The 57671-nt window shown below is 45.7% G+C and carries 42 protein-coding genes and 2 riboswitches (2 of these 44 cut by a window edge); of the genes, 31 read left to right on the forward strand and 11 right to left on the reverse strand.

What is annotated here, in order from left to right; all coding sequences use genetic code 11:
- From D1155_RS07380 to D1155_RS07410, 7 genes are all read left to right on the forward strand, one after another.
- Positions 1 to 636 carry the 3' portion of an A24 family peptidase gene (locus D1155_RS07380; RefSeq protein ID WP_160201751.1) on the forward strand. Its footprint begins 72 nt before the window's first position, so the window shows 636 of its 708 coding nt (coding positions 73-708); the start codon falls outside the window, past its left edge; it ends in the stop codon at positions 634 to 636.
- 77 nt (positions 637 to 713) lie between these two features.
- Positions 714 to 905: riboswitch (cobalamin riboswitch) on the forward strand.
- A 148-nt stretch (positions 906 to 1053) separates the two neighbouring features.
- Positions 1054 to 10704: a GLUG motif-containing protein gene (locus D1155_RS07385; RefSeq protein WP_160201752.1), complete on the forward strand. Its 9651-nt coding sequence runs from the start codon at positions 1054 to 1056 to the stop codon at positions 10702 to 10704.
- A 140-nt stretch (positions 10705 to 10844) separates the two neighbouring features.
- Complete coding sequence (gene yhbY / locus D1155_RS07390; RefSeq protein ID WP_160201753.1) at positions 10845 to 11141, forward strand: ribosome assembly RNA-binding protein YhbY; 297 nt, start codon at positions 10845 to 10847, stop codon at positions 11139 to 11141.
- A 16-nt stretch (positions 11142 to 11157) separates the two neighbouring features.
- Entirely contained in the window at positions 11158 to 11967 is an 810-nt protein-coding gene (truA, locus tag D1155_RS07395) for a tRNA pseudouridine(38-40) synthase TruA (RefSeq protein WP_160201754.1), read from the forward strand.
- Positions 11960 to 12433 (forward strand): cytidine/deoxycytidylate deaminase family protein, encoded by a 474-nt coding sequence (locus D1155_RS07400; protein ID WP_160201755.1) that lies wholly within the window; start codon positions 11960 to 11962, stop codon positions 12431 to 12433. The genes truA and D1155_RS07400 overlap by 8 nt, the downstream gene beginning before the upstream one ends.
- A 30-nt stretch (positions 12434 to 12463) precedes the next feature.
- Positions 12464 to 13579, forward strand: a complete 1116-nt coding sequence (locus D1155_RS07405; RefSeq protein WP_160201756.1) for an MraY family glycosyltransferase — start codon at positions 12464 to 12466, stop codon at positions 13577 to 13579.
- On the forward strand, positions 13576 to 15426 hold the full coding sequence (locus tag D1155_RS07410; RefSeq protein ID WP_160201757.1) for a S8 family serine peptidase: 1851 nt from the start codon (positions 13576 to 13578) through the stop codon (positions 15424 to 15426). Before D1155_RS07405 ends, D1155_RS07410 begins: the two co-directional genes overlap by 4 nt.
- A 60-nt stretch (positions 15427 to 15486) precedes the next feature.
- Here the strand turns inward: D1155_RS07410 and D1155_RS07415 are convergent, their stop codons facing one another.
- Positions 15487 to 15750 (reverse strand): helix-turn-helix transcriptional regulator, encoded by a 264-nt coding sequence (locus D1155_RS07415; RefSeq protein ID WP_160201758.1) that lies wholly within the window; start codon positions 15748 to 15750, stop codon positions 15487 to 15489.
- 241 nt (positions 15751 to 15991) lie between these two features.
- On the opposite strand from D1155_RS07415, the gene D1155_RS07420 reads away from it, so the two are divergent.
- Both D1155_RS07420 and thiC read left to right on the forward strand, forming a co-directional pair.
- Positions 15992 to 18292 carry a vitamin B12-dependent ribonucleotide reductase gene (locus D1155_RS07420; RefSeq protein WP_160201759.1) on the forward strand — a complete coding sequence of 767 codons (2301 nt, stop codon included), beginning with the start codon at positions 15992 to 15994 and terminating at the stop codon, positions 18290 to 18292.
- A gap of 115 nt (positions 18293 to 18407) precedes the next feature.
- Positions 18408 to 18517, forward strand: a riboswitch (TPP riboswitch).
- Positions 18518 to 18601: 84 nt separating this feature from the next.
- Positions 18602 to 19906 carry a phosphomethylpyrimidine synthase ThiC gene (thiC, locus tag D1155_RS07425; RefSeq protein WP_160201760.1) on the forward strand — a complete coding sequence of 435 codons (1305 nt, stop codon included), beginning with the start codon at positions 18602 to 18604 and terminating at the stop codon, positions 19904 to 19906.
- 44 nt (positions 19907 to 19950) lie between these two features.
- Here thiC and D1155_RS07430 read toward each other — a convergent pair whose 3' ends face one another.
- A complete protein-coding gene (locus D1155_RS07430; RefSeq protein ID WP_160201761.1) occupies positions 19951 to 20628 on the reverse strand; it encodes an amino acid racemase in 678 nt (225 codons plus the stop codon).
- Positions 20629 to 20934: 306 nt separating this feature from the next.
- Between D1155_RS07430 and D1155_RS07435 the strand changes: the two genes are divergently transcribed.
- The 11 genes from D1155_RS07435 to D1155_RS07485 all read left to right on the forward strand — a co-directional run bounded on the left by D1155_RS07435 (position 20935) and on the right by D1155_RS07485 (position 34853).
- On the forward strand, positions 20935 to 21855 hold the full coding sequence (locus tag D1155_RS07435; RefSeq protein ID WP_160201762.1) for a DMT family transporter: 921 nt from the start codon (positions 20935 to 20937) through the stop codon (positions 21853 to 21855).
- A 75-nt stretch (positions 21856 to 21930) separates the two neighbouring features.
- On the forward strand, positions 21931 to 23310 hold the full coding sequence (locus D1155_RS07440; protein ID WP_160201763.1) for an aminopeptidase: 1380 nt from the start codon (positions 21931 to 21933) through the stop codon (positions 23308 to 23310).
- Between the two features lie 68 nt (positions 23311 to 23378).
- Entirely contained in the window at positions 23379 to 24260 is an 882-nt protein-coding gene (locus D1155_RS07445; protein WP_160201764.1) for an EamA family transporter, read from the forward strand.
- A gap of 87 nt (positions 24261 to 24347) precedes the next feature.
- The gene (locus tag D1155_RS07450) at positions 24348 to 25553 is read left to right on the forward strand and encodes an L-serine ammonia-lyase (protein ID WP_160201765.1); all 1206 of its coding nucleotides are present in this window, start codon (positions 24348 to 24350) and stop codon (positions 25551 to 25553) included.
- Positions 25554 to 25703: 150 nt separating this feature from the next.
- Positions 25704 to 26597: a YitT family protein gene (locus tag D1155_RS07455; RefSeq protein ID WP_243151045.1), complete on the forward strand. Its 894-nt coding sequence runs from the start codon at positions 25704 to 25706 to the stop codon at positions 26595 to 26597.
- A gap of 95 nt (positions 26598 to 26692) precedes the next feature.
- Positions 26693 to 27577, forward strand: a complete 885-nt coding sequence (locus D1155_RS07460; RefSeq protein WP_160201767.1) for a YitT family protein — start codon at positions 26693 to 26695, stop codon at positions 27575 to 27577.
- A 381-nt stretch (positions 27578 to 27958) separates the two neighbouring features.
- Positions 27959 to 28906 carry a MoxR family ATPase gene (locus D1155_RS07465; RefSeq protein WP_160201768.1) on the forward strand — a complete coding sequence of 316 codons (948 nt, stop codon included), beginning with the start codon at positions 27959 to 27961 and terminating at the stop codon, positions 28904 to 28906.
- A gap of 39 nt (positions 28907 to 28945) precedes the next feature.
- Positions 28946 to 30007, forward strand: a complete 1062-nt coding sequence (locus tag D1155_RS07470) for a DUF58 domain-containing protein (protein ID WP_160201769.1) — start codon at positions 28946 to 28948, stop codon at positions 30005 to 30007.
- On the forward strand, positions 29997 to 32177 hold the full coding sequence (locus D1155_RS07475; protein WP_160201770.1) for a transglutaminase domain-containing protein: 2181 nt from the start codon (positions 29997 to 29999) through the stop codon (positions 32175 to 32177). Before D1155_RS07470 ends, D1155_RS07475 begins: the two co-directional genes overlap by 11 nt.
- A 10-nt stretch (positions 32178 to 32187) precedes the next feature.
- Positions 32188 to 33405 (forward strand): peptidase T, encoded by a 1218-nt coding sequence (gene pepT / locus D1155_RS07480; RefSeq protein ID WP_160201771.1) that lies wholly within the window; start codon positions 32188 to 32190, stop codon positions 33403 to 33405.
- A gap of 170 nt (positions 33406 to 33575) precedes the next feature.
- Entirely contained in the window at positions 33576 to 34853 is a 1278-nt protein-coding gene (locus tag D1155_RS07485; protein ID WP_160201772.1) for a DUF4143 domain-containing protein, read from the forward strand.
- Between the two features lie 94 nt (positions 34854 to 34947).
- Here the strand turns inward: D1155_RS07485 and D1155_RS07490 are convergent, their stop codons facing one another.
- A complete protein-coding gene (locus D1155_RS07490; RefSeq protein ID WP_160201773.1) occupies positions 34948 to 36456 on the reverse strand; it encodes a carboxypeptidase M32 in 1509 nt (502 codons plus the stop codon).
- A gap of 32 nt (positions 36457 to 36488) precedes the next feature.
- Positions 36489 to 37025 carry a LuxR C-terminal-related transcriptional regulator gene (locus tag D1155_RS07495; RefSeq protein ID WP_160201774.1) on the reverse strand — a complete coding sequence of 179 codons (537 nt, stop codon included), beginning with the start codon at positions 37023 to 37025 and terminating at the stop codon, positions 36489 to 36491.
- A gap of 243 nt (positions 37026 to 37268) precedes the next feature.
- Between D1155_RS07495 and D1155_RS07500 the strand changes: the two genes are divergently transcribed.
- Positions 37269 to 37505, forward strand: a complete 237-nt coding sequence (locus tag D1155_RS07500) for a hypothetical protein (protein ID WP_207709519.1) — start codon at positions 37269 to 37271, stop codon at positions 37503 to 37505.
- Here the strand turns inward: D1155_RS07500 and D1155_RS07505 are convergent.
- The 5 genes from D1155_RS07505 to D1155_RS07525 form a co-directional block, all read right to left on the reverse strand.
- Positions 37468 to 39357 (reverse strand): Xaa-Pro dipeptidyl-peptidase, encoded by a 1890-nt coding sequence (locus D1155_RS07505; protein WP_160201776.1) that lies wholly within the window; start codon positions 39355 to 39357, stop codon positions 37468 to 37470. The genes D1155_RS07500 and D1155_RS07505 overlap by 38 nt on opposite strands.
- Before the next feature lie 18 nt (positions 39358 to 39375).
- Positions 39376 to 40656, reverse strand: coding sequence for an MFS transporter (locus D1155_RS07510; protein ID WP_160201777.1), 1281 nt, complete (start codon positions 40654 to 40656; stop codon positions 39376 to 39378).
- 198 nt (positions 40657 to 40854) lie between these two features.
- Positions 40855 to 42570, reverse strand: a complete 1716-nt coding sequence (locus tag D1155_RS07515; RefSeq protein WP_160201778.1) for an aminopeptidase P family protein — start codon at positions 42568 to 42570, stop codon at positions 40855 to 40857.
- A gap of 13 nt (positions 42571 to 42583) precedes the next feature.
- The gene (locus D1155_RS07520) at positions 42584 to 43108 is read right to left on the reverse strand and encodes a Gx transporter family protein (protein ID WP_160201779.1); all 525 of its coding nucleotides are present in this window, start codon (positions 43106 to 43108) and stop codon (positions 42584 to 42586) included.
- Complete coding sequence (locus tag D1155_RS07525) at positions 43092 to 43463, reverse strand: NusG domain II-containing protein (protein WP_160201780.1); 372 nt, start codon at positions 43461 to 43463, stop codon at positions 43092 to 43094. The genes D1155_RS07520 and D1155_RS07525 overlap by 17 nt, the downstream gene beginning before the upstream one ends.
- A 31-nt stretch (positions 43464 to 43494) precedes the next feature.
- Here D1155_RS07525 and D1155_RS07530 point away from each other — a divergent pair, with 31 nt between their 5' ends.
- The 3 genes from D1155_RS07530 (at position 43495) to D1155_RS07540 (ending at position 45914) form a co-directional block, all read left to right on the forward strand.
- Positions 43495 to 44514 carry an FAD:protein FMN transferase gene (locus D1155_RS07530; RefSeq protein WP_243151046.1) on the forward strand — a complete coding sequence of 340 codons (1020 nt, stop codon included), beginning with the start codon at positions 43495 to 43497 and terminating at the stop codon, positions 44512 to 44514.
- A gap of 263 nt (positions 44515 to 44777) precedes the next feature.
- Positions 44778 to 44927, forward strand: coding sequence for a hypothetical protein (locus tag D1155_RS07535; protein WP_160201782.1), 150 nt, complete (start codon positions 44778 to 44780; stop codon positions 44925 to 44927).
- Between the two features lie 324 nt (positions 44928 to 45251).
- Positions 45252 to 45914 carry a sigma-70 family RNA polymerase sigma factor gene (locus D1155_RS07540; protein WP_160201783.1) on the forward strand — a complete coding sequence of 221 codons (663 nt, stop codon included), beginning with the start codon at positions 45252 to 45254 and terminating at the stop codon, positions 45912 to 45914.
- A gap of 576 nt (positions 45915 to 46490) precedes the next feature.
- Here D1155_RS07540 and D1155_RS07545 read toward each other — a convergent pair.
- Complete coding sequence (locus D1155_RS07545) at positions 46491 to 46922, reverse strand: DUF4251 domain-containing protein (protein ID WP_160201784.1); 432 nt, start codon at positions 46920 to 46922, stop codon at positions 46491 to 46493.
- 676 nt (positions 46923 to 47598) lie between these two features.
- Between D1155_RS07545 and D1155_RS07550 the strand changes: the two genes are divergently transcribed.
- The 6 genes from D1155_RS07550 (at position 47599) to D1155_RS07575 (ending at position 54263) form a co-directional block, all read left to right on the forward strand.
- The gene (locus D1155_RS07550; protein WP_160201785.1) at positions 47599 to 48999 is read left to right on the forward strand and encodes an AbgT family transporter; all 1401 of its coding nucleotides are present in this window, start codon (positions 47599 to 47601) and stop codon (positions 48997 to 48999) included.
- 41 nt (positions 49000 to 49040) lie between these two features.
- On the forward strand, positions 49041 to 50222 hold the full coding sequence (locus D1155_RS07555; protein WP_160201786.1) for a M20 family metallopeptidase: 1182 nt from the start codon (positions 49041 to 49043) through the stop codon (positions 50220 to 50222).
- Positions 50219 to 50461 carry a hypothetical protein gene (locus D1155_RS07560; protein ID WP_160201787.1) on the forward strand — a complete coding sequence of 81 codons (243 nt, stop codon included), beginning with the start codon at positions 50219 to 50221 and terminating at the stop codon, positions 50459 to 50461. The genes D1155_RS07555 and D1155_RS07560 overlap by 4 nt, the downstream gene beginning before the upstream one ends.
- 2 nt (positions 50462 to 50463) lie before the next feature.
- On the forward strand, positions 50464 to 51831 hold the full coding sequence (locus D1155_RS07565; RefSeq protein ID WP_160201788.1) for an amidohydrolase family protein: 1368 nt from the start codon (positions 50464 to 50466) through the stop codon (positions 51829 to 51831).
- A gap of 1 nt (position 51832) precedes the next feature.
- Positions 51833 to 52777, forward strand: a complete 945-nt coding sequence (locus D1155_RS07570) for a DMT family transporter (protein ID WP_160201789.1) — start codon at positions 51833 to 51835, stop codon at positions 52775 to 52777.
- 148 nt (positions 52778 to 52925) lie between these two features.
- Complete coding sequence (locus tag D1155_RS07575) at positions 52926 to 54263, forward strand: acetyl-CoA hydrolase/transferase C-terminal domain-containing protein (protein WP_160201790.1); 1338 nt, start codon at positions 52926 to 52928, stop codon at positions 54261 to 54263.
- Positions 54264 to 54336: 73 nt separating this feature from the next.
- On the opposite strand, the gene D1155_RS07580 is transcribed toward D1155_RS07575, so the two are convergent.
- Positions 54337 to 55287: an AI-2E family transporter gene (locus tag D1155_RS07580; protein WP_160201791.1), complete on the reverse strand. Its 951-nt coding sequence runs from the start codon at positions 55285 to 55287 to the stop codon at positions 54337 to 54339.
- 388 nt (positions 55288 to 55675) lie between these two features.
- Between D1155_RS07580 and pflB the strand changes: the two genes are divergently transcribed.
- Positions 55676 to 57671: the 5' portion of a formate C-acetyltransferase gene (gene pflB / locus D1155_RS07585; RefSeq protein WP_160201792.1), read on the forward strand. 236 nt of this gene lie beyond the right edge of the window; the window shows 1996 of its 2232 coding nt (coding positions 1-1996); the start codon lies at positions 55676 to 55678; the stop codon falls past the right edge of the window.

Below are 57671 nucleotides of genomic sequence, written 5' to 3' on the forward strand. Positions count from 1 at the left end.
GCAGTATATTTCTTTAACAAAATGCCGGCGCAGTGGCTTTGCGACTATGACGAGGAGCCATCCGATGCACTGAAAGATCCATATACACAGCGCATCAAAAGTTACCCATGGAAGTTTATACTTACCATGCTGTTTGTCGTCATCGATATTAAATTGGTAATAGACGATTGGCAGTTTGCGGTGGCGGCAGTTTGCAGTCTTTGGCTGCTTTTGGAGATTGCCGTGGCTGATGCGAAGTACCGCATTGTACCGGATCAGCTGGTACTGCTTCTTGCGGTAACCGCCATGGGATTTATTGCCTTTCATGATGGATGGAAAGACTGTTTGTATGGAGGGCTTGCCGGATTTGGTATTATGGGTGCCACTGCACTACTTGGCAAGCTGGCGTATTGCAGGGATACTCTTGGAGGCGGAGATATCAAGCTTTTTGCGGCGCTGGGTTTGATTGCCGGCCTTCGGGGAATACTGCTGATATTTGTGATGACTATACTCTTTAGTGCTGGGCATCTAATCTGGCTTCTTGTGAGAAAGAAAATCCAACGCACTGATACTGTTGCGATGGCGCCGTATATTGCACTGGCCGCGGCAATCCATTTGATTTTTTTGTGGGATTACATGCCGGTACTGCTCCTATAAAAGAGCCTTGACAATCTTCTCTGATAAGGGTAGAATATATTACAATTGAATAAAATGTCAGAATAATTTCGTGTTCTTTCCAAGACTTAAGTGTTTGTACTTCGTCTTGAGAAAGCTAAGATGGAAGCAGGTGAGAGTCCTGCGCGGTCCCGCCACTGTGAGACGTGAGTTCTGCCTATAATGCCACTGGAGCCAATATGGCTTTTGGGAAGGAAGACAGAACGGTTTAGCGTTGAGCCAGGAGACATGCACGAGAGGACAACTTGTAGATGTCGGAGGAACATTTAGAAGTATTTTTTGTACAGGAATACGGACTGTGAGAAAGTGGAGAATGCTTTTTTACAGTCTTTTTATTTTGTATAGATCACCGGTAAGGTGTTTAGATAAATGATGAATTGAAGAAAGAGAGGAAAGGACATGAGAAGAAAAACAGGGAACCGTTTTCTGGTAGTGTTTCTAATCGTGACGATGCTGATCAGTATGGCGCCGGCAGGCGTTTTTGCTGCAGATATACCAGAAGCACAGACTGTATCAGAGATAACAGGATCGGGTACAGAAGCAGATCCTTATTTAATTTCTGACGGGCAGCAGTTGTCATCGCTGGGTGGAACCACACTGACCGGCTGTTATCGTCTTACGGCGGATATCGATATGGAGGGTATCGATATGCGGCCGATTAACGGCTTGAGAAGCGGAACCTTTGACGGAGGCGGATTTGCGATTAAAAATCTCAGCATTACGTCTTCGGGAAATACCGGACTGTTTGCAGAACTGGGAAGCGGCGCAGAGGTTACCGGAGTAATGCTGGAGAATTGCAGTATTACCAATGCAGTATCCAGCGGCTCCGGCTATGGCGTTGGCGCACTGGCAGGAAAAATAAGCGGCGCTGCGAGTATCAGTAATTGCGGTGTTTTAAATGGAACTATTGTGTGTACCACCAGTCAGGCGGTTAATATGGGCGGTTTAGTTGGCTATATCGGAGATAATTGCACCATAGAAAGCTCCTTTGCAAGGGCAGAACTGACAGCGGGCAGCTACGCATACAGTTCTTCCTATCTGGGCGGACTTGTGGGAAATATCAGCGGCTACTGCAGCTGGACTGTGGCAGATTGTTATGCGGATGTTTCCATCGACACAAAAAACGGGTCAGGCGCGGGACTTATTGGACAGATTGGTAATTCGTACAGCGCATATACTCGTACTATAAAAAATTCTTATGCAGCAGCGGACATGGTAGGAAAAGATGCGTATCTTTATGGATTTGCCTATGCTGGATCTTCTTCTTGTGCTGTAGATATTGAAAACTGTTACTATGACAGTACGAAGTATACAGGAGATCAAGCAACAAATCTGAGATCGGCAGTTATTGAGGGAAAATCTACAAAAGAAATGGAGAGTCTTGCAGGACAACTGGGCGGCAGCTTTCAGAATCAGACGGGAAGCTATCCGATTCTGAAATGGCAGGATCCCAATGCTACTTACAGTATCACTCTGCAGTTAGTGCCGGAAAATGCTAAACTCATCTTTGACGGTGAAGAACAGCAAGAAAACGAAGACGGCGTGTACACCTTCTCATCTCTTCCATCAGGAAGTTCTCATTCTTACTGTGTGTCTCAGAGAGATGACATTACAGATTACGGCGACAGGGAAGGCACTATCGTCATAGGCAAAAAAGACATCACTCAGAAGATTACGCTGGAACAAAATGTTTATGATATGTCCTTCAGTCTGGCTCCGGGGGAAGCAGACCTTCTGGTAAAGGATGCTGATGGAGAAGCTCTGACGCCAAAGGATGCACAGAAGCACATTTACGAAGTAGTAAACGGTACGTATACCTATGCAGTGAGCTCCTTTGGCTATGCTCCGAAGGAAGGCGAAGTCACAATTGACAGAGCTGCAAAAGAGACGGAAATTGCGTTAAAAGCAAACCCTATATACACAGTTACTTTTAATTATGACGATGAGTTCTACGGACAGGAAATTGAAAATGGCAAATTGACCGTAACAGCAGGTGATAGGTCAATAGAGCCGGAAACCGATGGCTTGACTTATAAATTGCCTGTTGGATACGACTACAGCTATAATTTTAGAAGCAGTAATTATGCGAAAGTAACAGGCGAAATCAGTCTAGCGGAAGAAACAGCTGACGGTACAAAAACTATCACCATTCCGCTGACCGCAAAGACTGCCTGGGGTGGCAGCGATGATGTGGAAGCGCCTAATAAAAATGCAGACGGCTTCTATGAAATTGCAAGCGGAGCAAATTTGGCATGGCTGGCACAGGAAGTCAACGGCGTTTATAACAGCAGAATGCAGGTCATTCTGACAAAGGACATCGATTTAGGAGAAGAACAGTGGACGCCGATTGGAAGTTCCAGCAGCAGAACGTTCAAGGGGGTCTTTGACGGCAACGGACATACGATTTCCGGACTCTTTATTGATTCTGAAAGCAGTTATCAGGGGCTATTCGGATATGTCAGTGAAGCAGAGATAAAAAATTTGACCATTAGCGGAAGTGTAAAAGGCGGAGACTATACAGCAGGCTTGGCAGCGCAGACAGGGGCTAATACTGTAATAGAAAATTGTCTGAGCAGTGTTAATGTAAGCGGTAAAGGGCATGTCGGCGGTTTAGTCAGCTATGTCGGCGGACGCATGCTGACAATGACGGGCTGCGCACATCTAGGAACTGTCAGCGGTAATGGCTTTAATGTTGGAGGTCTGGTTGGCAGAATCTATTATGCAACAACGATCACAGATTGTTACCATAGAGGTGATGTGATTAATACAGTAGGTCAGACGGGCGGTTTAGTTGGATTGATTGACGACTACAGCGCATCGGTGACCAACTGCTATACTATAGGAAACGTGATTTCAACAGGCTCCGATACACACCCTGCAGTGGGAAAGAAAAATTCTGGAGCGGTTAGCAATCTGTATTATCTGGATATTGTCGGAAGTGACACCAATGCAGAAGCAAAGACCGATGCGGAATTAAAATCAGGTGATTTTGTGGCGCTCTTGGGATCAGGGTTCCTAAAAGATATGGAACCACAGATTAACGATGGATATCCGATTTTAAGCTGGCAGGATACCACGCCAAGATACCAGGTAGTGTTATCGGTGGAGCCTAAGGACGCACAGCTGATTTTAAAAGATGCTGAAGGAGAAACCGTTGCAGCAGCAGATGAAAAAGATGGAACTTACACTTATTCCCTGACAGAAGGAGATTACAAATATACGGCAGAAGCCTTCGGAAAAACTACTGAAACTGGAACCATTCACGTGACGGCGGAAGCTGGTGAAACCGGCATCTCAGAGAATATCATTCTGCAGGATGCACTGCGCTATCGTGTAACCTTTATGGGAATCCCTGACGGTGTGACAGCGGTTATCACGGTGATGAACGGCGAAAATATCATGGCAGCAGAAGAAGATGGAAGCTACCTTTTGCCGGAAGGAACCTATACATATACCGTAAAGGCAAAAGGCTATGCAACCGTCAAAGGAACCATATCCATCAAAGACAGCGATACTGCTGTACCTGTCTTTATGGTGATTTCCACTGCCTGGGACGGGGAGTCAATGGATGAACCGGTGCAGAAGGATGGCGTATATCAGATTTCTACCGGAGAAGAACTGGCGTGGTTTGCAGCACAGGTCAATAACGGAACCGGCAAGAATTATGATGCGGTTTTGACCGATGATATCAATCTGGGCGAAAATCTTTGGCAGCCTATTGGCACGACAAGCTGTAACTATGCAGGCACTTTTGATGGTGCAGAGCATAAGATTACTGGTCTGAAAGTCGAAAAAGACAGCAATTATGCGGGACTTTTCGGTTATATCAAGGGTACCAGCAGTAAACATGCGGTGATTGAAAATCTGACAATAGAAGGCGACGTCAGCAGCAGCTACGGCTTTGTGGGCGGAATCCTGGGTTATGGTGATTATGTTGATATAGTAAACTGCCATAACTATGCAAATGTTACGCTAACAGCAACTGCCTATAAATATTATGTCGGCGGTATTGTAGGTGAAGTGGAAGACGGAAGCGTGGAAAACTGCTCTAACTATGGAACCATCAGCGGCAGTCAGGCAGAAAAGATCGGTGGCATTACTGGATATAACTATTATGCAGTCGTATCTTCTTGTTATAATGCAGGCGAAGTTTCCGGAAAGCAAAATGTAGGCGGCGTCATCGGTCATGCCAATGGCAAAGTTTCCGACATCTACAACACAGGCACAGTTACTGGTACCAGCGGCAATGTGGGCGGTCTGGTCGCTTATGCAGCTGCTGACATTGAAAAAGGCTATACCATAGGACAGGTAAATGGCGGAAACGCAGCCTTTGGTACAGTGAGCAGTTACAGTGCTTCTATAGCGGATATTTACTATCTGAATACCCTTTCTGCAGACAGCAAGGCGCAGGCAGTAAGTGCAGCGCAGCTGCAGGAATTGGCGGATACATTGAACGGTGACAGGCAGCCGGTACTTTGGAAAACTGCAGCGGGCACTAACGATGGATATCCAATCCTGGCTTGGCAGAAAGCAAGTGAACCAGAGGCTCCGATCACCCTGGAAGCGGCACAGAATGTAGCTTGGGAAGCTTTTGAGGAAAGGTACCTTAATCCTGACAGCCTGGAAGAAGGTATGATGCGTCTTCATCGGCAGGTCGTAAGATGGGATAAAGTAGCCCATGCAGAAAGCTATACTTTATCCCTTTGGAGGGAAGGCTTTGTATGGAAAAATCTATCGGAAGAGGAATTGGCAGAATTTCGCAGTGAAGCTTTAAATGCAAGACAGAAACTGATGTGCATTGATGAACAGAAGATTATTGATGCCATGACCGAAGCTGAATATGCCTTCTTTGAGCAGCTGGAAGATGCAGTACAGCAGGCAAAGGAAGCTGATGGAAAGACAGAAAGCGCTGAGAATAAACGGGCAGAATTTCTGCTGGGACTTGTGAACGATGGCAAGCATGATATCGCTCTGGGTTACTATGTGCCAGGAGTGGAGAAGATCAAGGATGTGTCAGGTGTCACTGAAGAAACGTATGATTTCAGCAAAGATATTATAGAAGCCGGTGAAGGGCGTTATTATGTAACAGTAAACCCTGTGGCAGAAGAGGATAGTAACTACGTAACACCTGAGATGATCCTTTTAGATACAGCGATGGCAGCTGATCTAAATGCAGAAAACGAAGATGCATGCTATAACCATTTGAGACAACCGTACAATCTGAGATGGGACGGCGCTGTCGCAAAATGGTCCTCTGACAGCGAAAAAGCGGATTTCCTTTCTTTGATTTTGTATGAGGTCACAGGTACTAAAGAAAATCCGACATATACCGTGCTGACGCAGGAACTTTTGGCGCCGGATGCTACCAGTGCCGATTTCGGCAGATATTTTACAGCTGATAAGCGATACGCTTTTGCAGTTCGTGCAGAATCGGGACAAAACGGCATGATTGCGGGCTACGCTATGAGTGCGCAGTCTGCGTACAGCCCTGAATATGTGGTTGGAAATCCGGAAATTCCGGGTGCGGATACAGATAGATCTGACTGGATTGCGATTTCTTCTGCAAAAGAGTGGATTGACCTTGCCAATGTGGAAGACAAAGCGGTAAGCCAGGAAGATAAGACCAGCCAGCAGACAATCGCTTGGGGCAAGAAATATTATCTGACAGCAGACATCGACTTCGCAGAACTTGCAGCAGCAGACCAGACAAAGACCAAGTCCATCGGTAACGTGACCAACCGGTTTATGGGAACCATGGATGGTAACGGATACAAAATCAAGGGGTTGACTTTGAGCAACAATGACGCAGGACTGTTTGCCTATATCGGTGCAACAGGGCTGGTATACGATTTAACCATCGAAAATGCCAACGTGCTGTTCTCTGACAATGCGGCAGTTGTGGCGCTGAACAACTTTGGTACCATCGCTTCCTGCGGTGTTATCAACTGTAATATTACTGCGGATACTGGTGCGGTGCTGGGCGGTATGGTCAGCAGAAACTATGGTGTTATCAGAGACTCTTATGTGGAAGGCGGCAGCCTGACTTCTAACGCTAGTTCTGCAACCGGTCATGCTGGCTTTGTTGGTGCTAATGAAGAGGGGGCTGTCATTGAGCGGTGCTGGACTTCCATGGATGTAACCACGGGCAGCGAATATGCAGGCGGATTTTTGGGTCTGGGCTATGGCGGAACCATTCGTGACTGCTTTGCGCTGGGCAATGTTTCTGCAAGAAGCTACTCTGGCGGTTTTGTGGGAAGTTCTGTATTTGAAGGTAATATCTATGAAAATTGCTACGCTGCGGGTAAAGTGACTGTTGCAAGCGGCACCGAAGGTCATGGTTTTATCAGTCCGAGAAAGCCAGATTCGGCATTTTCGACCGATATCAGTGAAGAAGTGAAAAACTGCTACTATAGCAGTGAGTCTTTGCCGGATGATTATGCGCAGGCTAAAACAGCAGACGAGCTGCGTCAAAACGCTTTCCTGCGCCTTTTGGATCAAGGCAGAGGTATTTTTGCACAGGATAAAGAAAAGAACGACGGTATGCCATATCTGGTTGCTGTAAAGGCACCTGAAAAGGCAAAGACGACTGAGATTACAGTAAAGATTGCGTTAGCGGTTTACGACAAGAACAGCTATACTTTCTCACAGCTGGGTGATGAAATTTCTGTTACTATGGACAGCAACGGAAATACACGAGTAGTCGATTTGATGGATGCTGCAGTGGAACAGGAAAAGCTGACCTATGCTTATAAAACGACAGAAACCTTCGGACGGTATATTCACACCATCAATGATTATGCTGTGGAATCTCCGGATGGTTGGATGTTTAGTATTAACGACAAGCTTTCCAATGTCAGCGCCTCCCTTGCTAATGTCAAGGACGGCGATAAGCTTTTGTGGTACGAAGGCACCACAGAAAATCTTTTCAAAGGACCGACCTGGGATGCTTTGACAAAGGGCGAAGCGATTGAATGGATTGATATTTCATCTGTTGAAGAACTGCAGGCTCTGGCGGCAAGCAGTGACGCAGATACGCTGTCAAAGAATTATCGTTTGACCTGTGATTTGGATTTTGCAGGTGCAGACTTCTCCGGCATTGGAAGTGGAAACACTCCGTTTACCGGCGTCTTTGACGGGCAAAATTATACTGTTTCCAATGTGAAAATAGTAGGCAGCGGAAACGGAACAGGTTTCTTCAATGTGATCTATGGTGCGACGATTAAGAATCTGCACCTTGTGAATGTGGATGTAACTGGAGAGAATCAGGTCGGCGGTCTTGTAGGTATTGCAGGTGCGCAGCTTGATAAAGAAGATGTTGCGAACAATAAGGCAAATCTGATTGGAAACTGCACGGTCAGCGGAAAAGTCAGCGCAGCTGGAAAGAATCCGGGCGGCGCAGGTGGTCTTGTAGGGCAGAACTGCAGCGAGTATGACAAAGATACGCTCTTTACTATTGCAAGTGCTATCGACAAGTGCAGTGCTGATGTTGCTGTGACAGGTCTTTACAAGGTCGGCGGTCTGGTCGGCGAAAACGGCGGTATCATTACAGAAAGTGCGGCTGTCGGTACAGTTACGGCAGAAAAAGGCGTATATACTGGCGGTTTTGTAGGAGATAACACCGGCGATATCTACAATTGCCATGCAGATGGCGATGTAACAGGTGAAAACCACACCGGCGGCTTTGCAGGATTCAGTGACGGAACCGTAAAGAACTGCTACAGTATTGGTACTGTTACTGGTACAGAATACACAGGAAGCTTTGCCGGCGCAATCAGCAAAGCAGACTTTGTCATCGGTGCAGGAAAGGTTATTGTAAATGGAACGTCGGGACAGGGTTATAATGCAGGTTTTGCAGGCGAACTAGGCGGTCAGCTTTCTGGTATGGCAAATCAGGTAACCATAAAGGATGCTTACGGAAACTGCGTAAGCGCAGATGGTGTGCTGAATATCTGCGGAAATCAGAGCAAGTTTACCGGCGAGGCAGAGAAGGAAAAACTAAGCGATATGACGCTTTCAACTATGAAAGACGTCAGTGAAAAGCTGTACGAAATGTTCGGCGTAAATCTTTCAATAAAGAATTTAGAGGATGAAGCGAAGAAATATGATAATTTATCGGTTTCTGAGTCTGTAGAAGCAGTAACTGTACTGACCCTTTTGAAAGAGGGAGAAACACCGGAAGAGGGGATTACAGCGGTCTACACTGTAGATAGTGCTTATGATAAGTATCTTGCCGGAGGTGAGAGCCTGACTTTGAGGATGAACAATGATACGGAAAAACCGATTATCATTCCGGTGGAACTGAAGCTGACTGACGAGGTAAACGGCACCTATACTAAGAAGATGACAGTAGTGCTTCCTGTCAGCGGTGAAAAGAGAGCTGCACTGATGGATGCAATCGCTGCCTCTTATGAAAAGACCAGTGATGGATGGACCGTAATGGATATGGCGGTTTATGAGACTTTAGAAGGAAAGACGGCAAAGACCGATGAAGAAACGCTGCAGAATGCACTGAACCTGCTGATTGCAGAGGCTGCCGGCGATGAGGCAACTGCTTCTGATCGAGCAAGACTGGAAATCGTGCTGCGCGCTATGGGTATTGACAGCAGCAAACTTTACGAAGTCAACAGTCTGACTCCGATTGACAACAGCAAGAAGCTGACTGCTATGGATCTTCTGCAGGGTGGCTATTACGGTGCGCCTTGGATTCTGCTTAGTGAATATCAGGGCAATGTAAAGTTGACCGATGGTCAGAGGGACGCTCTGGTACAGATTTTGAAGGACAACATGCAGGACGGACTGTTCAGCTATCAGTGGAATGGCGAGACCTACCACGATGTAGACACGGCAGCAGCAGCTTTGGCGGCTCTGGCACCTTACTGTGATACAGACGCAGAGGCGAAGGCGGTCGTAGAACAGATTCTTGCGGCGCTGAAAACGGCGCAGCAGGATAACGGTTCCTTTGGCAATGCCAATGCAGACGCTATGGTGATCATCGGACTTCTGGCAGCAGGTGAAAATCCATTTGCATGGAAAGCAGCCTCTGGCGCCAGCGTCGTGGATGGCATGCTGAGCTATGTCAACAAGGAAACACTGAAGTTTACCTACGGAGGCAGTGATAATGCTCTGGCGACGGAACAGGGTTTCCGTGCACTGATTGCACTGGAAAAGTATGACGGACAGAATGCGTACAACTTCTATGACTTTGGGAATGCAGCTGTTAGTCCAGGTCATGCAACCGGTCAGGGCACTGTAGAGGTACCGCCGGCACCGGATGACAGTCACAAGGATATCACCGTGTCTGTAAGCGTTGAGAGTCATAACGGTATGTGGCTGGAAAAGAAAACCGTCACCGTAAAAGAAGGCAGCACTGTTTACCATGCCTTTGTAAAAGCGCTGGACGGTAGCGGAATTACGCAGGTAGGCGCTGAAAAGGGCTATGTAAAGTCTATGACTAAAGACGGCGTGACCTTGGGAGAAATGACCGTGGGCGCAAATTCTGGCTGGCTCTATAAGGTCAATGGCATTTTGCCTGACAGGGGACTGACCAGTTGGGAAGTCCATGATGGTGATGAAATTCTCTGGTATTACACTGCTGATTATCAGAAGGATCCGTCAGCAGGCGGTATTATAGGCGGAGGTAACGGAGATGATACCGATATTGAAGATCCAGACACACCGCTTGACCCAGGTCCTGAAGCAGTAACAGGATTGATTTCCAAGATGAAGCTGACTGCGCGTTCTGCTAAGACCAGCAAGAAAAACGTGAAGGTTACTGTCAAGGCAGACAAGACCACAACCGAGGCGATTAAAGAACTGAAGGAAATGGGATATACTGTAAAATACATGTACTTCCGTTCCACAAAGAAGGCAGCGGGTTACAAGAGCATGCTGACAAAGACAGGTAATACTTACACCAATACAATTGGTAAGAAAGGTCAGATGTATTATTACAAGGTTCAGATCAGGGTCTATGATAAAGACGGAAAGCTGGTTGCAAAGACAGCGCTGAAACAGTGCAAATACGCAAACAGACTTTGGACAAAGAAATAATAACCGTATAATGAAAGGAGGACGCCAGACAGCGTCCTCTTTTTTTTCTAAACTTTACGTTTTCTTCGCACAAAGTGACAAGTTTTATGGTATACTATAACGGATTGAATGCAGAATTAAGATGAAATGAGGATAGATTTATGATTACAAGCAAGCAGAGGAGTTTTTTGAGAGGACTTGCACAGACCACAGACCCTACGGTATATATTGGAAAACAGGGACTGACGGAGAATATCGTCAAGGAAATTGACACCGGACTTTACTGCAGAGAGTTGGTAAAAGTGAAGATTCAGGAGGGCTGCACTTTGAGCCCGAAAGAAACCGCCAACGAGATTGCTGAGAAACTGGGAGCAGAGTTTGTTCAGGCCATCGGAAGAAAATTTACCCTGTACAGAGAGTCTAAGGACAACAAGCAGATTGAGCTTCCGAGAAAGTAAGGCATTAGAATCAAACATGGAAAGAAATATTCTTTTGACGATTGAATATGACGGAACAGGTTTCTCCGGCTGGCAGAGACAGCCTGGCGTGCGGACGGTGCAGGGCGAACTGGAGAAGGCGCTGAGCCATGTATGCGGAAAGCCGGTACAGATAAACGGTACCAGTCGTACCGACGCCGGTGTGCATGCGCTTTCCCAGCGGGCGTCTTTCCGGGGTGAGTTTGGGATTCCTACTGACAGAATCCCTCTGGCAGTCAATAACTATTTGGCGGGGAGTCTGGGAAGCGGATACGCCTGTGGTGATGTGCGGATTATCAGGGCAGAAGAAATGCCGGCAGACTTTCATGCACGGTTTGACTCCAAGGGGAAGACTTATCGGTATATCTTAAGACATGGCAGCGCAGCCAGCGCGTTTTCGCGAAATTACTGTTACCACCTGAAAGCCGCTTTGGCAGCAGAGCCTATGCGTAAGGCAGCAGCTTTTATCGAGGGAACTCATGACTTTGCTTGTTTCCAGGCTGCGGGGGGAACCGTGCGCGAGACTACCGTGCGCACGATATATGACCTTCAGATCAAAGAACCTGTGGCAGGAGAGATGCACATAGAGGTGACCGGCGATGGCTTTCTCTACAATATGGTGCGGATTATTGTGGGTACTTTAGTAGAAGTTGGACAAGGGAAGAAGTCTGCAGAGGACATTCCGGCAATTCTGCAGTCGGCAGACAGACAGAGAGCGGGGCACACAGCACCACCCCAGGGCTTGTACCTGGTGGAAATATATTACGATGAAAAACCAATGAAAGAAAGGAACGACGATCATGGCTGATACGAAGATTTTAGCAAAAGATAACAGACCTACATGGGATGAATATTTTATGCAGATGGCAGAGTTGACAGCAAAGCGCTCTACCTGCCTGCGCAGACAGGTTGGAGCAGTTATTGTAAAGGACAAGCATATTGTGGCCACAGGATATAACGGCGCGCCCAGAGGCATTGCCCACTGCGACGAAAAGGGTGGCTGCCTGCGTCAGAAGATGGGAGTTCCATCGGGACAGCGCCATGAGCTTTGCAGAGCGCTTCATGCGGAACAGAATGCGATTATCCAGGCGGCAACGCTGGGCCAGAGCATCGAAGATGCGACCATCTATGTTACCAATCAACCTTGCGTAATTTGTGCAAAGATGATCATCAACGCAGGAATTAAACGCATTGTGGTAAAAGAGGGTTATCCAGATGAGCTTTCTGTAGAGATTTTAGATGAAGCGGGTCTTAAGATCGTCATGCTGGACTAATAGAATACAAGTACGAAGGATAACAAATTTATGGAAATTACGAGACTGACGCTACTGGCGGCTTTTGTAACAGCTTTTGCGCTGGCACTTTTGTTTACGCCGGTTGCGATTAAGATTGCTCCTAAAATCGGTGCGATTGACGTGCCGAAAGACGGACGAAGGATGCATACCAAGGCAATGCCTCGCTTTGGTGGATTGGCAATCTTCGTGGGAACTATCGGTTCTCTTGCAATTTATGCAGGCGATAATGAAAAGATGATACCGGTTTTGATTGGCGGCACTATGATCTATATTCTGGGTGTGGTTGACGATTTAAAGAATCTGAACGCGAAACTGAAGTTCGGCGGTCAGCTTTTGGTTGCGATTTTGATGTATTATATGGGGCTTCGGATTAAGTTCATTGCAAACTATTTTGGAGAAGGAAAGCTCCTTTTCGGGGAAGTGGTCTGCTTTATCGTGACGGTGCTTTGGATTGTAGGGATTACCAATACCATCAACCTCATTGACGGACTGGACGGACTTGCGGCTGGAAACGCAGCGATTTCTGCCCTTTGCATTGCCTATGTTGCCTATATTCATGGAGATCAGTATGGTATGATGATTGTTTGCCTTGCTATGCTGACTCTTGCCGGCGGATGTTTGGGATTTTTGCCCTTTAACTTTTTTCCGGCAAAGATTTTTATGGGAGACGGAGGCTCGCTGTTTCTCGGGTTTATGATTGCTGCTCTGTCGGTGGTAGGACCGCTGAAACGGTCGACCATCATTGCAGTTGTAGTGCCGGTCGTGGTGCTGGGAATTCCAATCTTTGATACGTTTTTTGCTATTTTACGTAGGCTTGTAAATAAAAGACCGATTATGGAAGCGGACAAAGGTCATCTGCATCACAGGCTGATGGCATCGGGATACGGACAGCGAAGAGCTGTGTTGATGCTTTACGGCGTTAGTGCAACCATGGGAATGGCGGCTGTGCTGATTAGCAGAGAGCTTTATAAAGACGCTTTTGTTTTGGTAGGGATTGCGACTATATATTTGTACGTATTCCTCACCGATCCGAATCATAAAATGCCGCACATCAAGGCAGTCAATATTGCAAAAGAGGAGCGGATGGAGGAGAAAAGAAGCGAAAAATCGGAGGCAACAGAATGAAAAGGTTAAAGAAAAAAGGCATAGTTTTATTTTTAGCCATGGCACTGGGTGTAACTATGGTGCCGGTGATTTCTTTTGGTACGGATACAGCAGGAGATACCTCTGCAGAGGTCAGAAAGCAGGAATATATCTTAACAGCCACTTCAGATTTGTCAGAGCTGAAGCTGCCGTCTTATGTAGAGGACATCAGCTTTGATGGAACCGATTTGGCACTGATTAAGGTCAAAAACGGTATTACAGAAGATCAGATTAGAGAGGATTTGGAGGCGCAGGCAGAGAACTTTTCTGTACAGCCGAATTTTGTATATGAAGCGACAAGGGTTAATGATCCTTTTTATGGCTTGCAGTGGGGCTTGCATAATGAAGAAACCGGCGTGGATATCGGTTTTGAAGAAAGCTATGATTTTATCATGGAACATCTGAATGAAATGAGCGAAACTGTAGTGGCAGTTATCGACACCGGTATGGACTATACGCATAGCGATTTAGCTGCAAATATCTGGGTAAATTCTGGAGAAACCCCAGGAAATGATAAGGACGATGACGGAAACGGCTATCGGGATGATGTTCATGGATATGATTTTGCCAAAAACAGACCTCTCAGCGATGGCGCAATCAACAACTACTATGCCCATGGAACTCACTGTGCAGGCATTATCGGCGCAGCTACTAATAATGGGAATGGGATTGCCGGAATTGCCTCTGCTACAGGCAAAGTTTCCATCATGGATTTAAAGGTACTGGAAGGTCCGAAGGGACTTGGAGACAGCTACGATGTGGTTAGAGCTATTCGCTATGCAGAGAGAAACGGTGCAGATATCTGCAACTTGAGCATGGGTTCCTATGTCGACGATGAGACTTTGTATAGGACCATTGCGGCATCAGATATGCTGTTTGTCTGCGCAGCAGGAAATGATGGACTGAATCTGGACAATAAGCCGATTTATCCGGGCTGCTATGACTTGAGCAATGTAATCTGTGTCGGCAATGCACAGAGCAATGGCAGACTGAACAGTAGATCCAATTACAGCAGTAAATCTGTAGATATTGCGGCGCCAGGAACCGTGATTCACAGTACAATTCCTAACAATAAATATGATGATATGTCAGGAACCTCCATGGCGGCTCCTTTTGTAACGGGGGCGGCAGCGGTGCTGCATTCCTACTATAAAGATATCAGCGCAGCAGGTATCCGCCATTTGCTTCTTTCCGGCGCCCAGAGAAAGAGTTCTCTAAACGGAAGAGTGGTGTCGGGAAGATTTTTGGATTTATATAAGTCGCTGACAGATTACAGTGAAGATGATTATCAGATTGATGTCAAGGCACCGCAGCTAAAAGCATCGGTATCTAAAATCAGCGGTTCCTATAAACAGAAACTGAAAATCGCAGCAAGCGATGACAGTGGTCTTTTGCCAACTGTGCGATATGCTAGGGGCAGTCAGTCTCTTTCCTACTTCCGAAGCGGGGCAGGCACCAAGCTTTCTTTGAGTGCAGATGGGACGGTCAGCAAAACCCTAACCATTCCGGGCATTTATTCGGTATATGCGGTGGACGCAGCAGGAAATGATGTACTGGTGAAAGCAACCTGCACTGTTAATGCGGTTAGCAGTCTAAAACTGAACTATTCGAAGAAGAGTCTCGCAAAGGGGAAAGCCTTTACCTTGAAAGCGACTCTTTCTAAGAGTGGCGTCAACGGCAGAAAGTTGACCTATACTTCTTCAGACAGGACTATTGCTGTCGTAAACAGCAAAGGAGTGGTTACTGCAAAGAAAAAGAAAGGTACAGCAACCATAACTGTAAAAACAAGTAACGGACTTTCCAAAACGTGCAAAGTGACAGTAAAATAATTCCTGAAACAAAACAAAAACCTCCAGATGACACCCTGTATGGTGCAGCTTCTGGAGGTTTTATATTTTAGGCTCTGAATCCTTTCGCTTCTTTTTCGGTACGGCGTTCTTTGATCTGGGATAAGGCGTGGGATCGTCAGTGATGCCATAGATATAGTCGAGACTGGTTTCAAAGAGAAAGGACAGTTCCTTTGCCTGCTCCGTTGTAGGATAGCGTTTGCCATGCTCCATCTTTGAATAGTCAGCCTGGTCTATACCGGTTTCGATTTGCACTTTGACCTGAGTAAGACCTTTTTTCTTTCGAAGTTCTTTGAGTCTATTCACTGTCACGCCTCCTTTCTAGAACTATTATGGCAAATTGACCTACAAAAAATAGGGGAAATTGACCTATTTTAGGATTTCTTTCGTTCCGCTGCTAGTCTTTTAAGAAATAGGATAAATTGCGGCGTGCGCAGTCTTCTTATAAAGCTATCGTGAATTTGTTGGAAGAACTTGTTGCTATACACTACATATAGTGATATAATTATCTCTGTGACAATATATAAAGTGTATAGCGGAGGAAAATATGGCAATTTCAGAAATCAGCAAGAATGCTTTAACAGTACTGGAAAAACGATATCTGGGCAAAGATGGAGAAGGTAACCTGACGGAAACAGTAGAAGGTATGTTTCGCAGAGTTTCAGATACCATCGCTGCAGCAGATGCAAAATACGATAACACGACAGATACGAAGGCGCTCAGCGATCAGTTCTTCGAACTGATGACGGATTTGCGCTTTTTACCAAACTCCCCGACTCTGATGAATGCGGGTAGAGTTTTGGGGCAGCTTTCAGCCTGCTTTGTTTTGCCGGTGGAAGACAGTATGGAAGGAATCTTTGATTCTGTAAAGAATGCGGCATTGATTCATAAGTCTGGTGGGGGTACGGGATTTTCTTTTTCAAGACTTCGTCAGAGTGGATCAGCCGTTAGATCTACGGGCGGCGTTGCCAGCGGACCTATCAGCTTTATGAAGGTATTCAATGCGGCAACGGAGGCTGTGAAACAGGGTGGCACTAGACGAGGTGCTAACATGGGTGTACTTAGAATTGATCACCCGGATATTTTGGACTTTATCAACTGCAAAGCAGACAATAAAGAGATTACAAATTTTAACATTAGTGTTGGTATTACGGAAGCTTTTATGGAAGCGGTAGAGAGCCAGAGTGATTATGATCTCATCGACCCGAAGACAAAGCAAGCGGTAGGACATCTCAGCGCAGAAAAGGTCTTCGACCTTGTCGTTGACCATGCGTGGAAAAACGGAGAGCCGGGCATTATTTTCCTGGACAGGCTTAACCGCGATAATGTGACCCCGACGCAGGGCGAAATTGAAAGTACCAATCCGTGCGGAGAACAGCCGCTGCTGCCATATGAAAGCTGCAACTTGGGCTCCATTAACTTGGTGAAGATGCTGAGAAAAACGCTGACGGGCTATGAATTTGACTTCCGTCTTTTGGGAGAAACTGTAGAGCAGGCAGTGCATTTTCTGGACAATGTCATCGATGCCAATAATTATCCTTTGGATAAGATTGCAGAAACGACCCGTGCGTCCCGTAAAATCGGACTGGGCGTAATGGGATGGGCAGATGCTCTTTTAATGCTGGGTATTCCATATAATTCTGATGAAGCTGTGGAGCTTGCTGAAAGAGTCATGGGGTATATCAATACGGCAGGTCATGCGGCAAGCAGTAAGCTGGCAGCAAAGCGCGGAACTTTCCCGTTATTCTCGGTCAGCACTTTAAAGGATGGGGCTGCTATGAGAAATGCGACGGTGACTACCATCGCTCCGACCGGCACGCTTTCTATCATCGGCGGATGTTCTTCCGGTGTAGAACCGGTCTTCGCCTATGCGTTTATCCGCAATATTATGGATGGCACAGAGATGATCGAGGTGAATCCGGTTCTGACAGAGAAATTGAAAGAACTGGGGCTTTATAGCGACAGACTGCTTCGCAGAATTGCATCAGAGGGAACTATCGCTCACTGTGAGGAAATCCCGCAGGAAGTGCGCGATGTTTTCGTTTGCTCACACGATATCAAGCCGATTGACCACATTAAAATGCAGGCAGCTTTCCAGCGCCATACGGACAACGCCGTTTCAAAGACTGTAAACTTCCCTAAGGAAGCCACCAGAAACGAAGTGCGAGAGGCATATCTTCTGGCATACAAAGAAGGCTGCAAGGGTGTGACTATTTATCGTGACGGCAGCAGAGAAGAGCAGGTACTTAATATCGGCAAGGTAAACAGAGAAGGTGCATCTGCGCAGACTGCGGCAGCTTGCCCGACCTGCCAGGAGGAACGCTACGGTCATATCGAACCGCGTCCGCGTCCTGACGTAACCCGCGGCTTTACAGAAAAGATGAAAATCGGCTGCGGAAGCCTTTATGTGACGACCAACTACGACGAAAACGGCATTTGCGAAGTGTTTACCAGTACGGGAAAAGCCGGCGGCTGCCCAAGCCAGAGCGAAGCTACAGCGAGATTGGTATCGGTAGCGCTGCGCAGCGGTATCTCTATTCAGGAAGTTTATGATCAGCTGAAGGGAATCAGATGTCCGTCTACCATCAGACAGCAGGGCATGGGCTGCACATCCTGTCCAGACGCTATCGCAAGGGTGATTATGAAAGTTTCTAAGATTATTGAGGAACAGTCAGGTGAAACCGCAGCGTCGGTAGCACCAACTGCTGCAGCAGTACCTGCACAGCAGAGCCAGAAAGTACCAGCATCTGCCAGTGAGATTCATGCTTGCCCGGAATGCGGAAGTGTAGTGGAACATGAAGGCGGCTGTGTGATCTGCAGAAACTGTGGATTTTCTAAGTGCGGCTGATAAATGCGTCTTGCGGATGGCGAGCTGCGTAACGCATACCGCAGTCGCGTGCCACCGCATCGGATTGTAAAGAATTTCTTGCAATTTGTAAGATACAGTGCTAAGATAAATATATAAACATAAAAAAGGGAGCTCATAGTAATGGGCTGAGAGGGAGCTGATACTGCTTCGACCTGCAACCTGATTTGGATAATGCCAACGTAGGGAAATATGGACGATTTACTGCCAATGGACCTGCGGGGACATTGGCAGTTTGTTTTTTTGCGGCGGCTGCAGATGTCCGAAGATACGTAAGGAGGAAAAACGAAAATGAGAGCATATGCAACACAGATGGAAGCTGCACGCAAAGGGATTGTAACCCCGGAACTTGAAATTGTAGCAAAGAAAGAGCGCATGACGACAGAAGAACTGCTGCCTCTTGTGGCATCTGGTAAAGTGGCAATTTGCGCCAATAAAAATCACAAATGTATCGATCCGGAGGGAGTCGGTTCTATGCTGCAGACCAAGATTAATGTGAACCTGGGTGTTTCCAGAGACTGTAAGGATATGGATGTGGAACTGGAAAAGGTCATGGCGGCAGTCAATATGGGAGCCCATGCCATCATGGATTTATCTTCTCACGGAGATACAATTCCTTTTCGCCGCAAACTGACAGCGGAATGCCCTGCCATGATTGGAACGGTGCCGATCTATGACAGCGTGATTCATTACCAGCGGGATCTGGATACGCTTACTGCGAAAGATTTTATCGATGTAGTGAGACTGCACGCAGAAGACGGCGTGGATTTTGTAACGCTGCACTGCGGCATTACCCGAAAGACCATCGATCAGATCAAAAAGCATAAGCGGAAGATGAATATTGTTTCCCGCGGCGGCTCTCTGGTCTTTGCATGGATGACTATGACCGGTGAGGAAAACCCGTTTTACGAGTACTTTGATGAAATTTTGGATATCTGTAGAGAGTACGACGTAACTATTTCTCTGGGAGATGCCTGCCGTCCAGGCTGTCTTGCCGATGGATCCGATGTCTGCCAGATTGAAGAGCTGGTGCGTCTGGGTGAACTGACAAAGCGTGCCTGGGAAAAAGATGTGCAGGTAATGGTAGAAGGACCTGGACATATGCCGATGGATCAGATTGCGGCGAATATGAAGCTGCAACAGACCATCTGCAGCGGCGCACCATTTTATGTGCTGGGTCCAATTGTGACAGATATTGCCCCGGGTTACGATCATATTACCTCTGCTATCGGCGGGGCTATCGCAGCAGCTTCCGGCGCAGCATTTTTATGCTATGTAACCCCGGCAGAGCACTTGGCACTGCCGAACGTGGAAGACGTAAAACAGGGGATTATCGCTTCCAAAATCGCAGCCCACGCAGGGGATATCGCAAAGGGTGTTCGCGGGGCTCGTGAAATGGACGACCGTATGGCTGATGCAAGACGAGAGCTGGATTGGGAGGCACAGTGGGCATGCGCCATTGATCCTGAGACGGCAAAGGCAATCCGTGAGGAACGAAAACCAGAACATGAAGATACTTGCTCTATGTGCGGAAAGTTCTGCGCTGTCAGAAGTATGAACAAAGCTCTGGCAGGGGAACATATTGATATATTATAAGAAAATAAGCAAAACAGCCGTTTCGATAGCGGCTGTTTTTTAGTTTATTCAATCGCCATCTTTGCGGCGGTTTCTCCGTGTATGATTGTCGTATCAAAGAGTGGGATTTCGGTGTGTTCCTGCTGCATCAGCATGCCGATTTCGGTACAGCCGAGGATAACGCCCTCTGCGCCGGAAGCAGTCAGCTTTTCGGCAATCCTGTAAAATTTCTTTGAGGATTCTTCTTTGACAATACCAAAGCCAGTTTCCTCAAAGAGTACTTTGTCGATAAACGCCCGGTCGTCTTCTTCGGGGATGAGGACTTTCAGACCTTTTTCCTCCAGCCTGCCGCGATAAAAATCTTCTTCCATGGTGATACGGGTTCCCATGAGACCAATACAGGAAATACCTTTTGCGAGAATTGCGTCAGCAGTGGCGTCTGCGATATGCAGCAGCGGCGTTTTTATGTGCGCCTGCAGGAATGGAGCATGCCTGTGCATGGTGTTGGAACAGATAATATAATAATCACAGCCTGCGGCTTCAATCTGGCGTGCGCCTTCCAGCAGCACCTGCTCCTGTTCATCTTTGCGGGTGATAAAAACATCTTGCAGGTTGACGTTGGCGAGAACCATTTTGGCGCAGTTGTATTCGCCCAGTGCATTTGCGACATAGTGATTGATGTATTCGTACATTTGCAGAGAGGAATGCCAGGACAGACCTCCAATCATGCCGATGGTTTTCATGATAACACCTCCAGTGGGATTTTTGTTTTCTTTAGTTTACTTGATGGGACAGAAAAAGTCAATGCGAGGCAAGACGAAGGATATGACAAAGGCACGAAAAATATGTCAAAATTGAATTCACGCTTTGCCGTGGGGAAGAGAAGGGATTCATGGCTTTACTGTGATAAGCTGCAGCATAGCATGGTTTTAGAAAATTTCCAATGAAATAGGTATTATACCAATCATTCTAAAATTACACCCTTTTAAATGCTTTTTTCTTCATGCTACAATATAAGCTAGAGTTGGCTAGAGCTAGGAGGAATTGCCATGAATCAGGGAAAGAGCGTTTACAGCAAGGGAATTATTATTGCAGTTTTCAGCGAAGTTCTCTTTGGACTAAGCTTTATTTTTATTAGAATGTGCGTCAACGATGTGTCGGTATTTACACTACTGTCGTGGCGTACCATCGTAGCGTTTTTCGCCATGACCATTTGCGCAGTGCTGGGCATTATTAAAATCGATTTAAAAGGAAAAAATTTGAAGCCGCTTCTGCTTCTCAGCTTTTTTCAGCCGGTTTTATATTTCATCATGGAAACTCTGGGCGTGCAGAGAACTACGGCGGCGGAAAGCGGAGTGCTTCTTGCCTGCATTCCTATTATTACTATGCTGTTTAGTGCAGTATTTCTGCGGGATAAGCCGACCAAGCTGCAGATTGCATGCATGGTAGTAACTGTAGCCGGCGCAGTGATGATTGGAATGGGTGGTGAGCTGACGACTTCCAGCAGCTTCCTTGGATATTTGTTTCTGCTTGTTGCCATGTGCAGCGAGTCAGCGTACGCTATTACTTCCCAGAATATCAAAGGCTTTAACAGTGCAGAAAAAACTTATGCGATGATTGTCAGCGGCGCGGTAGTGTTTACCGGCTGCGCCCTTGTGGAACATGCAATGAACGGAACGGTTGTCGAATTTCTGACCCTGCCTTTACATAACAGCGGTTTTTTGGTGTGCATTTTGTATCTGTCTTTAGGGTGCAATCTGATTGCGTTTCTTTGCGCAAATTATTCCATCTCTATCATCGGTGCGACAAAGCGTGCCGCCTTCGCAAGCATAGCTTCCGTAACGTCAGTCCTTGGCGGAGTATTTTATCTGGGTGAAACTTTTACGAAAACCCAGATTATAGCAACGGTGCTGGTACTTGCAGGTGTTTATGGGGTAAATCGGTTTGGAAAAAATGGCGAAGAGGCGTAAGGAAAATCTTTCCTTGCATTATCTCAATCTTTGGGCTAAGATAAAGGATAGAAAGAAGTAAAGGAGTAATGTCAAATGGAAAGACCAAACGCTTGGAAAAGCTATAAGGAAAATGATTTAAAGGCTCTTGAGACTCTTTGCGAAGAGTATAAGGATTTTTTAGACAAAGGCAAGACCGAAAGAGAATGTGTAAAGAATACCATCGAAATGGCAAAAGCTGCGGGCTATAAAGACCTGGCGGACGTAATCAAAGCTGGAGAAAGTCTGAAGGCTGGCGATAAGGTTTATGCGGTTTGCATGGGCAAGACCATTGCCCTGTTTCACATCGGCAAAAAGAATATCGAAGACGGCATGAACATTTTGGGCGCTCACGTAGACTCTCCGAGACTGGATGTGAAGCAGAATCCGCTTTATGAGGACTCCGATTTTGCATACATGGATACGCACTACTACGGCGGTGTGAAGAAATACCAGTGGGTAGCAATGCCTCTTGCCATTCACGGTGTAGTTGCTAAGAAAGACGGACAGGTAGTCAATGTCGTAATCGGTGAAGATGAAAATGATCCTGTCGTTAGTATTACAGATCTGCTACCGCACCTTGGCGCAAAACAGATGGAAAAGAAGGCGGGCTCTGTCATCGAGGGCGAAAATCTGGACGTACTCATCGGCAGCAAACCCCTTGAAGGTGAAGAAAAGGATGCTGTAAAGGCAACTATTCTGAAGCTATTAAAAGAAAAATATGACATGGAAGAAGAGGATTTTCTCTCTGCTGAGCTGGAAGTGGTTCCGGCAGGAAAGGCAAGAGATACAGGGCTTGACCGCAGCATGATTATGTCCTACGGTCAGGATGACAGAGTTTGCGCGTTTACTTCCCTGAAAGCCCTGCTGGACGTGGAAGATATAGAAAAAACGGCATGCTGCATTCTGGTAGATAAAGAAGAAATCGGCAGCGTAGGTGCAACCGGTATGGAATCCAAGTTCTTTGAAAATGCAGTAGCAGAACTTCTTGATAGAATGGGGCAGTATAGCGAGCTTACGCTGCGCAGAGTGCTGGCTAACTCCAAAATGCTTTCCTCTGATGTAAATGCTGCTTACGACCCGCTCTTCGCAGACGTTTACGAAAAGAAAAACGCTTCCTTTGCAGGTCGCGGTATGGTATTCAGTAAGTTCACAGGTTCTCGCGGCAAATCCGGCTCCAACGACGCCAACGCTGAGTATATTGCTGAAATCAGAAATATCATGGACGATGAAGGAATCCACTATCAGCTGGCAGAACTGGGTAAAGTCGATATCGGCGGCGGCGGTACGATTGCGTACATTCTGGCGCTTTACGGCATGGACGTTATCGACTGCGGTGTAGCGGTACTGAACATGCACGCACCTTGGGAAGTAACCAGCAAAGCTGACGTTTACGAAACCAAGAGAGGCTATGAAGTATTTCTGAAAAGAATGTAATTAAAATGACATAAAACGGGCTTTTTTCGTTTAAACTACTGGAAACAAAACGAAAGGAGCCTGTTTTTATGTGGCTTTTACTTGCGGTGATTTCTACGCTGTTTATCGGTGTATCAACCATACTTTCTAAAATCGGAATTAAGGACGCCGATGCTTATGTGACCGGTGCGGTGACAAATACGGTGCTTCTTGCGGCTTTTGCAGGAACAGCACTTTTTTCTGGCAGCTTCGGGCAGGTCAGTGATATGACCATGAGCACATGGCTTTCGGTACTTGCGTCCGGCATTGTCTTGTCCATCTCATGGGCATTTTATTTTCTGGGACTCAAAGGCGGCAGTGTCAGCGTATTTCTTGCCATTCAAAGTCTTACCATCGTCATTTCCATGATTCTTTGTGCGGTATTTATCAAAGAAAAAATTACTGTATTCATGATGGTTGGAACGGCATTGATTATTACTGGAACCTTACTGATGATGGACAGACAGGAACTTGCAGCGCTCTCAGGCAAAGGTCTTTGGAATAGTGAGCAGCGATGGATTCTTTTTGCGGGACTTTCCGCGGTTTGCGCGTCTATTTCCTATGTCATCGTAAAGTCGGATACTGAGCCTATCGACACCAATGTGACTTCCACTTTTCGTTACATCATCGTGGTTGTAATGCTCTGGCTTTTGCTGGCGAAGAAAGGAAAGGGCAGAGAGTTTGGGGAAATTTCCCCAAAGACATGGCTGTTTATTCTGCTGGGCGCAGCAGCTTCCGGAGCCGGTCATGTGCTGGTGTATAAGGCTCTTTTCCTTGGAAAAGCGGCGGTCATTATGACTATTTACCGTATGGGCATGGTGATTTCCATCATTCTGTCCCGGATTTTCTTGAAGGAAAAACTTTCAGCAAAAGGCTGGGGCGGGTTTGGACTGCTGGTTTTGGGCGTCATATTGTTTGCGGTAGGCAGATAATTTTAGGGTTGCGAGGTAAGGAGATTTCCGTATATAATGCTAGATGAAATGATTTGATTTAAGTCTAAAAAAGAAAGAAGGAATATTATGGAATCACTTCGAGAATTATACAGAATCGGCAGAGGACCGTCCAGTTCTCACACCATTGCACCGACCCTGGCAGCGGAAATTTTTGCAGAGGAGACAAAAGATGCTGCTAGCTATAGAGTTACCTTGTATGGTTCTCTTTCAAAGACGGGAAAGGGTCATATGACCGATGTAGCGATTTTAGATGTACTTGGCTCTGACAAGTGTGAAATGATTTTTAGTGATACACCGGACGAAGAGCTGCCGCACCCTAACACCATGTTTTTTGAAGCGCTGGACGCTGCGGGCAGTGTGACATGTCAGATGGAAATTTACAGCGTGGGCGGCGGACGTATTGCCGTCAAAGGGCAAAAGCCTGCAAAGCCGCAGGATGTATATAAGCTGGAATCCTTTGAGGAAATACATGCTTACTGCAGAGAGAGGGATATTCGCCTTTGTGAATATGTTTATGAGACGGAAGGCGAAGAAATTCGTGATTATCTGCATGAAATCTGGAACCAGATGAAAGAAACTGTGCGCCGGGGGCTTTCTGCAGAAGGCACTTTACAGGGCGGGCTTTCCGTTCAGAGAAAGGCTAGGTATCTGTATCGCCAGAATCATATTGATGAAAGCCCGCAGACGAGAGAAAACAGGCTGGTATGTGCTTTTGCCTATGCGGTCAGTGAAGAAAATGCGGACGGTGGTATGGTGGTAACTGCACCGACCTGCGGCTCCTGCGGTGTGGTGCCGGCAACCCTTTACTACATGCAGAAAAACAGAAAGTATTCCGATGAGCAGATTGTGGATGCGCTGGCAACGGCGGGGCTTATCGGAAATCTGATTAAGACCAATGCCTCTATCAGCGGAGCTGAGTGCGGCTGTCAGGCAGAGGTAGGAAGCGCCTGCTCTATGGCTGCTGCAGGACTTGGCGAGCTTTTCGGTATGGAAATTGACCAGATCGAATATGCGGCTGAGGTCGCTATGGAACACCACCTTGGGCTGACATGCGATCCTATCAGCGGATTGGTGCAGATTCCATGTATTGAGAGAAATGCTGTTGCGGCTATGCGTGCGATTAATGCGGTAAGCTTGGCGAACTTTTTGACTCACACCAGAAAAATATCCTTTGACGTGGTGATAAAGACCATGTATGAGACAGGCTGTGATTTGTTCAGCAAATACAGGGAGACCAGTGAAGGCGGCCTGGCAAAGACGTATTTTGAATAAAGTTTAAAACAGTATGAAGAAACTGCTGCGAGGTAAGCTTGCAGCAGTTTTATATTATATTATCTCTTTACCATGCTAATGGGGGTCTATTGACAAGGGCGAGGCTTTGCTTTAGGATAGGTCTCAGTTATGATTTGAGGAGGCATGGTGTTGAAAAAAGAATTAAGTTTAAGGGATAATGCGGCGAGAGTCCTTTGCGTGATTGCAGGTAATGTTATTTATGCGCTGGCGGTGAAATTTTTTCTGATTCCGGGCGGATTGGTGACAGGTGGCAGTACTGGCATAGCCCTGGCGGTTAATCATTTGAGTGGAATTTCGATTTCAGGTTTTGTGCTGGTGTTTAATGTGATTATGCTGGCGGCGGGATTCCTTGTGCTGGGGAGCCGCTTTGCGCTGACCACCATTATCAGCACCTTTACATATCCGTTGGCTCTGGAAGGGCTTGACAGACTGTTTCCGGGCGCATTTATTACAGACGATGTGATTCTGTGCACGCTGTTTTCAGGTCTTGGTATTGGTATTGCAGTTGGCGTGGTGATTCGCGCAGGCGCCTCTACCGGGGGTATGGACGTGCCGCCACTGATTTTGCAGAAGTTCTGCAAGGTGCCGGTGTCAGTCAGTCTGTATGTGTTTGATACCTGTATTTTGCTGGCACAGGCATTTTTTACCGGTGCAGAAAAAATCCTTTATGGTATTGTGCTGGTCATGATTTATACGATGGTTATTGATAAGCTGATGCTCATAGGCACGACCCAGACAGAGATTAAAATTATCAGCGAAAAGTCAAAAGAAATCAATGAGGCAATCGGCGTGCAGCTTGACAGAGGAACGACACTCCTTTCTGCGAGAGGCGGTTATCTTGCACATCAGACAGAGATGGTCTTTACTGTAGTCTCAAACAGAGAAGTGCCCAAGGTGGAACGGATTGTTCATGGAATCGATCCTGCGTGCTTTATGACAGTCAGCAGAGTCAGTCAAGTCAGCGGCAGAGGATTTTCTATGGGGAAAGAATATAAGAAAAGCAAAACTGTAAAAGATGAATAAAAAATTAATCAAAATACGGATTAAATTTGTTTTAATAGACCAAAAGTTGTGATATAATCCTTTTCGGACGACTTTATAAGAGAAAGGGAAATATCATGAAACGGATCATCATTAACTATATTGCAGTTTTTGCAGGACTTGCCATCGCAGCATTTGGAATCGTGGCATTTGTGCTGCCTAGCGGTGTTATGATTGGAAGTTCCACGGGTGTAGGCAGAGTAATGGAGCACTTTTATGGGATTCCGGTATCGTATACGGTAATGGCATTTAACGGGATTTTGTTTCTGGCAGGCTGGATTTGTTTGGGGAAAAAGTTTGCCGGCTCGATTATTGTCAGCACTTTTGCGTATCCGATGTTCATCAATCTCTTTGAGCATACAAGATTTGCAGACGGAATTACGGACAATGTAATGCTGGCGACTATCTACGGCGGGGTACTGGCAGGCGTTGGCATGGGGATTGTAATAAAATGCGGCGCATCCACTGGAGGCACGGATATTTTAGCGATTATCTTCAATCGTAAGCTGGGCATTTCAGTGGGACTTCCCATGTACTTCATCGACTTTGCGATTCTTCTGACGCAGGTGATTTTTGCAAGGAACATGGAGGAAATCCTGCTGGGGATTCTGCTGACCTTTTTCTATTCTATGGTGGCGGACAAAGTGGTTCTCATGGGCGGAAGCTCGGTGCAGATCTTTATTATCAGTGAAAAGCATCAGCAGATGAGACGGGCTTTTGCCGATATGGTCATTGGAAATACAGTGTTTTATGGGGAATCCGGCTATCAGGAGAATAAGCAGGATATTTTGCTTTGTGTGCTCCCTGCTCGGGAATTGAACCGAGTGCAGCGAGCGATTTTAAGCATTGATCCGGAAGCCTTTTTTACTATAAGCAGTGTCAAGGAAGTGAAGGGCAGGGGCTTTTCCTTTGAGACGGGCGCAGCGAAACGGATAAGGCGGGAAAAATCAAATTTAACTTAAAACAGATTTTTCTCCTTAAAATGTATAAGTGAAAGGGCAAATCTTAACCGAGAATCGTAAAATGTCAAAAAAATGTATAAAAGTATTTGTCGTCGGTAGGCAGCGGCGGCTAAACTTATATGCATTTTTGCGTTTTATGCAAGAAAATTTCGGATTTGCTGCATATCTTGCAAATGATGTAAGTCTACTGCGCTTTCAGAACAGCGTTCTTATACATTTTTTTGAACATTTCTTGATTTGGGTTAAGTTTTCGTCTAAGAGTACCCGCCCCTTTTTTAAAATAGAATCAAAAGGAGAGAAGTGCCTTGAAAGCAGAAGATAATATATGATAAAATAAGAATATAGTTATCAGACAAGTCTGAATAGAAAAGGGGTGCTACCATGAATGAAGCAAGAACTGCGTTGCAGCAGGTAATGAAGGATGTAAACAGTATAATTTTAGGAAAAGAGGAGCAGGTAAAGCAGATAATTTTAGCACTGCTTTCCGGCGGACATGTCCTGCTTACGGATTTGCCGGGGACTGGAAAGACTACTTTGGCAGAGACCATTGCAAGGGAAATGGAACTGGACTATAAGCGGGTGCAGTTTACGCCCGATGTGCTGCCTTCGGATTTGACGGGATTTTCCATGTATCAGAAGGAAACGGAGCAGCTTGTTTATCAGCCGGGCAGTGTTTTCTGCAATCTGCTTTTGGCGGACGAAATTAACAGGACTTCGCCGAAAACGCAGTCAGCCCTTTTGGAGGTCATGGAGGAAGGTACGGTCAGTGTGGAGGGTGTTACCAGAAAAGTGCCGAGTCCTTTCTTTGTCATTGCTACGCAAAATCCGGAGGGAAGCGCCGGAACGCAGCCTTTGCCGGAATCACAGATGGAGCGCTTTATGATTTGTCTGTCTTTGGGCTATCCGGATTTTGACAGCGAGCTTGCTATGATTATGGGAAAAGGCGGAAGAACTGCGATTGAAACAGTAAAACAAAACCTCGACATTCAGACTCTGCAGGCAGTGCAGAAGCAGGTCGACGAAGTCTTTGCCGGTGAAGAGGTTTCTGCATATATTGTCAATCTGGTGCGAGGAACCAGAGTGCATCAAAGACTCCTTCAGGGAGCAAGTCCCAGAGCGGGTATCGCCCTTTGTCAGATGGCAAAGGCAGCTGCATGGCTTGACGGACGGGAGTTTGTTATGCCAAAGGATGTACAGGAAGTGTTCCCTTATGTGATGGGGCATCGTATTCGGACAGACCGCAGCGGCGAAGAGAATCAGGCGGAAAAGGCTGAAATCTTATCGGAAATTCTAACGAGAACCAAGAAACCTGCCATGGGTAAAAAATAGGAGCCAAGCTATGAAAAAAGTGTTTTAATTTCACTCTTTTTGGTCAGCTGGTATTTGGCAGGATTTTTCCATGCAGCGCACATCATGGTGCTGGCAGCAGCGGAAACGATGTTATTTCTTGCCATGTATCCTCTCAGTTGGTATTTGCGAAGTCGTGTGCAACTGAGCGCGGAGTCACTGCAGAACCTGCGGCTTCATACAGAAAAGGATGCCCTTTGCTCTGTGACAGTGGAAAATACTGGCGTGCTGCCAGTGACAAAGGTGCAGCTGAAATGGAATTGGGGATATCGCAGAAATCAGACGGCGTCTAAAAAGATGAAGCGAGATAAGAATTGCCGCAGGAGAAAGGAAAGTCGGAGTATTTCCTTAGATGCAAAGGAGGCGCTGCTGCTGAAACTGCCGGCTCGTGCGGAACTTTGCGGTCTTTTAGATGTAACCATAAAAAAAGCGTATCTTTGGGATTATTTGGGACTTTTCAGAAGGCGCTTTGCACAGAAGACATCTATAGAAATCGCAGTACTTCCGCCAAAACATGTGCTGCGTATTTACCTTGAAAGGGGCAGCGCAGCGGAGGAAGAGACAGAGCGGGAACTTTTTCAGATTCGCGAATATCAGCAGGGCGACAGAGCCAGGGATATCGCATGGAAGCAGAGTGTTCGTTCAGATAATCTCTTCGTAAAGGAATATCGTGAAATCAGTGACGCATGCAGTGAATTGTTTCTGGATTTAGCCGGGTGTGACGAGTATGAACCGGAAAAAATCAGTGCCTTTTATCAGGTGCTGTATGGGGTAGTTGCCGGACTTTTGGCGGTGGGAAGGTCTCTAAGAGTGTGCTGGCGGTGTGAGGACAACACGCTGCAGAGCGCAAGGATTAGTTCTGAGAGGGAAATAGACCTGCTTTTATGCAGACTTTACCGTGAAGAAGACCGGTTTAATGGATTGACAGCCGGCGATGAGGCGGCTTGTGCAAAAGGATTTTGTCTGGATTTAGAGCTGAATCTTTTCTATGGAAAGAAAAGGGTTGCGATTTTTGAGGCGGAAAAGCTCAGCGAACAGCTGGCGCAGACCGTTTATATCGGGGAGGGATTTGATGAAAAATAGAAATACCGTTTTCCATCTGATTCTTCTCTTGATTGGAATCTTGGGAATATTAACTTATGTGTTTGACATAGAGGACTTAATTTGCCAAAGGCAGCTGGTTGTCTTTGCGGCGGCTGCGCCATGCCTTCTATTTTGGAGCCTTTACGGGATTAAGGCGAAAGCGCTGCCTGTTGCAGTCGCTGTGCTTTTTGCAGGGTGCGTTCTCATTTGGGACGACTGGATTTTGGCACAAATTCAAATGTTTCCATATTTTCTCGGCTGTATAGAGGGTAGGCTTTACTGGTACATGTACGACATGACCGGATTTTTGGTCTGCGTCTTTGGCGGACTTTCTGTATTGCTGTTTTTGACAGAGTGCGTTTTGGGCTGGCATTTTATCATGTGGGTGCTGTCCATGGCGCTTCTGCTCAGCGTGCCGATTACCGGAATCGACCCCGGCTGGCTCTGTATTATTTTGCTGGGACTTTATCAGGTGCTTTTTACAGCGGTTCACTTTGGAGAAAAGGCAGAAGGAAGTCCAAAGGTGATGCGAAAAGCCGGAGGTATTACGGCAGGGATGCTGGCTGTTTTGCTGCTGGTCTCTCATGTAATAGCAGGAAGCGGCGATGGGTTTTTGTATCGCTGGGCGGAAGCGATTGACCCGACTTTGCAGCAGATTGAGAGTGAAATCACAATTACTGTGAAAAACCGGCAGAACGTGCGGAGAATTAACAGAGGAAATCTGTACACATCAGACACGGTGGTCATGGAAGTCCGTGCTGAGGAAAAGCCGACGGAGACCATCTATCTGCGGGATTTCAGCGGAGGTACATATAGCAACGGAACTTGGCTTCCCGCGGCGGACAGGGAGATTTTGAATGAGATAGATAGCAGAGCCGATACGGTAAATCGTTTTATTAATATGTATTACGACGTGAACCGTGCAGGCGCAGAGAAGGAACGGATTCTTTACGTAAGACGTGCAGATCAGGACTCGCCGTCTTACGGGATTTACTATGGTCAGTGGCACAATGCATCCTGGGAGAACCACGTGCTGCAAGCCGGGGAAGAGGGCTATGCATATTTTGAGAAAAAGGATATGGAGCCGGATTGGGATGCGGCGAGTACTTCTAACTTTTTTGCGGGAATTGATGAAAATGGAGATAACGTGTACAGCTTGGCAAGGAGTTATGCCTTTGACAGGGAGCGTAATCTGCATCGGCGTTACGAAGTAGCGGCGCAAAAGGCATATACGCAGATAAACAGAAGTAAGTTGCCGAATTTAAGTGCATTGCAGCAGGAAAATCCCATGGAAGGGGAAGCAAATATTACATCCTTTATCAAAAATTATTTGCTGACCCACGGGACGTATACTGATTCACCGGGGAGAATCCCTTTGGGAAAAGAGCCAGTGGAGCATTTTCTCTTTGAAAGCCAGCAAGGATACTGCCAGCATTTTGCTTCGGCGGCGACGCTGCTTTATCGTATGTATGGTGTGCCTGCCCGTTATTCCATGGGATTTGCGGTGAGACCATCGGATTTTGTGAAAAAAGAAGATGGAATGTATTATGCAGTCGTTACCGATGAGGAGGCTCACGCATGGCCGGAGATTTTCGACAAAGAACTGGGCTGGACGCCGGTTGAAGTAACGCCTGCTGATGAAGAAGCCGAGGGCACAGGAGCCGGTCAGCAGGATTCTGAGGGCGCAGGCCGTGAACAGAAGGAACCGGAAAGCAGTGATAAACCTGATTCACAGGACGGCTCGGAGAAAGACAATCGGCAGGAACAGAATCAAAATCCGAGCGGGGACCAAGAGGCAGGAAGCACGCCTCTTGGCAGAAGTCTTGTTGCACTGTTAGCGGCGATGATTGCTGCGTCAGGAGTTTTAGGAAGAAAAATATATTTGCGCTCTCTTGAGAAAATGAACTGCCGAAAGGCATTTGCGAAAATGCTGGAAAAACTGCAGGGTGCGGGAGTACTTTCCGGTTATGACGGCAGTGAAGAGGATTTTGCGCAGAAACTGGCGATAGCGGTAGCGGAAGTCAGCGAGGAGGAAGCGCAGCGGGCGACGGAAATCGTCAGCAGGGCAGCTTTTGGAAATACGCCAGTAAGCGAAGAAGAGGAAGAAGCGGTCAGACAGCTTTACAGGAAAATTGCTGCCTGGGCAAAGAAAAATAAAAAGATTTTATAGGAGGAAAAGAATGAAACTACAGGAAAGATTTTTGAAGTATGTGATGATGAACACCCAGTCGCTGGAGGGGACCGGTACGGTGCCGAGCACGCCGGGACAGAAGGATTTTGCGCAGGCACTGGTAGATGAGTTGAAGGACCTTGGCATTGCCGATGTACGCCTTGATGATATGGGATATATTTACGGCAGTATTCCGTCAAATTTGGATAAAAATGTGCCGACCATCGGTTTTATTGCGCATATGGACACGGCTGACGCCCATCCATCACCGGTAAAAATGCCTCGCGTCATTGAAAACTACGACGGCGGTATAATTACCCTGGAATCAGGGGCTGTGCTGGATCCGAAAACCGATGAAAATCTGCGAAATGCTAAAGGATGCAGCCTGATTGTAACTGATGGAACAACCCTGCTGGGCGGTGATGATAAAGCCGGCGTTGCAGAAATTATGACGGCACTGGAATATCTTACGGCTCACCCTGAGACGAAACACGGCAAGATTGCATTCTCTTTTACGCCTGATGAGGAAATCGGCACAAGTCAGGACAACTTCAATGTGGAAGCATTCGGCGCAGAGTTTGCTTACACGGTGGACGGGGCAGATCTTGGCGATATCGAATATGAGAATTTCAACGGCGCTTCTGCCAAAATCACCGTGCAGGGTGTAGAAACCCATCCGGGAGAAGCTAAGGACAAAATGAAGAACGCCATGCTCATTGCTATGGAGTTTAACGCTATGCTGCCGCCGTTTGAAAGACCGGAGCACACGGAAAACTACGAGGGATTTTATCACCTCATGCACATGGACGGCGATTGCAGTACCGCGACCTTGCGCTATATCATCAGAGAACACGATGCTGAAAAGTTTGCAAAGAGAAAAGATACAGTGCGCAAAGTGGCGGAACTGCTCAACTTTAAGTACGGTGATGGCACAGTGACTGCAGAAGTGACCGACGGCTACCGCAACATGACGGAGATGGTAAGACCTCACATGCACTTGATTGACTACGCGAAAGAAGCGATTGCTGAGCTTGGCATTGCACCTCGTGTGCCGGCTATTCGCGGCGGTACAGACGGTGCGGAGCTTTCTTTCAAAGGCGTGCCTTGCCCGAACCTTGGAACTGGCTCTTGGAATCACCACTCCGTGACCGAAGTTGCCAATATCGACCATATGGAGAAAACCGCGGAATTGATACTGGCGATTATCGGAAAGTATGCGGAGAGATAAGAGGTAGAATATAAATAGAAAACAACCGGCGACCTTGCAGGAATCCGGTTGTTTTTTTAAAATTAGTAGGGTTGAAAATGTGAAATCAATCGGGTTGAAAAAATAAAATAAATAGGAATAAGGTTGTAAAATCTATCGGATTGGGGTACAATAATGGTAGAGGTGAGAGCATGGACAAGAAATATTATATGCCGAGAATCATTGATAAAACCATTGAAGAATATCTGCAAGTTTTCGGAGCGGTATGCGTAGAAGGACCTAAATGGTGCGGGAAGACTTGGACGTCTTCTTTTCATAGCAATAGTGAAATTTTAATTGGCAATCCGGAAGGTAATTTTCAGAACAGGAAATTGGCAGAGTTATCGCCGGAGTTGGTTTTAGAGGGGGAAACACCTAGACTTGTTGATGAATGGCAAGAAGTGCCGCCTATATGGGACGCAGTTAGACATAAGGTGGATCAGACGGGGGAAAAGGGGCAATTTATTTTGACCGGTTCAGCGACGCCTAATCACAAAGGGATTCTGCATAGTGGGGCAGGGCGAATTGCGAGATTGCGAATGCGTCCGATGTCGCTGTATGAGTCGGGTGATTCTTCAGGAGAAGTTTCCTTGGAGAAACTCTGTAAGGGTGACTTCCAAGCTGTAATGACAGGAAACGTGGATTTGCGAAAATTGATTTTCTATATCATTCGTGGAGGATGGCCGGGTAGTTTGGGATTATCACAGGAGCAGGCAGCAATCATACCTGAGGAATATTTAAGCGCGGTCATTGAAGATGACGTATATCACATAGATGGGGTAAAGCGAAATACTGTTAAAATGGAGAAACTGCTGCGCTCCCTTGCCCGAAATGAGAGCACAACTGTTACAAATAAAACCTTAAAAAATGATATGAAAGAAATAGATGATGAGGATATTGATATCGAAACGGTAAAAGAATATCTGGATATTTTTGCAAGACTGTTTATTACTGATAATCAGCCTCCGTTTTCAACTGAAATTCGCTCCTCTGTTCGTGTAAAACAGGCGGTGAAGAGGCATTTTTCGGACCCTTCCTTAGCGTGTGCTTTGCTGAAAGCTACACCGGAAAGACTTCTCGGCGATTTAGAGACGTTGGGATTTCTCTTTGAGTCTCTATGCGAGCGGGATTTAAAGATTTATGCGGAGTCTTTTGGCGGAAAGCTCTATCATTATCAGGATTATAGAGGCGGCGAAATTGACGCTGTTGTTGAAATGCCTGATGGAAAGTGGAGTGCTTTTGAGATTAAGCTGGGTGCCAATCAGATAGAAGCAGCAGCAGAAGCCTTACTTCGCCTTAAAAAAGATATTGAAAAAGAGCCCAAAGGGAAACTGCCTGCAATTTTGTGCGTGATATGCGGTATGTCAAATGCAGCATATCAAAGGGAAGATGGTGTATATGTTGTACCCATTACTGCTTTGAAAAATTGATAACGATTTAATAAAAACCGGCATGAAGCCGGTTTTTGTTTAGCATAGATTTCTCAAAGGATGCTGCCATGATATACTCACTGCGCCTTGGAAATTATAATTTGTACACTTCTGTATATTTTTTCTGCAGATAATCCATGTAGGGCTGGGATGACAGCGAGCTGCCGGAAGCTGATTTTAGGAGCTGGCTGGTGGAATACTGTGCCCCGTAGGTGAAGATATTTTCTTTCAGCCATTGGTTGATTGCAGCGAAATCTCCTTTTGCTATCAGATCGTCCAGATGGCCGCAGCTGGTATCGATAGCAGTTGCCAGCTGTGCAGCTGCAAGATTTGCGACCAGATAGGTCGGAAAATATCCGACATAACCGGCAGCCCAGTGGATATCCTGCAGCACGCCTTCTCCATCGTTGGCAGGTGTGCAGCCCAGCATTTCCTGGTATTTTTGATTCCAAACCTCAGGCAGATCGGAAACCTTAAGACGGTCATTGATGAGATCCCGCTCGATTTCATAGCGAATGATAACGTGAAGCAGATAAGTCAGTTCATCTGCCTGCAGACGGATTGGGGCCTGTGTTACTGCATTGACATCTTCATAGAAACGCTGAGCGGAAAGCAAGTGGCTGCCGCCAGAGAAAACCGAAAGTTCCCGTGTAAAAAATTCAGCAAAGCCTTTGCTCCTTCCGATGATGTTTTCGTAGAACCGCCCGATTCCTTCTTCCAAGGCGAAAGAAGGTACCTTTGCGAGAAAAGTACCCAGCAGATCCTTGCTGATGGACTGCTGGTAGATGCCTTTGCCTGCAGAGTGCATGACATTGAACAGACCGAAAACTGTATTATCTTCGCGGTAGGCGTTGACAATGCGCACGTCATCAGGAGAATTAGCAAGAACTGTGGGGTGTGAACCGATATCCACGCGCCCAGTATGAAAGCTGAACCCCATTTTTTTAAGAAGATGCTCCCAAAGGGCTTTCTGGCTGCTGCCGCCCATGACTGGAAGGATTTCGCAGGAAGAAAGGGAGGAACGGTTTAACTGCTGAATCTGACTGTAGAGATCTATGAGAAAAGGCTTTAGCTTCACCAAATAATTATCAATCGTTTCTGTTGTGAGTCCAGGCTCATAATAGTTCAAAAGAGCGTCATAAGGATCTTTTTCATATCCCCAATACTTCGTAAAACTTTTAAAAGTGCTGAAGATTTTTTCTAAATATGGCTGAAATAAGGCAAAATCACACTTAGCCTTTGCCTCTTCCCAAACTTGCTCAGAAACGGCAATCAGCTGGATATATGCCTGGTATTCATCTTCGGGAATCCGCCGTACGTATTCGGCGCTCTGCTTTATCTGCGCAATCATGGACTTGGTCAGAGCATCATTTTTCTTGTGATGATCAAAGTAAGCCATGTAGCTGTTGAATTCTGCAGAAGACATAAATCTGTACTGCTCATCTGCCAGAAAAGCGAGGACTTTGGCACGATAGGAGATGGCGCCAGGCGGCATATAGGTGAGCTTATCCCAGTAAATCAGAGAATTTTGCGTATAGGATAAATACTCTATGCGGCTGATCAGTTTTTTAAACTCTGCGAGTTTGTTGTAATATCCGATCATAGTTTTAACTACCTCCTGAAACTCTTATGTCGCTATTTTAAGTCAAATGTAGTGAAGAACGGGTGCAGGGTGTTGCGGCAGAAATCCTGATTTGGCTTTGGAAAATCTATCGGTGCCTTTTCTGCACTCTCATCTGACAGCTGTTTTCTGGCTGCTACCAGTTCCTCGTCCTCAATTTGTGCGAGAATTGCCAGCAGAATCTGTGCCTGACGCTTCGTTTTCTGTATATTGAATTTGTGGGTGCGAACTGTAGCGGTACTGATGTGAAGTTCTTCGCCCAAGGTTTTGTTATCGATATCTTCATACATGCCGGTGAGAATATCTTTCTGCACTTCGGAGAGACCGTTAATCTGCTTGTCCAGCTGAATCAGCCCGTGAAATACGCCGCCGTGTCGGTCGAAGATATGCTCTGCTATGGCGCGCTGAGCCGTGACATTTCTTCCTCGGGAATTATAGATAAGTCCTTCCTCAAAAGCTTCGCCGCAGAAGATGCAGGTAAGCTGTCCGGTTTCCTTTGAACGGTAATAGCCGCTAGAAAGTTCGGAGACTGTTAGTTCTTTTAATTCCATTAAAATCCTCCTGAATGCAAAAGTCTATACAAAAACGATATCATATTTTGTTTTGAATGGCAAGTGTTCTTCCTGCTATACACGGCAAACGCACGAAAAACGTTTAATGATTTTCTGGAACTGACAAAACTGACAGCTTTTTAGATTTATGTCAGTTTTGTCAGTGTTTCTTTCAAAATTCCTGCCAATACTGACAATTATTTTTGATTTTGTCAGTTCTGTCAGGATTTCAGGCGTATTAAGATGGATTCTTTACGATTTACTGACAAAATCCTGCATTCTGCTATCATTTTGTCAGTATTGATGGCTAATGATATTTTTCATGCCTTTGCCATGCTGCTATATATGGCTGCGGCAGCCACAAGGGCTATAGATTTTGGCGTTGCAAATATGAGCAAAGGCCGCCGGGAAGGCAGCCTTTGTAATAGTTTTAATTATGTGCCTAAAGCAGAGGAATTTGTACCCGGATGCTGCCTGTAGGAATTTCAATTCTGGTGACTGTATCCGGTCGCAATGTCTGCTGGGCATCGATGCCGTATAGAATAAGCGCCAGTTTATGACCTTTTTTCAAGCTGTGATCTGTCGGAACCATATCAAAATCGTAGCTGTAAATCTGTCCAGCTATAATATCTTCCTTGCTCCAGAGACAGGTTCGATTCTGCGCATTGAGCCAGCCGCGGCTGATCACTTTATATGCAGATGGGGAGGCTTCCGTGCCAAAGACGAAAGTATTATCCCCTTCGACAGGCACTTGCTCAGCGGTAATTCGGCAGTCTGCGCCTATATCTACCAACATAGCGCTGAGAATAGCCGTTTTTTTATCGATGGCTGCATCAAAGGATACTTTGATGGTGCCGGAGATGCGCAGTTCATCGGCGCTGCAGTGAGCTGTCTTCTGCGCTGAGGTATCTGCTTCCCACGGATTCCAGAAAAATCTGCAGCGGTATGGTGCGTCTTTTTCTTCGGCTAAAACCAAGTTGTCCAGCCACTCTTTCTGATTGTCGGAAGCTTTGTCGTAGGCTGTTTTAGATAGATCATCGACGATAACGGAAGTCTTTTGATTGCTAGCGCTGCGAATCGAGAAGTCCACATAAGACCAGTCTGCCGGAGGCCATGTATCAGAGGCAAACCAGCGGGATTGATCTGTGTTGCTTTCTACCAAAACTTTTGGTTCTTTTTCAGCGCCGTTATCGATGCCCTTTAGATAGTGATCCAGCCAGCGTTCCAGCATAGAGAGCACCCCTGCGTCTTTCAGCGCATATATGTAGACATGCTCACCCTGATGAAGCAGAAGCTTTCGCTCAACTCCTTGCTTTTCCAAAGCCTGAAAAAGGGGAATGCACTGATTTGTCTTTACATTCCAGTCGTTGAGACCATGAATGATAAATACTGAGGCTTTGAAGTTTTCAATTTGTCTCAGATAGTTACGCTGATCCCAGAACAGGTTGTAATTGCCGGAATCCCGATCTTCGTTTATGAACAGATTTTCCAGCTGCTGGGCATAAGCGTCTTTGATTTTTTCGTAGTCATCTGGATCTTTAGCCCTGCTAAAACAGTACTTTGCAAGGATATCCAGATCGTCTCCCTGCCAGTCAAGGGCAGGTACAGTCAGCCCGTTGTATCGATAGTAGTCGTACCAGTTGCAGATGCCTGCTTCGGGAATAATGGTTTCCAGTCCTTCCACGCCGGTAGCCGCTACGCCGATACACATAGTTCCGAGGTAGGATTTCGCTGACATAGCGACTTTACCTGTGCACCAATCTGCTTTAATCTCAATGTTGTCGGTTTTGTTGGTAAAAGCACGACATCTGCCGCAGAGCCAGTCTATGACGGAACGGAAAGCAAGAATCTCTTCGCGCGAACCCGACAGTGTAAAGCCTTCGGAGCCTCTAGTGCCCAGTCCGCCACAGAATACGCAGCCATAGCCTCTTGCGTTAAAATGATCGTAAATGGGATTGATGCCTTCCAGTTCAACCTCTTCCGTGCAGGGAGAGGTCTTAGCATAGCCGCTGGTCTTACGATGCTCCGTGACTGCAAAGGTTGGCTCCTTGGAAAAGTCGTAGCGAATATCTTCCTCAGCAATGTTTTGTGCAGGATATACTTTTACTTCCTGATTTACATTGTGCGGCACATACCAGTTCTCATTACAGGACAGCATATACGGATTGGCCACATAGATAGCAGGAACTTTTTCGCCGTGAAGTGTTGATACAGGTCGTCTGATGTAAACGGCAATCAGGTCATACCTGCCGTCGCCGTCAGTATCGACAGGCGTTTCTACATAGACCCTTTCAAATAATATTTCTTTGTTTACACTTTCTTTTTTCATCATAGTTACCATTCTAATTGCTTATGCTTCTTGATTTGTTGTGTTTGCGTTGTTTTTCTTCAGGAATTTAATCCATACTACGGTGATGACAGCGCCAAGCAGCAGCATGCCAATCATGAATCCGAAGAACTGTCTGTAGCCGCCAACGCCTGGGTTTTGGTCAATCATGATACCTGCCATGACGGACACGAAGATTTCAGGGAGATAACCAACAGTGGAGATGATACCTGCCGCAGTGCCGGAATATTTTTCAGGGATTGCGCCTTCGTCCATCATTGCCCAAGTCTGCGCATAGTTTACACTGTAGAAGATATAAATGATCATGAAAATGACAGTGAATGCAATGATGCTCTTAGCATTAGTCGGCAGCAGTAAAATGCCTGCGGTACCTGCAGCCATAATTAAGAAGGATATCAAAATCGTTTTGCCTGTTCCGATTCTGTCACTCATATAGCCGCCTGCCACACTGCTGACAGTACCAAGCCATCTCTTCAGAGCGGCTAGAGTTGCAGCAAAAGTAACGGTAGCGCCTAAAATACCTGTAGCATACGGTGTGAAGTAGTACAGGGAAAGGGTGAATACATAGTTGCAGAAGGTAACGAATCCGATAATCCATACTGCAGGCAGCTTCAGAACCTGACCAATGCCTTTGAAGGAGATTCTGTCGCTGGCTTCCATCTTGCCGTCTTTAACGGTGAGGAATGCTAAAATTCCCATCAGAATAGTCAGAACAGAGTAGTATATGATAACGTATTTCATTCCCTGTGCCTGATTGTCAATTTGACCGATACCGATTCTGAATGCGACTACTGCGCCCATCGCCATTAAAGCGGCGCCGATGCCTCTGCCGCCTTCAAAGAAGCCGAAGGCTTTACCCTGGTCGCCGGAACCGGAGAGTATACGCACTGCTTTAACACAGGCAGGCCAGAATGCAAACAGGGAGGAAATTCCCCAGAATGCGTAGAGACATAGAAGAGCAGTGTAGTTTAGCGGGAGCAGATGAGCAAATCCGCCCAGACCTGTTCCGATCAGCGATACGGTCAGAATCATTCTGGTGGAGAATCTGTCGGCGACAATTCCTCCGAATAGGTAGGAAATCATACCGAAGATACCCAGTACACTGCCGAATACACCCATCTGGGTATTGGTCAGATGATAGGTTTCCAGATAAACATCGTAATAGTCAAATCTGAAATATGGCAGACCATAGATGATGGCGCCACCGAAAGCGACGATTAGAATTGCCCAGAAATTCCTTGACATCTTTTCGCCTAAACCAATTTTTTGAAGTAGTTTTTGCATAGTTCTCTTGTCCTTTCTTCAATAATGATAGATTAATAATGACATGTGCCGTTATAAATAAACAAATTTATAAAACGTTTATTTATAAACAAACGATACTACAATATGTTTTGAATGTCAAGAGAATTTCGAGAAACCAGAATAAATTAAACACAGCGACTGGAAAACCAGCCGCTGCTTTGAATTTTATATATTCTTTTATATCTTCTCTGTTTGCTCTTTCAGCCAGGCGGAAGTTTCTGCGGATACCCGCGGTGCGATTTTTTCGTAGACTTCTCTGTGGTAGTTGTTGAGCCATGCCAGTTCCTCTTCTGTCAAAAGCTCTGGAAGAATTGCTTCCCTGTCAAATGGGCAGAAAGTCAGGTTTTCAAAGCCCAGTTTTCCGTTTGCAGCGTCAACACAGAGAATTTCATTTTCCAGCCTGATTCCGTATTCTCCTTCCAGATAAACGCCCGGCTCATTGCTAGTGATCATGTTCTGATAAAACGGCACATCACAGCCAGGTTTACCGCTGATGGTCTGGGGCCCTTCGTGGACGCTGAGCAGATGACCGACGCCGTGCCCAGTGCCGTGGTTGTAGTCAAGACCGATGGCATGAAGCGGCTGTCTGGTCAAAGTGTCAAGCTCACTGCCGGTAGTACCCACGGGGAATTTTGCCATGGCAAGACGAATGTGACAGCGAAGTACTGTGGTGTAGTGCTCTTTCATTTTCTGCGACAAAGGTCCTAGGGCGATGGTTCTAGTAATATCGGTGGTGCCGTCCTCGTACTGTCCACCGGAATCCACCAGAAGAAACCCTTCCGGTTTTAGTGTCTTGTTGGTTGCTGGCGTCGCTTCGTAGTGGACGATAGCGCCGTTTGACATATAGCCGGAAATGGTGGTAAAACTGAGGTCATAACAGCCTTCCTGCTCTCTGCGGCATTGTTCCAGGTAATCAGCAGCAGAAATTTCTGTGATTTCCTCTTTGCCGACGGTCTGCTTCAGCCAATAGATGAAGTTTACCATAGCAGCGCCGTCTTTTAGGTGGGCATTTTTTGTGCTTCTGATTTCGTCCTCATTCTTTAGGGCTTTCATCATGGTAACCGGACTGCTGCTGTTGTTGATTTGTACTTTTTCAGGCAGAGAACGCACTAGAGCATAGCTGACTACATCTTCATCCAGCAGGATTGTACCTTGCGGAATCGTCTTGATGTCTTCAAAAATCTGGAAATATGGACGGACGTCTTCTTCTTTAAAAGTTTCGTCCATGACATAAAGGTATGCGTGATCTCTGGCAATCAGCGCAAAGCTGAAGAATACTGGGGTATTGGCGACATCGTCGCCGCGCACGTTGAAAAGCCATGCGATTTCTTCTAGTTTCGTGATGAGATGATAGTCAGCGCCCTTTTTTTCCATATAGCTGCGAACCCGCGCCAGCTTGGAACCAGCTGTTTCACCGGTGACAGAGGACGGCAGCCCGTAAATCTTAGACGGTTTGATAGCGGGGCGGTCTTTCCAGATGTCACCGACCAGATCCAGTTCGTAGTTTACTTTGCAGATGCTTTCCAGTTTGCAGCCAAAGGCGTAATCGCAGACTCTGCCGTCAAAGCCGATGGTGCTTTGCGGTGTTAGCTTTTCTTTTAAATAAGCGTCGATGGTCGGAACCCCCGGCTGCCCCATTTTCATCAGGCCGATACCGGTGTCTTTTAGCTGATCCGTGGCTTGTAGAAAATATCTGCCGTCCGTCCAGAGATATGCTTCCTCCTGTGTGACAACCACGGTTCCCGCAGAGCCTGTGAAACCTGAAAGGAATTTGCGGCATTTGAAGTAGTCATTGACATATTCGGAGCCGTGAAAATCTGTGGTTGGAATGATGTAGGCGTCAATGCCTGCCTGCTGCATGCGTATGCGCAGGTCAATTAATTGCTGTTTCATAAAAAACCTCTTTCTATCTAAATATACTTTTTGGTATTTTGTTGTCGATGACATATGCGACAATGCCCATGAGAATGCCGGTTACAAGCCCACTGAACATCAATATCGGAAAATACAGGAACATGCGCAGATTGGATACGATGGCGGCGGCGACTAAAAGCTGCCCCATGTTGTGCGCCACGCCGCCTGCCATGCTGATGCCGACCATGCTGAACAGTTCGGTCTTTTTCAAAATCCACATGACGAGTAGGGACAAAATGCCGCCAGCCAGTGAGTAAAGCGCACCGAATACGCCGCTAAACAAAAGTCCTGCCAGCAGGATTCGGACCATGTTGATGACAAAGGCGTAGCGAAAATTCAGCTCGTACAGGGCGATGACAATGACTAGATTGGCTAGCCCCAGTTTGACACCGGGGATTCCGATGTTAAAAGGAATTATTGCTTCTACATAGGAAAAAATCAGCGCAAGACAGGCAAACATGGCAGAAAGGGCTAGCGCCTTAGTTCTTCTGGTACGAGTACTAATTTGAGATTGCATCAAGCTCCCCCTCTCCGCCGACGATTTCGACCATGACTTTGTTTGGCAGGCAGACAATGCTCTGATTTGCCATGCGAACCTTGCCGTCTTTGACGCACACCTGGTTGTGGCAGTCGGAATAAGTCATTTGCACCGTGCCGTCTTTTATGGTAATCTTATTAAGATGATTCTTTTGCTGAATCTCTATCGTCTGATTTTCGAAGAGGCTGTAGGTGCCATAGTGCTGTCCGTTCACCGTGACGATGACCTGTTGACCGGCGCCGCCCGATGTGAGGGACCACGCAGAAAGGCCAAGACCTATGAGAAGCAGGCAGAAAAAGAGCACGATATCAGCCTTGTTGATGATTTTGAACATAAAAACTCCAATAAAGTTTGAGGTATATGTAATGAAAAAATTTCTTTCTATTGCGGTCATTGCGATAATGACTGCTTCTATTATTATAACACAGACTGGCTGTACAGAAAAGCCGGTATCAAAAACAAGTTACTACATGGACACTCTATGTCAGATTACGATTTACGACATGGAAGCTATGGGGCAGGAGAATGCGGAGAATGCCATCAACACAGCTTTTGCTTTATGTGCGGAGTACGAGTCGCTGATCAGTGCGACCATTGAGGGCAGTGATATTTACAAGGTGAATCATGCGGGCGGCAAGGCTGTTGCATGCGACCTGCGAACGGTTTCTTTGCTGAAAAAGGCATTGTATTATGGCGATCTTTCAGGCGGAAAGTTTGATATCACCATCGGAAAAGTAGCTGCTTTGTGGGATTTTCATGAGTCGGAGCCGAAGGTGCCTTCTACGGCGGCAGTGGAGGAAGCTATGCAGGGTGTTGACTACCGGGCGGTGAAGATTGACAGAAATGATGTGACGCTGGAAAATCCTAAGGCGGAGATTACCTTAGGCGGCATAGGAAAGGGCTATGTGGCTGACCGTGCGGCGGAGTGTCTGGAAGAATTGGGCGTTACCAGCGCCGTCGTCAACTTTGGCGGCAATATTATTGTAATTGGCGATAAGGGCGGCGATGCCTTTAAAATTGGTATTGAAAAGCCGTTTTCTGATAGTGGAGAAATTGTCGGCTATGTGGAGACCGCAAATAAAACGGTGGTGACCTCCGGCATTTACGAGCGCGGATTTGAAGCAGCGGACGGAACTTATTACCATCATATATTGGATGTGGAAACCGGATGGCCGGTGAATAACGATGTCGTTAGTGTAAGTCTCGTGGGTGATAAAGGAACCTCTGCCGACTGTGACGCTATGGCGACCATCTGCCTCATGTTGGGCGTGGAAGAGGGTATCGAGTTTATTGAGAGCATTGACAGTGTGGAAGCGCTTTTTGTGGACAAGGACGGCGTACTGACGAAGACCAGCGGATTCACTGGGTTCACGGAAGAAAAATGAGTGCAGCAGGAGGTAAATCGGCGAGTGGAGAAAAATATTATTCTGTTGCAAGATTTGCAGAAAGGATACCGTAGCACCTGGTTCACGAAACTTTAAGCGAAATTTTCGTGCGCCAATTTTGGGCTTGATTTCTGTATACATGGTGTAGACCTTTGGAAAAGTGCCAAATCCAAAACCTTTTTAAGGCAAAATGGCGGCGGCAGAAAGAAATGCAGCCAGATAGTCGGAAAAACTTTAGCGTCCTATAGTAAAATATCAAAAAAGTGGATATCAGGCAGCAGGTGCGCGCCAGTTTTTTAGAAAATGAATCCCAATATGGCGTTTGGCGGATGGCTGGCGCCATGTATACAAAAAAACGCTTAGAAGATGGCGGTTTTCATGGGGTGAGCGCCGGATATCCAAAAAAATCTTGAGATTATGGCGCGCCGGTTTCTCTGCAGCACAGGCTATTACATATTAATCATATTAAATCAGATTGAACTGCATCCCGGCATTTAATCTGGATTCTTTTTCACTTCAATGTGAAATAATCTCTTTGATTTTGTCTTGCACTATTGCCTTATATTTACATTAAAGTGGTGCGGATTTTTATATTCTATCGATAAAACTTCTTTTTTGCAAAAAAATTGTCGAAATTTCAAAAAGTACCCTGAGAGTTCCTTTTCAAAATGGTAAAAAAGAGATACACTAAAGGAACCGCTATTTAGCGAAAAACAAAAAGAAAGCGAGAAGGAGAGTTGACAGAAAAAGAACTTTCAGAAAGAAGAGCAGTACTTTGTGAGAAATATGACAAGATACTGGGATTAACTTATCACTTTGGTGTGGCAGACAGCGACAGAGATGATGTTGTGCAGGAAGTGTTTGTTGCGGCTTATTTACATTTGCATCAGCTGCGGGACATAGAGAGCATGGATTCTTGGTTGTATAAAATTGCCATGAGAAAAGCGGGACGAATCGGAAGGAAAAGTAAAAGGCGAGAAGACAAAGAGTTTTTGTACGAGTCCTGTGAGCAGGAGCTTGACAGGATTAGCGCAGAAGAATATGCGTCAAAGATAGACTTCAGCGATGAAGACATCTTTGAAATGGTAAATAGTCTGAAGCCGCCGGCGCCGGAAATAATCAGACTCCGCTATGTATCGGAATTGAGCATGGTGGAGATAGCAAAGCTTTTAAAGATGAATTACAATTCGGTGAAAACGATAGAACGCAGAGCGAAAAAAGAACTGGAGAAAATGATAAGTGAGGGAAAGCATGAAACGAGAAGAGAGAGAAAACATGAAGAAGAACGAGCAGAAGTTTATGGAGGAGATAGGAGCGGCACTGAAGAGACACGAAAAGAAGACAAAACTAGACGCAGAGGTGTTGGAAGGCTGGGTCGCAGCTGCCAAGGAAAGGAGTAGGGCTAGAAAGAGAAAGTATATGGCTGCGATATCCTGTGTTGTGATTGTTTGCGCAGGTACTTTTAGTGCAATGAACTTGCTGGTGCCGGACGCTGCAATTGCTGGGAAAAACGGTCCGGTTACAATGGAGGATGGAAACAGCACAATTGTAAAAAATAATGCTGAAGACCCGGGAGCAAACTTAGGCGGCGATACGATGATTGAAACAGAATGGGATAAGGTTGCAACCGTAAAGAAAAACTATCCAGACTTGCTGATTCCAGGCTATGTGCCAGAGGGATATGAGTTTAAAGAACTACGGGTAGAAGTGACGGAGTTAGTGCAGAATTACATATATGTATACGAAAAAGGAGAGAGTACTTTTAGAATCACTCAAACTGATGATACAGATTTAAAAATGATACCAAATTATAACCGTACTTTTAATACGACGCAGGGTATTAAAATTATGATGAAGGAAGATGAAGAAAAAAGTGCACATTTTCTTATAGAAGAGAGTTTGTGTACAATAGGCGGAGCTTTATCAGATGAGGAATATTCTGCTATTGCAGATGGATTAGAGAGATGATAGGCGTTTTAGAAAGGGTCGGAGTAGGAAGTGGAAGTATATTTGCTGCCGCGATCGTATTCGTCAGTAGAGACACATTTTACTCTGTAAACAATACCTTTTTTTACGGTCCATTCGTCATAGGTAAGAACATTAAATTTATTTGTACCGGTGTATTTAATCGTGTTGCCACTGACATCAGTAGCTGTCACCCAGCTGCTGCCGGATTTCTTCTGTAAGGTAATAGTAACAGTATATTTATCAGCAGTGGCTGAGAAGTTGATAGCGACACTAGCCGCTGCTTTTGTATCACTAATTCTTTTAGTGCTAAATCCAATAGAACCAGTACTATATGTCGAACCTGTATCTGCAGAGGCAAAAACAGAAGTCATTCCAAGGGTTAGAGCGAGCATGAGAAACATGCAGACGAATTTTTTTTTCATGGTTTTCCTTTCAATCATTGATAAGAGTAAACTTTCGCAAGGCAAGTATATCTTGCCTTGTTTTTATTGTCAACTTTTAAGAAACCATTAGCAAACACAAGGAAAAATGCGCGCTAAAAGTAGTCTGAAATGCATATATTTGAAGAAAATCATCAAAATATGCACGCAGTTGTGCGTAAAATTTGAGAAAACCTTTATAATATGCACAAATGGGATGTCTGGATGAAAAATATCAATTCAATCAGGATGAAAAGGTGCATATTTTTTCTGATTTCTTTAAAAATCTGCACAGATTGATGAAGAAACGTGCATATATTGAGGAAAAATCTGGATTTTATGCATGCCAGAGGGCACGAGCAGAATTCTTTCTGAGATAAAATGATACGGGAATCGTTTTCACAGGCTTGCTGTGACGAGCAGCAAAAGAAAAACAACAAAATGCAGTGCTTTATATCTGCATACCAGTAAGAGAGCAGAAAGTGTGCAGACTTTAGTCCTTTGTGAGGCTGCTGTGCATGTGGAAATATGGATTTGCCATCTGTAAAGTTTTTCTTGCACTTCAGATTTATAGAAATATTCAGTAAAGCTAGTTTTTTTACCAAAATAACTAAAACCGGATATATACCCGGGGGGGGGGTAACATATAATGGTATAAAATATATTTTATATCTTTAATCGAGTAAGGGAGCGAAAAATGGAAAAAACAAAAAAGAAATTCCAAGTACCACACGTGTACGCATTACTCACAGGCCTTATTATATTATGTGCAATTCTAACGTATATTGTTCCGGCAGGGGCCTATGATATGATGGTGCTGGACGATGGCAGAGAAGTTGTAGACCCTGATACTTTCCGCTATATTGATCAGACGCCGGTGGATCTGATGGGCACTATGAGCGCTGTATTCAGGGGAATGCTGGGAGCAGCTGATATCGTATTTCTGATTTTTATCTTTGGTGCGTGCTTTGGCGTAATCGGGGATACAGGAGCGATTGAGGCAGGACTTGTCAAAGTTTCTAAAGCTCTTGCAGGAAAAGAACTTTTTATCATTCCGGTTATGATGTTCATTTTCTCACTGATGGGAGCGATCATCGGTTCAGCAGAGGATTTACTGCCGTATATTCCAATCTGCGTAAGTCTTTGCCTCGCATTAGGCTTTGACTCTATCACCGGTACAGCTATCGTACTTTGCGGCGGTGCGGCAGGCTTTGGCGGCGCCTTTATGAACGCATATACAGAGGGCGTTGCGCAAAGTATTGCGGGACTTCCGATGTTCTCTGGACTGGGATACAGAATTGTTGTGTATGTATCTATGGTAGTTGTTACAGTTGCATTTGTTATGATTTATGCACGCAGAGTCAAAAAGAATCCGACCCTTTCCAGAATGTATGAAGAAGATCAGAAGAGAGAGGACAAACTGGAACTGGATGAGGAATTGCATCCGTTTGGAATCAGACAGAAACTGGTTCTGCTGGCACTGCTGATTACCATTGTTCTTCTTGCGTATGGAACTATTCAGTGGGGCTGGTACTTTAATGAAATTGCGGGACTTTTCTTTGGCCTGGCGATTGTGTCAGCTATCATTGGCGGCATGTCAGTCAATGAGTTTGCAGAATCTATTTCCAACGGAATGACTGGAATTTGCGGAGGCGCATTAGTTTGTGGTTTCGCCAGAGGTATCATGGTAGTGCTGACAGACGGCAATATCATCCATACACTGCTGCATGCAACTGCAAATATCCTGATGCAGCTGCCTTCAGTGATTTCCGCAGTTGGTATGTATATTTTCCAGTGCTTACTGAACTTTATCATTCCATCCGGTTCCGGTCAGGCTGCAGTGTCCATGCCGATTATGGCGCCGCTTGCTGATATGGTAGGTGTAACCCGTCAGACTGCAACGCTGGCATTCCAGCTGGGTGATGGTATTTCCAATATCTTTACACCGACATCTGGCTACTTTATGGCAGCCTTGGCACTTGCAAAGATTCCTTGGGAAAAATGGGCAAGATGGATTCTGCCGTTAATTGGAATTCAATACTTATTAGGCGCAATTCTGGTTGTAATTGCACACTTAATGCAGTGGGGACCGTTCTAAGAACGACATACTGGAGTGAAATTTAAGAGGTGAGTAAAATTATGAAAACATATACGAGCCTTGTGAGAAAGACCGATGAAAAAATCGGTCTTTTTCACAAGGAGCTGATGGCTCTTAGTGATGATTTGGCAGATCATCCGGAAGTAGGCGGTCAGGAATACCGAACTACAGAAAAAATGACTGCCCTTCTTAGAGAAAAAGGATTTACCGTGACATATCCTTTTGCGGGCTTGGAAACAGCATATAAGGCGGTTTTTGGAAATAATGACCATAAATATAAAATTGCGCTGCTTGCAGAATATGATGCACTTCCAGAACTGGGGCACGCCTGCGGACATTGTCTCAGCGGCTCTATTAGTATACTTGCAGGTATCGCACTTTCTGCACTGCAGGACGATTTGGATGTGGATATTCATATCATTGGAACCCCTGACGAGGAGTATAACGGCGGTAAACCGAAGATGATTCGCACCGGTGCTTTTGATGATTATGATATGGCGATGATGATACACCTTTACGATGCCAATCAGGTTTATACGAAGCTGCGGGCGCTGGATACCTATACCTATTATTTTCATGGGAAAGCAGCCCATGCTTCGGCGGCACCTTGGGATGGACATAATGCCTTTAATGCCTGTCAGCTGTTCTTTCATGCGATCGATATGCTTAGGCAGCACGTGAAAACGGATATCCAAATACACGGCATTATCAGAAATCCGGGAGAAGCGCCGAATATTGTGCCGGAGGAAGTATCTGCAGAACTTTACATTCGCGGATTTGACAGACCTTATCTGAATCAGGTCAACAAGATGATTGATGACTGTGCAGCGGGTGCTGCTATTGCAACCCAGACTACCTGGGAGAAGAAAGCAACTGCAGAAAGGTACGATAATCTGCTGATTTTACCCTTTGGTAATGCTCTGCTTGCAGAAACCTATGAGGAAATGGGACTTACTTTAAACGGCAATCCCGAAGAACTCTTTGGGTCTTCCGACTGCGGCAATGTAAGCTTTGTCTGCCCAGTCTTTCATCCGACCTTGCAGGTGGTGGACAAAGGCGTGCCAATACATACCAGAGAATTTGCCGATGCTATGAAGACAGACAGAGCACACAAGGCACTGGCGACTGGTGCGGGTATCATTTGCCGCCATGTGATTAAAATGCTGGCGGATGAAGAAAACTTAAAGAAACTGAAAACAGAATTTGAGGAGAAGAAGGCATGATGTACGTAAGAGCATTTTTACCTGCGATTTTGGCGTTGCTGGCATTTCTGATGTTGCTTCGCTATGGTTTTAATAAAAATGCGCTGATTCTCGGTGCTAGTGGCGCTATGGCGGTGTATTTGCTGGCAGAAGCCAGACTTAGTCTAGTTTCTACTGTCAATGGAGCAGCACTAACTTTTACACTGGTCTATGCTATAATTGCTATTATGAATATGAGGAAGAATAAAAGAGGTAAATAGATATGATGGATTTACTGATTATAAACGGGCGTTACCCTGACTTTCAGGCGGCACAAATAAAGAAAGCCAATATCGGTGTTCGTAATGGGAAAATTGTTTATTTAGGGGAAGATATGCCCGAGGCAAAGAAGACCTTAGATGCGATGAACCAAATTGTATCGCCAGGCTTTATTGATATTCATATGCATGAAGATGATTTGCTGGGAGAAGATGCAGAATATATAATCGGAAATATGATGCTGAAGATGGGAGTGACGACGGCCTGTGGCGGAAACTGCGGCATACAGAGGCAGAGGCTGGCTGAATTCAAAGACCGGGTAGCGAAACTGGGCGGAAGTCCTGTCAATATGGTTATGTTTGCAGGTTACAATCAGATGCGCTATGAACTTGGATTGGGACATTATGAGCGTGCGAATGAACATCAGAGAGAAAGCCTGCGAACATTGTTAGAAGAAGAGCTGCGGGAAGGCGCTTGCGGTATTTCTTTTGGAATAGAATATGACCCTGCGATAACCTATGACGATATGATGGAAGCGCTGGCATTGCTAAAAGATAAGAGATATCTGGCATCGGCACATTATAGAGAATCCGGCATCGGTGCCATCGAGTCCATAGAGGAAATGCAGCGTTTATCAAAGGACAGCGGTGTAAAGTTTCAGATTTCCCATCTGTCTAGCTGCTCTGCGACCGGGCAGATGGAAGAGTCTCTGGCTCTCATTGATAAACTGATTAGCGAAAATCCGCTGCTGGATTTTGATACTTATCCGTATAACGCCTTTTCAACCTTGATAGGCAGTGAGGTATTTGAAGAGGAATGCCTGAATCAGTGGTGTGAGGATATCAGCGCCATTATGCTGACGAAAGAACCTTATAAAAACACCTATTGCACAAAAGAAATTTTAGACGAGGCGAGAGAAAAATATCCTGACATGATGGCGGTGGGCTTTATTATGAATGAAGAAGAAATTTCTGCAGCAATCTCCAGTGAACACGGTATGATTGGCAGCGATGGAATTCTCTTTGGCGGTGATGGACACCCGCGCGCTTCAGGCACTTTTCCCAGAGTTCTGGGGAAATATGTAAGAGAAGAAAAGGTGATTTCTTTACTTGACGCTCTTGCCAAAATGACCGTCAGACCGGCAGATAGATTGTCTTTATCGGACAAAGGAAGAATAGAACTTGGCGCTGATGCGGATTTGACTATTTTTGATGAAACGACTATAATAGATGGTGCCACCTATGAAAATATCGACGTGCAGCCTGAGGGGATAAGCTATGTCATCATAGGCGGTGAAATTGCTATGCAGCATAAAGAAATCGTCAGTGATAGACTTGGACGGTTTATCAGTTTTCATCAGAGAGAAGATTAGAATGAACAAAGAACACTATTTACAAAAAACGAGTATTGTTTGTTTGCTGGCGCTGCTCTGCTGTTTCTTGTGGGGCAGCGCATTTCCATGTATTAAAATCGGCTACCGGCTTTTTGCCATCGAAAGCACAGATACCTGGTCGCAGATTCTTTTTGCGGGTATTCGGTTTACGCTAGCGGGTGTGCTGGTGATTCTGACAGCAAGCGTGCCGCAGAAGAAGATTCTGTTTCCGAAAAAAGGCTCCTGGGGCATGGTGGCAAAAATCAGCATGGCGCAGACCGTAATTCAGTATTTTTTCTTTTATGTGGGGCTTGCCCATACGACAGGAGTAAAAGGTTCTATCATAGAGGGAGCCCATGTTTTTCTGTCGATTCTTATTGCATCACTAATTTTTCATCAGGAAAAAATGACGAAGGCGAAGAGTGCAGGCTGTGTTATCGGGTTTTCCGGTGTGATTTTAGTTAATGTCAGTGGAGCCGAGGGTCTTGGCGGCGGTCTTGCGCTCAATGGTGAGGGGTTTCTGCTCATTGCTTGCGTGTCTTATGCCTTTTCCTCGGTACTTGTAAAACTTTATTCTGCAAAGGAAAGTCCGGTGGTGCTCAGTGGATATCAGTTCATGATGGGCGGCGTGATTATGACGGCTGCAGCATGGATTGGCGGAGGCCATTTGACGGTAACAAGCCTGTGGGCATATCCAATGATGGTTTATATGGCATTGATTTCGGCAGTAGCATACTCCGTTTGGGGCGTGCTCCTCAAATATAATCCGGTTTCAAAGGTCACCGTCTTCGGCTTTACCACGCCGGTGTTTGGCGTTGTGCTTTCCGCGCTGTTTCTTACAGAAAGTGGGCAGATTCCGTGGGTACAGAGTCTTGTTGCGCTGTTGTGTGTCTGCGCCGGCATTTTCATTGTCAATCGCGGAGAAACATTAGAAAACACAGATTGACTATAAATTAACAAAGAATTGATTTTTTTTTGACAATTTGAGGAAACTGTATTGATTTCAATACAGTTTTTGTTATAATAGTAGTAAGTGGTTTTATACTGCGGCTTGATTATTAGAACTTTGAATCATAAGAAAGGAACATATTACTATGAACGTTTATGAAGAATATCGTGCGAAACTTCGCACCGCAGAAGAAGCAGTTAAAGTTGTTAAAGACGGAGACTGGGTTGACTACAGCCAGACGTGTTCTTTTCCGGAAGCGCTGGACCGTGCGCTGGCAGGAAGAGTAGGAGAAGTAAAGGACGTTAAAGTCAGACATGCAATCAGCATGAAACCGGTTCAGATTGTAGAGCAGGATCCAAATCAGGAATCCTTTACTTATAACCTGTGGCATACTTCCGGTCTTGATCGTAAATACTGCGACCAGGGCAGAGCATATTACTCCCCAATGCTGTTCAGACACTGCGGCAGATATTATACGAAGGGTTTTGCGCCAGTAGATGTTGCAATGATTACAGTAGCTCCAATGGATGAGCACGGCAACTTCAACTACGGTCTGACTAACTGCTGTCTGCAGGAGATGCTGGATCAGGCAAAGACCATTATCCTGGAAGTAAATCCGAATATGCCGAAGATTTACGGTAAATGCACAGATCATATCCATATTTCTCAGGTTGACTATGTTGTTGAATCTGATGCTGAGCTTGCAACTACACCAGTAGGCAAGGCTTCCGACATCGACAAACAGATTGCAGAATATATCTTCCCTTACCTGGAAGACGGAATTACACTGCAGCTGGGTATCGGCGGCATGCCTGATTGCCTGGGCATGCTCATTGCAGAGTCCGACCTGAAAGACTTAGGCATGCATACTGAACTGATGTCTAACGGATATCTGAAATTATATCAGTCCGGTAAAATGACTGACAGAAGAAAGAACATTGACAAGGGCAAAGGCGTATTCTCTATCTGCAGCGGTTCCAGAGAACTGTACGATTTCTTAAACGAAAACCAGATGATCGTATCTGCACCGATGGCATACGTAAATGACCCGGCCACCCTGAGACAGCACGAGAAATTCGTTTCTATCAACAGCTGTATTTCTATGGACCTTTATGGACAGGTATGCTCCGAAACAGCAGGTACCCGTCACATCAGCGGTACCGGCGGACAGCTGGACTTCGTAACAGGTGGTCTGGAGTGCCCGAATGGAAAAGCATTTCTTGCATTCCCTTCAAGCCGTGTTGACAAAGAAGGCAACCGTCACTCCAACATCTTCCCTAAGTTCACGCAGGGTGATGTAATTACAACACCGAGAACGCAGGCACCTTATATGGTAACTGAATACGGTGTAGCAGTACTTCCTGGCAAAGCAACTTGGCAAAGAGCTGAAGCCATCATTGACATTGCGCATCCTGACTGCCGCGAGGATTTAATTAAGGCTGCTGAAGAACAGAGAATTTGGAGAAGAAGCAACAAACGTTAATTTGTGTGAATTTTTCCATCCCAATAATAAAACCGTCCCTCTCAAAGATGAGCAATCGAGAGGGGCGGTTTTATTATTGGGATTGTGCCCATTTTTCAAGAAGAACTTTTATAATACCAGCCAGAGGAACTGCCAGAATCATCCAGAGAAGACCTCCAACGGCTCCGGCTGCGGATACAGAGATTAGAACGAAGAATGGGTGCAGCCCAGTGGATTTTCCAATGATACGCGGATAAATAAAATTCGATTCTACTTGTTGAACGGCAAAAAGCGCCAGCGCAGCAAGTATAGCTTTGGAAAGTCCGCCCTGAGCCAGTGCAATTAGGGATGCGGGAATAATACCGATGACTGGACCGAAGTAGGGAATTACGTTAGCTATGCCAGCAAAACAACCGATAAACACAGAAAAGTCAACGCCAATCAGTGCAAGCGCAAGTGACGATAAAAAGGCGACAATGACCGAATCTACAAAGACGCCTCGCAGAAATGCAGAGACGACGTCGTTTATGGAAAAAGCAATTTCCCTGAGAATGCCGTGCGCTTTTTGACCCAAAAAAAGGTGCAGTCCCTTGTTGCACAAGCGAAGAAAGAAATCCTTATCTTTCAAAAGGTACATAGCAGCAACGGCGCCGATAAAGAATTTTGTAAGACCGCTTCCGAGGCTTTGTACCATCAGTACTACATCAGCTTGACCGAAAGATATGCCAAATAGCTGCCTGATTAGGGATTTATACTCTTCATAGTAGGCTTGCAGTGAAGTGACGATACTTTGTAGAGACCCTGCTGTTAGATGGTCGCAGGCGATATCAGCAAAGCCAACGGCTAGCAGGCAAAATGCGCCTGCCACAGTCAGATAAGCAAGAAGAACGCAAAGAAAACGCTTGGCTGAAAGTTTTTTCTCCAGCCAGCAGACATAAGGATCCAGAATATAGGCGATGGCGATGCCGAGAAATGCGGGGACCAAAGCGCGGCGCAGAAAAAAGAACGTCGTAACGATAAAAAATATGATAAGCAGTTTTAACATAGTTTGCGGAAACCTCCTGAAAATAGTATGTTAGAATAACAGGAAAAATATAAAAGATAAAGCTGAAAATTTTAGAGGTAGGCAAAGTAAATTCTGCGGTAGAGACAGGAGAATAAAAGGTGACTTAGGTATTGTGAGAATCTATTGAAAATCACTGGTATAGAAGCATTTTTTATGTTTCAAAAAAAGAACAAAAAACTTTGCATAAGGGTGTTGACGAAAACATTCTTCCGCTGTATTATGATAGCAGAAAAAGGGTTACCCATCAGGTAGGAATTGAGAACTGAAGGTGTAACCAAAAAATTGTACCAATTTTGTATACAAGATACAGAATTCAATACACTACCCCCTAAATATGATTAATTAACAGTAAAGGAGAACATTGAACATGAGTAATGCATGGGAAGGCTTCAAATCAGGAGCATGGGAAACTACAATTAACGTGGATGATTTTATCAACACTAACTATACTCCTTATGATGGAGACGAAAGTTTCTTAGCAGGTCCGACTGCAAGAACTACAGAAGTGAACGACAAAGTAAAGAAACTGCTGGTTGAAGAAAGACACAACGGCGGTACTCTGAAAGTTGACGCAAGCAGAATCATGAGAATCAACGCTTTTGATCCTGGCTACATTATTGAAGGAAAGGACCTGATTGTAGGTCTGCAGACTGATGAACCTTTGAAGAGAGGTATCTGCCCGTTTGGTGGAATCAAAATGGTAAGAGAGGAAGTTGCTGAATATGGCGAAAAACTTCCTGAAGAAGTAGAATTCATGTTCAACTATGTAACTTCTCATAACGATGGTGTATTTAAGGCTTATTCCCCTGAAATGAGAAAAGCAAGACACCTGGGATATATCACAGGACTTCCTGATGCATACGGCAGAGGCCGAATCATCGGTGACTACAGAAGAGCGGCACTGTATGGTATCGACAGACTGATCGAAGCAAAGCAGATTGACCACGACGAAATCGCATCAAGACCTATCATGAGCGAAGAAAATGTAAGACTGGCTGAAGAAATCTGGAACCAGATTGCTGCTCTGAAAGAAATCAAGAAAATGGCTGAAAAGTACGGCTATGACATTTCCAAGCCAGCAACTGACGTAAGAGAAGCAATTCAGTGGACTTACTTCGCTTACCTTGCAGGTATCAAAGAAGAAAATGGCGCAGCAATGTCTCTGGGAAGAACAGCTACTTTTATCGACGTTTATGCTGAAAGAGACCTGGCAAGCGGAAAATATACAGAAGAACAGATTCAGGAATTCATTGATGACTTTATTCTGAAGCTGAGAGTTGCAAGACATCTGAGAACTACTGAATACAACGAACTGTTTGGCGGAGACCCTATGTGGATTACAGAAGGTCTGGGCGGCGTAGGCGCTGACGGCAGACACAGAGTTACTAAGATGACTTACAGATATCTGAACACTTTATACAACCTGGGTGCTGCACCGGAACCAAACCTGACAGTTCTCTGGTCCAAAGACCTGCCTGAACCGTTCAAAAAGTTCTGTGCACAGGTTTCCATCGACACAGACTCCATTCAGTACGAAAACGACGACAAGATGAGACCGGCTTATGGCGAAGACTACTCCATCGCTTGCTGTGTATCCGCAATTCAGATGGGACAGCAGATGCAGTTCTTCGGCGCAAGATGTAACCTGGCTAAGTGCTTACTGCTGGCTATCAACGGCGGTATCGACGAAAGAACCGGCGAGCACATCGGACCTCAGATGGAATCCATGCCGGATGGTCCTTTAGACTTTGATGAAGTATGGAGAAGATACAACATTTATCTGGAATGGCTCATGAGCGTATATGCTAGAATCATGAACATTATCCACTTCATGCACGATAAATATGACTACGAAAGATCCCAGATGGCATTCCTGGATTCTGAAGTGAAGAGACTGATGGCGTTTGGTGTTGCAGGTTTCTCTGTAGCAGCTGACTCTCTGTCTGCAATCAAATATGCTAAGGTTACTCCAATCAGAGATGAAAACGGCGTAATCGTTGACTTTGAAACTGAGGGTGATTTCCCTAAATACGGAAACGACGATGACAGAGTAGATGAACTGGCAGTTAAGATTTCCGAAAAATCCATTCAGGAATTGAGAAAACAGCCGGCTTACAGAAACGCTGTAACAACTCTTTCCGTACTGACTATCACTTCCAACGTTATGTACGGTAAGAAGACCGGTAACACGCCTGACGGAAGAAGAGCTGGAACTCCGTTTGCGCCAGGTGCAAACCCAATGCACTGCAGAGATAACCACGGTGCAGTTGCATCCTTAAACTCTGTAGCTAAGATTGACTGGGATACTTGCCAGGATGGTATTTCTAATACATTCAGCATTACACCGGATTCCCTTGGTAAAG

This window comes from Anaerotruncus sp. 80, from assembly GCF_009936115.1.
Lineage (GTDB): Bacteria > Bacillota > Clostridia > Peptostreptococcales > Anaerovoracaceae > Senimuribacter > Senimuribacter intestinalis.

Bases quoted from the DNA above. Each gene is read 5' to 3' on its own strand.
- D1155_RS07385 (WP_160201752.1), top strand. From the start codon at position 1,054: ATGAGAAGAAAAACAGGGAACCGTTTTCTGGTAGTGTTTCTAATCGTG.
- yhbY (WP_160201753.1), top strand. From the start codon at position 10,845: ATGATTACAAGCAAGCAGAGGAGTTTTTTGAGAGGACTTGCACAGACC.
- truA (WP_160201754.1), top strand. From the start codon at position 11,158: ATGGAAAGAAATATTCTTTTGACGATTGAATATGACGGAACAGGTTTC.
- D1155_RS07400 (WP_160201755.1), top strand. From the start codon at position 11,960: ATGGCTGATACGAAGATTTTAGCAAAAGATAACAGACCTACATGGGAT.
- D1155_RS07405 (WP_160201756.1), top strand. From the start codon at position 12,464: ATGGAAATTACGAGACTGACGCTACTGGCGGCTTTTGTAACAGCTTTT.
- D1155_RS07410 (WP_160201757.1), top strand. From the start codon at position 13,576: ATGAAAAGGTTAAAGAAAAAAGGCATAGTTTTATTTTTAGCCATGGCA.
- D1155_RS07420 (WP_160201759.1), top strand. From the start codon at position 15,992: ATGGCAATTTCAGAAATCAGCAAGAATGCTTTAACAGTACTGGAAAAA.
- thiC (WP_160201760.1), top strand. From the start codon at position 18,602: ATGAGAGCATATGCAACACAGATGGAAGCTGCACGCAAAGGGATTGTA.
- D1155_RS07430 (WP_160201761.1), bottom strand. From the start codon at position 20,628: ATGAAAACCATCGGCATGATTGGAGGTCTGTCCTGGCATTCCTCTCTG.
- D1155_RS07435 (WP_160201762.1), top strand. From the start codon at position 20,935: ATGAATCAGGGAAAGAGCGTTTACAGCAAGGGAATTATTATTGCAGTT.
- D1155_RS07440 (WP_160201763.1), top strand. From the start codon at position 21,931: ATGGAAAGACCAAACGCTTGGAAAAGCTATAAGGAAAATGATTTAAAG.
- D1155_RS07445 (WP_160201764.1), top strand. From the start codon at position 23,379: ATGTGGCTTTTACTTGCGGTGATTTCTACGCTGTTTATCGGTGTATCA.
- D1155_RS07450 (WP_160201765.1), top strand. From the start codon at position 24,348: ATGGAATCACTTCGAGAATTATACAGAATCGGCAGAGGACCGTCCAGT.
- D1155_RS07460 (WP_160201767.1), top strand. From the start codon at position 26,693: ATGAAACGGATCATCATTAACTATATTGCAGTTTTTGCAGGACTTGCC.
- D1155_RS07465 (WP_160201768.1), top strand. From the start codon at position 27,959: ATGAATGAAGCAAGAACTGCGTTGCAGCAGGTAATGAAGGATGTAAAC.
- D1155_RS07475 (WP_160201770.1), top strand. From the start codon at position 29,997: ATGAAAAATAGAAATACCGTTTTCCATCTGATTCTTCTCTTGATTGGA.
- pepT (WP_160201771.1), top strand. From the start codon at position 32,188: ATGAAACTACAGGAAAGATTTTTGAAGTATGTGATGATGAACACCCAG.
- D1155_RS07485 (WP_160201772.1), top strand. From the start codon at position 33,576: ATGGACAAGAAATATTATATGCCGAGAATCATTGATAAAACCATTGAA.
- D1155_RS07490 (WP_160201773.1), bottom strand. From the start codon at position 36,456: ATGATCGGATATTACAACAAACTCGCAGAGTTTAAAAAACTGATCAGC.
- D1155_RS07495 (WP_160201774.1), bottom strand. From the start codon at position 37,025: ATGGAATTAAAAGAACTAACAGTCTCCGAACTTTCTAGCGGCTATTAC.
- D1155_RS07500 (WP_207709519.1), top strand. From the start codon at position 37,269: ATGGATTCTTTACGATTTACTGACAAAATCCTGCATTCTGCTATCATT.
- D1155_RS07505 (WP_160201776.1), bottom strand. From the start codon at position 39,357: ATGATGAAAAAAGAAAGTGTAAACAAAGAAATATTATTTGAAAGGGTC.
- D1155_RS07510 (WP_160201777.1), bottom strand. From the start codon at position 40,656: ATGCAAAAACTACTTCAAAAAATTGGTTTAGGCGAAAAGATGTCAAGG.
- D1155_RS07515 (WP_160201778.1), bottom strand. From the start codon at position 42,570: ATGAAACAGCAATTAATTGACCTGCGCATACGCATGCAGCAGGCAGGC.
- D1155_RS07520 (WP_160201779.1), bottom strand. From the start codon at position 43,108: ATGCAATCTCAAATTAGTACTCGTACCAGAAGAACTAAGGCGCTAGCC.
- D1155_RS07525 (WP_160201780.1), bottom strand. From the start codon at position 43,463: ATGTTCAAAATCATCAACAAGGCTGATATCGTGCTCTTTTTCTGCCTG.
- D1155_RS07530 (WP_243151046.1), top strand. From the start codon at position 43,495: ATGAAAAAATTTCTTTCTATTGCGGTCATTGCGATAATGACTGCTTCT.
- D1155_RS07545 (WP_160201784.1), bottom strand. From the start codon at position 46,922: ATGATTGAAAGGAAAACCATGAAAAAAAAATTCGTCTGCATGTTTCTC.
- D1155_RS07550 (WP_160201785.1), top strand. From the start codon at position 47,599: ATGGAAAAAACAAAAAAGAAATTCCAAGTACCACACGTGTACGCATTA.
- D1155_RS07555 (WP_160201786.1), top strand. From the start codon at position 49,041: ATGAAAACATATACGAGCCTTGTGAGAAAGACCGATGAAAAAATCGGT.
- D1155_RS07560 (WP_160201787.1), top strand. From the start codon at position 50,219: ATGATGTACGTAAGAGCATTTTTACCTGCGATTTTGGCGTTGCTGGCA.
- D1155_RS07565 (WP_160201788.1), top strand. From the start codon at position 50,464: ATGATGGATTTACTGATTATAAACGGGCGTTACCCTGACTTTCAGGCG.
- D1155_RS07570 (WP_160201789.1), top strand. From the start codon at position 51,833: ATGAACAAAGAACACTATTTACAAAAAACGAGTATTGTTTGTTTGCTG.
- D1155_RS07575 (WP_160201790.1), top strand. From the start codon at position 52,926: ATGAACGTTTATGAAGAATATCGTGCGAAACTTCGCACCGCAGAAGAA.
- D1155_RS07580 (WP_160201791.1), bottom strand. From the start codon at position 55,287: ATGTTAAAACTGCTTATCATATTTTTTATCGTTACGACGTTCTTTTTT.